General features: G+C 69.5%; 55 protein-coding genes and 4 pseudogenes (2 of these 59 only partly in view). 18 read left to right on the forward strand and 41 right to left on the reverse strand.

The window, feature by feature from the left end; all coding sequences use genetic code 11:
• The 9 genes from KVT44_RS20090 to KVT44_RS20130 all read right to left on the reverse strand — a co-directional run.
• Positions 1-1,079, reverse strand: partial view of an NCS1 family nucleobase:cation symporter-1 gene (locus KVT44_RS20090; protein ID WP_190168007.1) — the 5' portion only. 448 nt of this gene lie to the left of the window's left edge; 1,079 of the gene's 1,527 nt are visible here — the first part of the coding sequence; it begins with the start codon at positions 1,077-1,079; its stop codon lies beyond the left edge, outside the window.
• A 196-nt stretch (positions 1,080-1,275) separates the two neighbouring features.
• On the reverse strand, positions 1,276-2,295 hold the full coding sequence (locus KVT44_RS20095) for a TIGR03842 family LLM class F420-dependent oxidoreductase (protein ID WP_054230369.1): 1,020 nt from the start codon (positions 2,293-2,295) through the stop codon (positions 1,276-1,278).
• Between the two features lie 18 nt (positions 2,296-2,313).
• On the reverse strand, positions 2,314-3,717 hold the full coding sequence (gene hydA / locus KVT44_RS20100) for a dihydropyrimidinase (RefSeq protein ID WP_099919865.1): 1,404 nt from the start codon (positions 3,715-3,717) through the stop codon (positions 2,314-2,316).
• A 154-nt stretch (positions 3,718-3,871) separates the two neighbouring features.
• A complete protein-coding gene (locus KVT44_RS20105) occupies positions 3,872-4,714 on the reverse strand; it encodes a nitrilase-related carbon-nitrogen hydrolase (RefSeq protein WP_054230371.1) in 843 nt (280 codons plus the stop codon).
• A gap of 175 nt (positions 4,715-4,889) precedes the next feature.
• Entirely contained in the window at positions 4,890-6,452 is a 1,563-nt protein-coding gene (locus KVT44_RS20110; protein WP_190168006.1) for a PucR family transcriptional regulator, read from the reverse strand.
• Positions 6,453-6,477: 25 nt separating this feature from the next.
• On the reverse strand, positions 6,478-7,761 hold the full coding sequence (locus tag KVT44_RS20115; protein WP_217567996.1) for an aspartate aminotransferase family protein: 1,284 nt from the start codon (positions 7,759-7,761) through the stop codon (positions 6,478-6,480).
• Entirely contained in the window at positions 7,758-8,600 is an 843-nt protein-coding gene (locus KVT44_RS20120; protein ID WP_217567997.1) for a nitrilase-related carbon-nitrogen hydrolase, read from the reverse strand. Before KVT44_RS20120 ends, KVT44_RS20115 begins: the two co-directional genes overlap by 4 nt.
• A 214-nt stretch (positions 8,601-8,814) precedes the next feature.
• On the reverse strand, positions 8,815-10,494 hold the full coding sequence (locus KVT44_RS20125; RefSeq protein WP_217567998.1) for a hypothetical protein: 1,680 nt from the start codon (positions 10,492-10,494) through the stop codon (positions 8,815-8,817).
• Between the two features lie 56 nt (positions 10,495-10,550).
• Positions 10,551-10,823: a helix-turn-helix domain-containing protein gene (locus KVT44_RS20130; RefSeq protein ID WP_067362435.1), complete on the reverse strand. Its 273-nt coding sequence runs from the start codon at positions 10,821-10,823 to the stop codon at positions 10,551-10,553.
• A gap of 32 nt (positions 10,824-10,855) precedes the next feature.
• On the opposite strand from KVT44_RS20130, the gene map reads away from it, so the two are divergent.
• Entirely contained in the window at positions 10,856-11,623 is a 768-nt protein-coding gene (gene map, locus KVT44_RS20135) for a type I methionyl aminopeptidase (protein ID WP_099919871.1), read from the forward strand.
• Positions 11,624-11,668: 45 nt separating this feature from the next.
• Here map and ggt read toward each other — a convergent pair whose 3' ends face one another.
• Positions 11,669-13,480, reverse strand: a complete 1,812-nt coding sequence (gene ggt, locus KVT44_RS20140; RefSeq protein ID WP_217567999.1) for a gamma-glutamyltransferase — start codon at positions 13,478-13,480, stop codon at positions 11,669-11,671.
• A gap of 104 nt (positions 13,481-13,584) precedes the next feature.
• Here ggt and KVT44_RS20145 point away from each other — a divergent pair, with 104 nt between their 5' ends.
• Both KVT44_RS20145 and KVT44_RS20150 read left to right on the forward strand, forming a co-directional pair.
• Positions 13,585-14,343 (forward strand): hypothetical protein, encoded by a 759-nt coding sequence (locus KVT44_RS20145; RefSeq protein ID WP_217568000.1) that lies wholly within the window; start codon positions 13,585-13,587, stop codon positions 14,341-14,343.
• 135 nt (positions 14,344-14,478) lie between these two features.
• On the forward strand, positions 14,479-16,047 hold the full coding sequence (locus tag KVT44_RS20150; protein WP_217568001.1) for a CocE/NonD family hydrolase: 1,569 nt from the start codon (positions 14,479-14,481) through the stop codon (positions 16,045-16,047).
• Between the two features lie 51 nt (positions 16,048-16,098).
• On the opposite strand, the gene KVT44_RS20155 is transcribed toward KVT44_RS20150, so the two are convergent.
• The 10 genes from KVT44_RS20155 to KVT44_RS20200 all read right to left on the reverse strand — a co-directional run bounded on the left by KVT44_RS20155 (position 16,099) and on the right by KVT44_RS20200 (position 25,241).
• Positions 16,099-16,989 (reverse strand): amino acid ABC transporter permease, encoded by an 891-nt coding sequence (locus KVT44_RS20155; protein WP_099919874.1) that lies wholly within the window; start codon positions 16,987-16,989, stop codon positions 16,099-16,101.
• Positions 16,986-17,630 carry an amino acid ABC transporter permease gene (locus KVT44_RS20160; RefSeq protein WP_099919875.1) on the reverse strand — a complete coding sequence of 215 codons (645 nt, stop codon included), beginning with the start codon at positions 17,628-17,630 and terminating at the stop codon, positions 16,986-16,988. Before KVT44_RS20160 ends, KVT44_RS20155 begins: the two co-directional genes overlap by 4 nt.
• Positions 17,631-17,641: 11 nt before the next feature.
• Positions 17,642-18,559, reverse strand: coding sequence for a glutamate ABC transporter substrate-binding protein (locus KVT44_RS20165; protein ID WP_217568002.1), 918 nt, complete (start codon positions 18,557-18,559; stop codon positions 17,642-17,644).
• Between the two features lie 16 nt (positions 18,560-18,575).
• Positions 18,576-19,319: an amino acid ABC transporter ATP-binding protein gene (locus tag KVT44_RS20170; protein ID WP_054230383.1), complete on the reverse strand. Its 744-nt coding sequence runs from the start codon at positions 19,317-19,319 to the stop codon at positions 18,576-18,578.
• A 140-nt stretch (positions 19,320-19,459) separates the two neighbouring features.
• Positions 19,460-19,900 (reverse strand): DUF6278 family protein, encoded by a 441-nt coding sequence (locus tag KVT44_RS20175; protein ID WP_054230384.1) that lies wholly within the window; start codon positions 19,898-19,900, stop codon positions 19,460-19,462.
• 57 nt (positions 19,901-19,957) lie between these two features.
• The gene (locus tag KVT44_RS20180) at positions 19,958-20,737 is read right to left on the reverse strand and encodes an exodeoxyribonuclease III (RefSeq protein ID WP_217568003.1); all 780 of its coding nucleotides are present in this window, start codon (positions 20,735-20,737) and stop codon (positions 19,958-19,960) included.
• A gap of 324 nt (positions 20,738-21,061) precedes the next feature.
• Positions 21,062-21,697, reverse strand: coding sequence for an MBL fold metallo-hydrolase (locus tag KVT44_RS20185; protein WP_075029634.1), 636 nt, complete (start codon positions 21,695-21,697; stop codon positions 21,062-21,064).
• 70 nt (positions 21,698-21,767) lie between these two features.
• Entirely contained in the window at positions 21,768-23,048 is a 1,281-nt protein-coding gene (gene pcaC / locus KVT44_RS20190) for a 4-carboxymuconolactone decarboxylase (protein WP_254649605.1), read from the reverse strand.
• A 47-nt stretch (positions 23,049-23,095) separates the two neighbouring features.
• Positions 23,096-24,205, reverse strand: coding sequence for an IS110 family transposase (locus KVT44_RS20195; protein WP_254649606.1), 1,110 nt, complete (start codon positions 24,203-24,205; stop codon positions 23,096-23,098).
• Positions 24,206-24,761: 556 nt separating this feature from the next.
• Positions 24,762-25,241, reverse strand: a complete 480-nt coding sequence (locus tag KVT44_RS20200) for a hypothetical protein (protein ID WP_217568005.1) — start codon at positions 25,239-25,241, stop codon at positions 24,762-24,764.
• Between the two features lie 84 nt (positions 25,242-25,325).
• On the opposite strand from KVT44_RS20200, the gene KVT44_RS20205 reads away from it, so the two are divergent.
• Genes KVT44_RS20205 through KVT44_RS20215 form a run of 3 tightly spaced genes read left to right on the forward strand, consistent with a single transcriptional unit; the run spans position 25,326 to position 27,958 of the window.
• Positions 25,326-25,730 (forward strand): heavy metal-responsive transcriptional regulator, encoded by a 405-nt coding sequence (locus KVT44_RS20205; protein WP_217568006.1) that lies wholly within the window; start codon positions 25,326-25,328, stop codon positions 25,728-25,730.
• A 49-nt stretch (positions 25,731-25,779) separates the two neighbouring features.
• On the forward strand, positions 25,780-26,391 hold the full coding sequence (locus tag KVT44_RS20210; RefSeq protein WP_217568007.1) for a ClpX C4-type zinc finger protein: 612 nt from the start codon (positions 25,780-25,782) through the stop codon (positions 26,389-26,391).
• 37 nt (positions 26,392-26,428) lie between these two features.
• The gene (locus KVT44_RS20215) at positions 26,429-27,958 is read left to right on the forward strand and encodes an FAD-dependent monooxygenase (protein WP_217568008.1); all 1,530 of its coding nucleotides are present in this window, start codon (positions 26,429-26,431) and stop codon (positions 27,956-27,958) included.
• Between the two features lie 53 nt (positions 27,959-28,011).
• Here KVT44_RS20215 and KVT44_RS58135 read toward each other — a convergent pair whose 3' ends face one another.
• Positions 28,012-28,674: an arsenate reductase ArsC gene (locus tag KVT44_RS58135; protein ID WP_217568009.1), complete on the reverse strand. Its 663-nt coding sequence runs from the start codon at positions 28,672-28,674 to the stop codon at positions 28,012-28,014.
• Positions 28,667-29,362, reverse strand: coding sequence for a helix-turn-helix domain-containing protein (locus tag KVT44_RS20225; protein WP_217568010.1), 696 nt, complete (start codon positions 29,360-29,362; stop codon positions 28,667-28,669). Before KVT44_RS20225 ends, KVT44_RS58135 begins: the two co-directional genes overlap by 8 nt.
• A gap of 149 nt (positions 29,363-29,511) precedes the next feature.
• Between KVT44_RS20225 and KVT44_RS20230 the strand changes: the two genes are divergently transcribed.
• Positions 29,512-29,907 (forward strand): metalloregulator ArsR/SmtB family transcription factor, encoded by a 396-nt coding sequence (locus KVT44_RS20230; RefSeq protein WP_308314051.1) that lies wholly within the window; start codon positions 29,512-29,514, stop codon positions 29,905-29,907.
• 6 nt (positions 29,908-29,913) lie between these two features.
• Here KVT44_RS20230 and KVT44_RS60575 read toward each other — a convergent pair whose 3' ends face one another.
• The 4 genes from KVT44_RS60575 to KVT44_RS20250 all read right to left on the reverse strand — a co-directional run bounded on the left by KVT44_RS60575 (position 29,914) and on the right by KVT44_RS20250 (position 33,162).
• The gene (locus tag KVT44_RS60575; RefSeq protein ID WP_217568011.1) at positions 29,914-31,356 is read right to left on the reverse strand and encodes an FAD-dependent oxidoreductase; all 1,443 of its coding nucleotides are present in this window, start codon (positions 31,354-31,356) and stop codon (positions 29,914-29,916) included.
• A gap of 72 nt (positions 31,357-31,428) precedes the next feature.
• A complete protein-coding gene (gene trxA, locus KVT44_RS20240; RefSeq protein ID WP_217568012.1) occupies positions 31,429-31,752 on the reverse strand; it encodes a thioredoxin in 324 nt (107 codons plus the stop codon).
• Positions 31,753-31,768: 16 nt separating this feature from the next.
• Positions 31,769-32,752, reverse strand: a complete 984-nt coding sequence (gene trxB / locus KVT44_RS20245) for a thioredoxin-disulfide reductase (RefSeq protein ID WP_217568013.1) — start codon at positions 32,750-32,752, stop codon at positions 31,769-31,771.
• A complete protein-coding gene (locus KVT44_RS20250) occupies positions 32,749-33,162 on the reverse strand; it encodes an arsenate reductase ArsC (protein ID WP_217568014.1) in 414 nt (137 codons plus the stop codon). Before KVT44_RS20250 ends, trxB begins: the two co-directional genes overlap by 4 nt.
• 91 nt (positions 33,163-33,253) lie before the next feature.
• Between KVT44_RS20250 and KVT44_RS20255 the strand changes: the two genes are divergently transcribed.
• From KVT44_RS20255 to KVT44_RS20270, 4 genes are all read left to right on the forward strand, one after another.
• Entirely contained in the window at positions 33,254-33,562 is a 309-nt protein-coding gene (locus KVT44_RS20255; RefSeq protein WP_217568015.1) for a helix-turn-helix transcriptional regulator, read from the forward strand.
• Positions 33,559-34,335, forward strand: coding sequence for an aquaporin (locus KVT44_RS20260; RefSeq protein ID WP_217568016.1), 777 nt, complete (start codon positions 33,559-33,561; stop codon positions 34,333-34,335). Before KVT44_RS20255 ends, KVT44_RS20260 begins: the two co-directional genes overlap by 4 nt.
• Entirely contained in the window at positions 34,332-35,399 is a 1,068-nt protein-coding gene (locus KVT44_RS20265; protein WP_217568017.1) for an ArsO family NAD(P)H-dependent flavin-containing monooxygenase, read from the forward strand. The genes KVT44_RS20260 and KVT44_RS20265 overlap by 4 nt, the downstream gene beginning before the upstream one ends.
• 165 nt (positions 35,400-35,564) lie before the next feature.
• The gene (locus KVT44_RS20270; protein ID WP_217568018.1) at positions 35,565-35,966 is read left to right on the forward strand and encodes a PPOX class F420-dependent oxidoreductase; all 402 of its coding nucleotides are present in this window, start codon (positions 35,565-35,567) and stop codon (positions 35,964-35,966) included.
• 62 nt (positions 35,967-36,028) lie between these two features.
• On the opposite strand, the gene KVT44_RS20275 is transcribed toward KVT44_RS20270, so the two are convergent.
• From KVT44_RS20275 to KVT44_RS20285, 3 genes are read right to left on the reverse strand one after another with little or no spacing between them, the layout of a single operon-like run.
• Entirely contained in the window at positions 36,029-36,388 is a 360-nt protein-coding gene (locus tag KVT44_RS20275) for a DinB family protein (RefSeq protein WP_217568019.1), read from the reverse strand.
• Positions 36,389-36,424: 36 nt separating this feature from the next.
• Entirely contained in the window at positions 36,425-36,796 is a 372-nt protein-coding gene (locus KVT44_RS20280; RefSeq protein ID WP_217568020.1) for a helix-turn-helix transcriptional regulator, read from the reverse strand.
• Positions 36,797-36,837: 41 nt separating this feature from the next.
• Positions 36,838-37,896: an NAD(P)/FAD-dependent oxidoreductase gene (locus KVT44_RS20285; protein WP_217568021.1), complete on the reverse strand. Its 1,059-nt coding sequence runs from the start codon at positions 37,894-37,896 to the stop codon at positions 36,838-36,840.
• 105 nt (positions 37,897-38,001) lie between these two features.
• On the opposite strand from KVT44_RS20285, the gene KVT44_RS20290 reads away from it, so the two are divergent.
• From KVT44_RS20290 to KVT44_RS20300, 3 genes are read left to right on the forward strand one after another with little or no spacing between them, the layout of a single operon-like run.
• Positions 38,002-39,363 (forward strand): NAD(P)-binding domain-containing protein, encoded by a 1,362-nt coding sequence (locus tag KVT44_RS20290; RefSeq protein WP_217568022.1) that lies wholly within the window; start codon positions 38,002-38,004, stop codon positions 39,361-39,363.
• Positions 39,364-39,391: 28 nt separating this feature from the next.
• Positions 39,392-39,859 carry an ArsI/CadI family heavy metal resistance metalloenzyme gene (locus KVT44_RS20295; protein WP_217568023.1) on the forward strand — a complete coding sequence of 156 codons (468 nt, stop codon included), beginning with the start codon at positions 39,392-39,394 and terminating at the stop codon, positions 39,857-39,859.
• 7 nt (positions 39,860-39,866) lie between these two features.
• Positions 39,867-41,114 (forward strand): MFS transporter, encoded by a 1,248-nt coding sequence (locus KVT44_RS20300; RefSeq protein ID WP_217568024.1) that lies wholly within the window; start codon positions 39,867-39,869, stop codon positions 41,112-41,114.
• Between the two features lie 455 nt (positions 41,115-41,569).
• On the opposite strand, the pseudogene KVT44_RS58140 reads toward KVT44_RS20300, so the two are convergent.
• Positions 41,570-41,695 (reverse strand): annotated as a pseudogene (locus tag KVT44_RS58140) (TIGR02234 family membrane protein); the annotation flags it as partial.
• A 211-nt stretch (positions 41,696-41,906) separates the two neighbouring features.
• Between KVT44_RS58140 and KVT44_RS20305 the strand changes: the two are divergent.
• A complete protein-coding gene (locus tag KVT44_RS20305; RefSeq protein ID WP_217568025.1) occupies positions 41,907-43,166 on the forward strand; it encodes a peptidase S8 in 1,260 nt (419 codons plus the stop codon).
• A 57-nt stretch (positions 43,167-43,223) separates the two neighbouring features.
• Here KVT44_RS20305 and KVT44_RS20310 read toward each other — a convergent pair.
• Positions 43,224-43,571: pseudogene (locus KVT44_RS20310) on the reverse strand (chorismate-binding protein); the annotation flags it as partial.
• A 13-nt stretch (positions 43,572-43,584) separates the two neighbouring features.
• On the reverse strand, positions 43,585-45,345 hold the full coding sequence (locus tag KVT44_RS20315) for a SpoIIE family protein phosphatase (RefSeq protein WP_217568026.1): 1,761 nt from the start codon (positions 45,343-45,345) through the stop codon (positions 43,585-43,587).
• A 405-nt stretch (positions 45,346-45,750) separates the two neighbouring features.
• Here KVT44_RS20315 and KVT44_RS20320 point away from each other — a divergent pair, with 405 nt between their 5' ends.
• The gene (locus tag KVT44_RS20320) at positions 45,751-46,779 is read left to right on the forward strand and encodes a hypothetical protein (RefSeq protein ID WP_217568027.1); all 1,029 of its coding nucleotides are present in this window, start codon (positions 45,751-45,753) and stop codon (positions 46,777-46,779) included.
• Positions 46,780-47,221: 442 nt separating this feature from the next.
• On the opposite strand, the gene KVT44_RS20325 is transcribed toward KVT44_RS20320, so the two are convergent.
• From KVT44_RS20325 to KVT44_RS20335, 3 genes are read right to left on the reverse strand one after another with little or no spacing between them, the layout of a single operon-like run.
• A complete protein-coding gene (locus KVT44_RS20325) occupies positions 47,222-47,407 on the reverse strand; it encodes a hypothetical protein (protein ID WP_217568028.1) in 186 nt (61 codons plus the stop codon).
• A gap of 22 nt (positions 47,408-47,429) precedes the next feature.
• Positions 47,430-48,434, reverse strand: coding sequence for an NADP-dependent oxidoreductase (locus KVT44_RS20330; RefSeq protein ID WP_168504875.1), 1,005 nt, complete (start codon positions 48,432-48,434; stop codon positions 47,430-47,432).
• Between the two features lies 1 nt (position 48,435).
• Entirely contained in the window at positions 48,436-49,254 is an 819-nt protein-coding gene (locus KVT44_RS20335) for an oxidoreductase (RefSeq protein WP_217568029.1), read from the reverse strand.
• 136 nt (positions 49,255-49,390) lie between these two features.
• Here KVT44_RS20335 and KVT44_RS20340 point away from each other — a divergent pair, with 136 nt between their 5' ends.
• Positions 49,391-49,978: a TetR/AcrR family transcriptional regulator gene (locus tag KVT44_RS20340; protein WP_217568030.1), complete on the forward strand. Its 588-nt coding sequence runs from the start codon at positions 49,391-49,393 to the stop codon at positions 49,976-49,978.
• A 307-nt stretch (positions 49,979-50,285) separates the two neighbouring features.
• Here the strand turns inward: KVT44_RS20340 and KVT44_RS20345 are convergent.
• Positions 50,286-50,458: pseudogene (locus KVT44_RS20345) on the reverse strand (ATP-binding protein); the annotation flags it as partial.
• A gap of 145 nt (positions 50,459-50,603) precedes the next feature.
• On the opposite strand from KVT44_RS20345, the gene KVT44_RS20350 reads away from it, so the two are divergent.
• Positions 50,604-51,053, forward strand: a complete 450-nt coding sequence (locus tag KVT44_RS20350; protein ID WP_217568058.1) for a hypothetical protein — start codon at positions 50,604-50,606, stop codon at positions 51,051-51,053.
• Positions 51,054-51,169: 116 nt separating this feature from the next.
• Here KVT44_RS20350 and KVT44_RS20355 read toward each other — a convergent pair whose 3' ends face one another.
• The 5 genes and pseudogenes from KVT44_RS20355 to KVT44_RS20375 form a co-directional block, all read right to left on the reverse strand.
• Positions 51,170-51,436 (reverse strand): hypothetical protein, encoded by a 267-nt coding sequence (locus tag KVT44_RS20355; RefSeq protein ID WP_217568031.1) that lies wholly within the window; start codon positions 51,434-51,436, stop codon positions 51,170-51,172.
• A 178-nt stretch (positions 51,437-51,614) separates the two neighbouring features.
• A complete protein-coding gene (locus tag KVT44_RS20360; protein WP_254649608.1) occupies positions 51,615-52,709 on the reverse strand; it encodes an IS110 family transposase in 1,095 nt (364 codons plus the stop codon).
• Positions 52,710-53,447: 738 nt separating this feature from the next.
• A complete protein-coding gene (locus KVT44_RS20365; RefSeq protein WP_217568032.1) occupies positions 53,448-54,425 on the reverse strand; it encodes a hypothetical protein in 978 nt (325 codons plus the stop codon).
• Positions 54,426-54,592: 167 nt separating this feature from the next.
• On the reverse strand, positions 54,593-54,847 hold the full coding sequence (locus KVT44_RS20370; RefSeq protein WP_217568033.1) for a Smr/MutS family protein: 255 nt from the start codon (positions 54,845-54,847) through the stop codon (positions 54,593-54,595).
• Between the two features lie 452 nt (positions 54,848-55,299).
• Positions 55,300-55,338 (reverse strand): annotated as a pseudogene (locus KVT44_RS20375) (transposase); its annotated part runs 147 nt beyond the window's last position; the annotation flags it as partial.

The raw sequence follows: 55,338 nt of genomic DNA on the forward strand, positions 1-55,338 counted from the left end.
AGGTTGGAGAAGTCGAAGGCCGGCGAGACCAGGTTGGCCGCGATGTTCACGGACAGGGTCGCGACCAGCACGGTGACCAGCGCGTAGAGGAGGCCGAAGACGTTGTCCGTCTTGGCGGCCAGCTGGACCGGGTCCCAGATGGCCTCGCCGTACACGGCCTGCGAGCCCGAGGTGACCATGACGGACAGGAAGGCGAAGAGCGTCATCGTGGTCGGCAGACCGAGCGCCTGGCCCCAGGTCTGCGCCTTCTGGCTCTTGCCGTACCGGGTGAAGTCGGGGATGTTCAGCGACAGCGTGGACCAGAAGCCGATCATGCCCATGAGCGAGGGCCAGAAGAGCTTCCAGAAGTCGCCGCCCCAGCCTAGCTTGGAGGGCTGGTCGAGCAGCGGGCCGAAGCCGCCCGCCTTGCTGCTCATCCACCACAGCATCACGCCGGCGCCCAGGAGCACGAAAGGCGCCGCCCAGTTCTCGAAGCGGCGGATCGTCTCCATGCCCCGGTAGATGATGGCGACCTGGAGCACCCAGAAGATCGCGAACGACAGCCACATGGTCCACGCGTAGCCGCCGACGTGCGAGGCGTTCTTCCAGCCGTCGCCGAAGAGCTTCCCGGCGAGGAAGTAGATCGCCTCGCCGCCGATCCAGGTCTGGATGCCGAACCAGCCGCAGGCCACCAACGCCCGTACGACGGCCGGCAGGTTGGCGCCGCGGACACCGAAGGAGGCGCGGGCGAAGACGGGGAAGGGTATGCCGTACTTGGGTCCTGCGTGCCCGGTGAGCAGCATCGGGACCAGCACGATCAGGTTGGCCAGCGCGATGGTGAACACGGCCTGCTTCCAGTCCATGCCGACGGCTATCAGGCCGGAAGCAAGGGTCCAGGAAGCGGTGTTGTGGGCCATGCCGACCCAGAGCGCCGAGAAGTTGTACGTGGTCCACGTGCGCTTCTCGACCGGGACCGGCAGCAGGTCCTCGTTGGCGTAGGGGCCGCTGGGTGCGGGCGCGCCGGGCGCGATCTCCACCCGGCCGTCGGTGAGCGTGACTTGAGCGACGGGCGGGCCCTCGCTGGGGACGGTCTCGGTCATGGGCAGGCCAATCAAGTGAGGAGTGACGGGAGAGGCCGTGCGGGTGACGCCGTGGGGGGTTGTGCGGGTGCGGTGGTGCGGTGATCCCCTTCCCCGGACGGGGGGGGAAGGGGACGTATGGGGAGGGGGAGCGGCGGCCGGAGTGCGGCCGGTGGTGCGGTGGGCGGCCGGAGGCCGGCCGCCCGGAGCGGAGTTGTCAGCCGTTGACGGCCGGGATGACCTTCGACCCGTACGCGTCGATCACGGCCTCCTGCGCGTCGTGCATGTCGTACACCGCGAACTGGTCCACGCCCAGCGCGCGCAGCGCCTTCAGCTTCTCGATGTGCTGCTCGGCCGTGCCGATCAGACAGAACCGGTCGACGATCTCGTCCGGCACGAACTTGGTGTCGGGGTTGTCGCTGCGCCCGTGGTGGGAGTAGTCGTAGCCCTCGCGGGCCTTGATGTAGTCGGTGAGTTCCTCGGGTACGGCGGCGGAGTGCTCGCCGTACTTGGAGACCAGGTCGGCCACGTGGTTGCCGACCATGCCGCCGAACCAGCGGCACTGCTCACGCGCGTGGGCGAGGGCCTCCGGCGAGTCGTCCTCGGTGATGTACGCGGGCGCGGCCACGCAGATCTTGACCTCGGAGGGGTCACGCCCCGCCTCGACGGCCGCGTCCTTCACGGCCTTGACCATGTACTCGGTGAGATAGAGGTCGGCGAGCTGGAGGATGAACCCGTCGGCCTCCTCGCCGGTCATCTTCAGGGCCTTGGGACCGTACGCGGCCATCCAGACCGGGAGTTCGGCGCCCGGCTTGACCCAGGGGAACTTGACGACGGTGCCGCCGAGGTCGGCCTCCTCGCCGCGGCCGAGGGCGCGGATGACCTTCATCGCGCCGCTGATGCGGGCGAGTGTGTTGGGCTTGCGTCCGGCGACGCGCATCGCCGAGTCGCCGCGTCCGATGCCGCACACCGTGCGGTTGCCGTACATGTCGTTGAGCGTCGCGAAGGTGGAGGCGGTGACCTCCCAGGTGCGGGTGCCCGGGTTGGTGACCATCGGGCCGACCGTCAACTTCTCGGTGTTCGCGAGGATCTGACTGTAGATCACAAAGGGTTCCTGCCACAGCACGGCCGAGTCGAAGGTCCAGCCGTACGTGAAGCCGTTGCCCTCGGCGCGCTTCATCAGGTCGATGACGCGGGAGGCCGGGGGGTCGGTCTGCAGGACGAGTCCGAAGTCCATGGCGCCACTCCTAGTCGCTCAGAGAAGGTACTGACAGGTGGAGCGGGGGGTGTAGACGCCGTGACCCGCGCGTCCGGTGAACTCCCGCTCGGTGATGACCGGTTCGCCGCGCGAGAGCACGGTCTCGACCTGCCCGGTGACGCGCTTGCCCTCGTACGCCGAGTAGTCGACGTTCATGTGGTGGGTCTCGACCGACATGACCTGCTCGGCGCGCGGGTCGTAGATGACGATGTCGGCGTCGGCGCCCGGCGCGATGGTGCCCTTCTTCGGGTACAGGCCGAACATCCGGGCCGGGGTGGCGCAGGCGATCTCGATCCAGCGGCGGCGCGAGATGTGCCCGTCGACGACGGCCTGGTGGAGCAGGTCCATGCGGTTCTCGACGCCCGGGAGGCCGTTGGGGATCTTCGAGAAGTCGCCCCGGCCGAGCTCCTTCTGGCCCACGAAGCAGAAGGGGCAGTGGTCCGTCGACACGACCTGGAGGTCGTTGGTACGCAGGCCCCGCCACAGGGCGGCCTGGTGCTCCTTGGGCCGAAGGGGCGTGCTGCACACGTACTTCGAGCCCTCGAAGTCCGGTTCCGCGAGGTTGTCGGTCGACAGGAACAGGTACTGCGGGCAGGTCTCGCCGAAGACGTTCAGGCCCTCGTCGCGCGCCCGCGCCAGCTCGGCGACCGCCTCCTGCGCCGAGACGTGCACGACGTACAGCGGAGCGCCCGCGACCTGGGCGAGCTTGATGGCGCGGTGGGTGGCCTCGGCCTCCAGGAGCGCCTTGCGGACCTCGCCGTGGAAGCGCGGGTCGGTCTCGCCGCGCGCCAGCGCCTGTTCCACGAGGACGTCGATCGCGATGCCGTTCTCCGCGTGCATCATGATCAGGCCGCCGTTCTCGGCGGAGCGCTGCATGGCGCGCAGGATCTGGCCGTCGTCGCTGTAGAAGACGCCGGGGTAGGCCATGAACTGCTTGAAGGAGGTGACGCCCTCCTGAACCAGCAGGTCCATCTCCTTGAGCGTCTCCTGGTTGACGTCGGAGACGATCATGTGGAAGGCGTAGTCGATGGCGCAGTTGCCGTCGGCCTTGGCGTTCCAGGCGTCGAGGCCCTCGCGCAGTGAGCGGCCTACGCTCTGCACCGCGAAGTCGACGATGGTGGTGGTGCCGCCCCAGGCCGCGGCCCGGGTGCCCGTCTCGAAGGTGTCCGAGGCGAAGGTGCCGCCGAAGGGCAGCTCCATGTGGGTGTGGGCGTCGACGCCGCCCGGGATGACGTACTTGCCGGTGGCGTCGATGGTCTTCTCGGCCGTCCACGACTCGGCCGCCGGGGTGCCGGTCGTGGCGAGGGCGACGACCCGGCCGTCCTCGATCAGGACGTCGGCGTGGATCTCGTCGGACGCGGTGATGACGAGGCCATTACGGATGACGGTACGGCTGCTCATGCTCCCTCTCTCCTGCCGTGCGCTGAATGCGGTGCGCTGAAAACTGCGGGTCACTCGTGGCTGGTCGCGCCCACGCGGCGAAGCCGCGCAATGCCACAGCCCCGCGCCCCGTCGGGGGCGCGGGAAGCCCGGCGGACTCCAGAGCCCCGCCGGGCTACGGCGCGGTCAGCGGCTCGTACGCGTCGGGGCGGCGGTCCCGGTAGAACTGCCAGCGGTCGCGCACCTCGCGCAGCTTGGCCATGTCGAGGTCGCGGACGACGAGTTCGGTCTCCTTGTCGCTGGCCACCTCCCCGACGAACTGGGCCTCCGGGTCGACGAAGTACGACGTTCCGTAGAAGTCGTTGTCGCCCAGTTCCTCCACGCCCACGCGGTTGATGGCGCCCACGAAGTACTCGTTGGCGACGGCCGCCGCCGGCTGCTCCAGCTGCCAGATGTAGGAGGACAGTCCGCGCGAGGTGGCCGACGGGTTGAACACGATCTCGGCGCCCGCGAGGCCCAGCGCACGCCAGCCCTCCGGGAAGTGCCGGTCGTAGCAGATGTAGACGCCGATCCTGCCGACGGCGGTGTCGAAGACCGGCCAGCCGGCGTTGCCGGGACGGAAGTAGAACTTCTCCCAGAAGCCCTCGACCTGCGGGATGTGGTGCTTGCGGTACTTGCCGAGGTACGAGCCGTCCGCGTCGATCACGGCGGCCGTGTTGTACAGGACGCCGGGCTGCTCCTCCTCGTACATCGGCAGTACGAGCACGATGCCCAGTTCCTTGGCCAGCGCCTGGAAGCGCCGGACGATCGGGCCTTCGGGGATCTGCTCGGCGTACTCGTAGAACGCCTTGTCCTGGACCTGGCAGAAGTAGGGCCCGTAGAAGAGCTCCTGGAAGCACAGCACCTGTGCGCCCTGTGCGGCGGCGTCGCGGGCCGCCTGCTCGTGGACCTGGATCATCGACTCCTTGTCGCCGGTCCAGGCAGTCTGGAAGACGGCGGCGCGGATCACTCTGCTCATCGGGACCTCCGGTCGCTCGGTGTGCTGGGGCAGACGGCACTTCTGGCGCCCGCCCCAGGAGCCTAGGAAGCCCTGAGGGATGGTTTGAGTTGCACCGTGTCACGTCTGAGGCGCTGTGCCGTTCCACGGTGTCACCCCCGCGTTGTCCCATGTTTCACCTGAGCCGTCCGGTGTTTCACCGTTGTTGCGCGTCGTGTGCGAGCAGTGCGATGTGTACGGAGGCGGCCTGCTCGAAGTCGTCGAGGTCGACGCCGAGCCGGGCCTCGATGGCCTCCAGCCGGCGGTAGAGCGCGGGCCTGCTGACGTGGTGGAGCTGCGCGGTGCGGGACTTGTTGCGGCCGGTCGCGAGGTAGGTCCGCAGCACGGGCAGCAGCTCCGACTCGGCATCGGCTCCGCACAGCAGCCCGTCCAACTCCCGTTCGGCGAAGGACTGGACGTTCGGGTCGTCGCGCAACAGCCGTATCAGGCCCCGCAGATGGACGTCACGCAGCCGGACGAGCACCGGCTGGTCCTGGTCGGCGGGTGCGTCGGCGGCGGCCTCGGCGACGTGCAGGGCCTCGCGCAGGCCGCCGGGGACGTCGTCCCAGGCGGTACGGGGCGAGGCCGCCGCCACGGTCGTACGGGCGCCGGTCTCATGGCGCAGCCGCAGCGCGAAGTGGGCGGCCAGCGCCTCCGCGTCCTGGTCGCGGGCGAGGCTGAGCAGCACGGCGGTGGCCCCGTCGGCGAGCTCGGCGACCAGTCCGGGGAGCCCCAACAGACGCAGCACTCGATCGAGTTGACCCGGGTCGCCGTCCCGTACCACCAGCGGCACGAAGGCCCGCCGGTTGACGGGCAGCCCGGCCGCCCTGGCCCGCGGGAGCAGCTGCCGCGCCGGTACGACCCCGCTCACCAGGTCGGTCAGCAGGCTCTGCGCGGACTCCTCCTCCCAGGTGTGCACGGAGCCACCCAGCATCCGGTGCAGGACCAGGGCCTCGGCGGCACGGTCCGCGAGCAGCCGCCCGGTGGCGGCGTCGCCCCGGTAGCCGCACAGCACGATGCGCCCCCATCTCTCGCCGCGCCCGCCCAGCTCGGCGCGGATCCAGCCGTCGCCCTCCCTGCCGCCCGCCTGCCGGGCGATGCGCTCCCAGTCGCGCAGCACGTCGTCCACCGCGGACCGCTCCCCCGCCGTGGCGAGGACGCGGTGGGCGAGGTTGGTGACGACGACCGGGCACGCGGCGTGCACGGCGATCTCGTCGAGCATCCGTTGCAGGGGCGCGCCCGTGGTGATGAGCCCGGTGAGCGCGGTCCGTACGGCCTCCGAGAGGCTCACCGCGGCGAACTTGCTGCGCACGAGCCGGGACTGGACCTCCTCCGTCAGTTCGGCGAACGGGAAGGGCCGGTGGAGGACCACCATGGGCAGCCCGCAGCGCTCGGCGGCCCGGCGCATCACGTCCGGCGGGGTCGGGAAGGCCCGGCCGAGCCCGAGGACGACGGCCGCGGCCTCCGCGCGGTGCAGCGAACGGATGTACTCGGCCTGCGCGTCCGGGTCGCCGGCGAGCAGGACCCCGGTGGTGAGCACCATTTCCCCGCCACTGAGCATCACGCCCACGTCGGCGGCCTCGGCGACGTGCACCCAGCGCACGGACCGGTCGAGGTGGCCCGCGCCGGCCACCACCTCGGGCTCTCCGGCGAGCACCCGGTCCAGGGCGAGGACCTGGCGTACCGAAAGGGCGGGTTCCAAGGCGGTGGCGGTGGTCATGGCACGTTCCCTTGCTCAGAACTTCTTACTGGATACACCTCAGCGCGTGCTCGAGAATCGCCGCGCCCTCCTCCGCCTCCGCGACGGTGAGGGAGAGCGGCGGTGCGATGCGCAGCACGCTGGTGTTGTGACCGCCGCCCTTGCCGATCAACAGGCCGTCCTGGCGGGCCGCTTCGAGCACGGCCGCGGCACCTTCGGGGTACGCCTCGTCGGTGCCGGGCCTGACCAGCTCGACTCCGATCATCAACCCGCGCCCGCGCACCTCCCGTACGTAGTCGAGCGGCACGGAGATCGCCCGCAGCCGCTCGCCGAGCAGACCGCCGACGCGCCGGGCGTTGCCCTGGAGGTCGTGTTCGAGGAGGTACGTGAGGTTCGCCAGGCCCGCGGCCATCGTGATCGGCGAGCCGCCGAAGGTCGAGATGGAGTTGGAGTCGAGGCAGTTCATGATCTCGGCGCGCGCGACGACGCCGCCGATGGACATGCCGTTGCCGATGCCCTTGGCGAAGGTGAGCATGTCCGGCGGGCCCGCGTCGGCGTGCGCCTGCCAGCCCCAGAAGTGCTCGCCGGTGCGGCCCCAGCCGGTCTGCACCTCGTCGGCGATCCAGAGGATGCCGTGCTGGTCCAGGACCTCGCGGAAGGCCGCGTACAGGCCGTCGGGCGGCGCGGTGAAGCCGCCGACGCCCTGGATGGGTTCGGCGATGAGGGCGGCGGGTGGGCGGACGTGACCGAGCAGGTCCTTCAGGTCGTCGACGCAGGCCGCGATGAACTCGGCGTCGCGGAGATCGGCGTACGGGCCGCGGGTGCGGACGCCGCCGTGGACGTACAGCGTCTGGAGGGGCGAGAGGGAGGTCGGTGACCAGCCCTTGTTGCCGGTGATGCCGACCGCGCTGAAGGAGCGGCCGTGGTAGCTGTTGCGCATCGCCAGGATCTGGTTGCTCTGCCGGTAGGCGGTGGCGAGCAGCAGCGCGGTGTCGTTGGCCTCGGTGCCGGAGGTGGTGAAGAAGACGCGGGCGTCGGGGATGCCGGACAGCTGGGCGATCCGCTCGGCGAGGTCGACCATCGGCCGGTTGAGGTAGAGCGTGGAGGTGTGGATGATCCGTCCGGCCTGCTCGCTGACGGCCTTCGTCACCTCAGGCAGGGCGTGCGCGGTCATCGTCGTCAGGATGCCGCCGAAGAAGTCGAGGTACTTGTTGCCCTGGGCGTCCCAGACGTGGCGGCCCTCGCCGTGGGTGATCTCGATCGGGTCCTCGTAGTAGAGGGCCAGCCAGTCGGGCAGGACGGCCTTGTGGCGCGCGTACAGGTCGCTCACGGCTGCACCAGCCCCTCGTAGGCGTCGGGCCGCCGGTCGCGGTAGAACGCCCACTGCTGCCGGACCTCCTCGATCAGGTCGAAGTCGAGGTCGCGGACGACCAGCTCCTCGGCCTTGTCACTGGCCGTCTCCCCCACGAACTGTCCGCGCGGGTCGACGAAGTACGAGGTCCCGTAGAAGTCGTTGTCGCCGTACTCCTCCTGCCCGACCCGGTTGATCGCGGCGATGAAGTACTCGTTGGCGACCGCTGCGGCGGGCTGCTCCAGCTGCCAGAGGTAGGCGGAGAGGCCGCGGGAGGTGGCGGAGGGGTTGTAGACGAGCTGGGCGCCGTTCAGGCCGAGCTGCCGCCAGCCCTCGGGGAAGTGCCGGTCGTAGCAGATGTACACGCCGATCCTGCCCACCGCGGTGTCGAAGACCGGCCAGCCCAGGTTGCCCGGTTTGAAGTAGTACTTCTCCCAGAAGCCCTTCACCTGCGGGATGTGGTGCTTGCGGTACTTGCCGAGGTAGGTGCCGTCGGCGTCGATCACGGCCGCGGTGTTGAAGTAGAAACCGGACTGCTCGACCTCGAACACGGGCACGACGATGACCATGCCGGTCTCGCGCGCGAGCTCCCGCATACGAGTGACGGTGGGCCCGTCGGGCACCGGCTCCGCCCAGCCGTAGTGCTCGGGCTCCTGGACCTGGCAGAAGTAGGGGGCGTTGAAGACTTCCTGGAATCCGATCACCTTCGCGCCCTGCCGGGCCGCCTCGCGGGCGTGCTCCTCGTGCTTGGCGACCATGGATGCGGTGTCGCCGGTCCAGGTGGCCTGGACCAGAGCGGCGCGTACGACGTTGGCCATGAGCTGCTCCTTCGACGAGACGTCAGAGAGCCTCTACGCCCGTAGACAAAGGCGGTGGGGGCTCGAAAGTAAGCCCAGCGGACAGCCTTGCCAAGACCATCGCCGTTAACCCGCTGAGTCGATCACGTTTCGCACCCCTGTGGGTGAGCGGTCGATCCGGTGGGCGACGGCCCGACGGACCCTCGGCGGGCTCAGGAATGCCTTCCCTGATGGCTCAGGCGGCGAAACCGGCCACCCTCAGCGCGTGCACCAGGTCCCAGTGGCGCTCCTCCGAGACACCCTTGGCGGCCGCCAGCAGCAGTGGCACGAGGCGTCCCGGGTCCGCCTCCGCGCTGCGGGCCGCCTCCTCCGGCGTGCGGACGCGGACATACGCGTCGAGCAGCGCCCGGATCTCACGCTGCCGCCCCTCGTCGGCCAGGCTCAGCACGGCGGTCCCGATCTCGGGAGCGGGGCGGGCGACGCCCTGGCGCAGCATCTGCCGGCCGTCGGCGCTGCGGCCCGCCGCGACGAGCGCGTCCGCGGCGCCGACCAGCCGGTCCGCGGGGAGCGAGGCGGCCTCCCACAGCAGGGTGGCCCAGTCCGCGTCGAGGCCCGCCCGGTGCAGTTCGGCGGCGAGCAGCGGGAAGCGGGCGGCGGGCCAGTGGGCGGCCTCCACGAGCACGGCGTGCGCCTCGCCGCTGCGGCCCTCGCGGCGTAGCCGGGTCAGGGTCTGGACGGTCTCGGCGGTGGCCCGCCGCGCGTCCTCGTCCAACGCCTCGGTGCGCGGCTGCGCGGGCGCCTCGGCGGCACCCGCGAAACGGGCTCCACGGGGGCTACGGCCGCTCGGCGCGGCCGGAGCGGACACGGGCGGCGCCGCCGTCTCCGGGACGCTCACGGGGGCCGCCTCGGCCTCCATCATCCCGGCGAAGCGGGCACTGCCGCGGGGGCGCCGCTTGGAGCGCTGCTTGGGGACGGGGGCGGCGCTCGGAGCGGGGGCGGCGCCCAGGCTGGGGGTGATGCCGGCACTGGTACTGGGAGTAGTACCGGTACCGGCGCTGGTACCGGCCTGGTCGTACGGGCCGATACGGGCGGCCGCCGAATCGCTTCGGGCGGAACGGGCGGCCGCCGGGTCGTACGGCCCGGAACCGGGGTTCGCCGGGTCGCTCGGCACCATGGGAGCGGGGGCGGGGAGGGGGCCGGGCCCGGAGTGGTCGGTCACCGCCGGGTCCGCGAAGCGCGGGCGCGGGCCGGACCGCTCCGGGGTCGTCGGGTGGTGCGGGGCCGCCGTCCCCGGCGCGCCGGGCCGGGTCTCGAGCGCGCGCTGGTCGGCCGGCTCCGCGACCCGGACGACGCCCCCGCCCGCGCCCCCCGAAAAGTCGAACGCGCCCGATACGTGGGTACGCAGGGCGCGGCGGTCCAGGTTCTCCATCCGGTGGCGGAGTTCGACGCATCGGGCGGCGGCCCGTTCGTGGTCGTCGTGGGCCCAGGCGAGGTCGAGCCGGACGGTGTCGGCCTCCTCCTGGGTGGTGGCCGCGTGCAGCTGTCGGCCCAGTTCGGCCTGACGTTCCGCGGCGTAGCGCTGTTCGCGGAGCATGACGTCGAGACGATCGCCGAGGGCGTCCCGGCCGCCGGGCCGGCCGTCGTAGGCGGTGAGCGAGGCGCTGTGCAGGGATCGGGCGCGTTGGGCCTCCTGGGCCGCGACCTGGGGGCCCTGCTCCGCGGCGAGGTCTTGGAGGAGCGCCTCCACGACGTCCCACGGGGGCACTTCCCAGCCGTCCAGGCAGGCCCGCATGCCGTCGGGGTCGCGCTGCCAGAACACCGCGCACCAGCCGCCGTCCTGATCGAGCCGTTTCATCAGCCCGCTCAGGTAACTCGCGAACTCCCGTACTTGATCTGGGAGTTGTTCTACAGCCATCACACAACTCCCCGCCCGACTGGAGTACTCCGGTCCGGTAGAAAACACCCTTCGTGTTACGGAACGGCTACAGGGAGTTTTCGGACTGGACGCAGAGTCCTGTGATCGATGTCATCCATGGACAGCCCGAGCGCCCGCGCCAGCGCCGCCACGGTGAAGAAGGCGGGGGTGGGGGCCCGTCCGGTCTCGATCTTGCGCAGGGTCTCGGCCGAGATCCCGGCGGTCGCCGCGACCTCCACCATGCTGCGGCCACCGCGGGCCTCGCGCAGCAACTGCCCGAGACGCTCGCCGCGTTCGCGCTCTTCGGGGGTCAGGGGGTTACGCACCATGCACCCATTCTAATACCGGTATAGTAATTGGCATGGTGGAACTCAAGACGGACACGTCGATCGACGAGATGTACGAAGCGGGGCAGGTCGTGGGCCGGGCGCTCACGGCGGTGCGCAAGGTGGCGGACGTGGGCGTCTCGTTGCTGGAGCTGGACGAGGTCGCCCACCAGGTGCTGCGCGACGCGGGCGCAGGCTCCCCCTTCCTCGGCTACCGGCCCTCGTTCGCGCCCACCCCCTTCCCCGCGGTCATCTGCGCCTCGGTGAACGACGCGATCGTGCACGGCATCCCGACCGGTTACCGGTTGCGGGACGGCGATCTGGTCTCCATCGACTTCGGGGCCGAACTGGGCGGCTGGGTCGGCGACTCGGCGATCAGCTTCATCGTGGGCGAGCCGCGCGTGGCCGACGTGCGGCTCGTGGAGACCGCCGAGCGGGCCCTCGCGGCGGGCATCGAGGCGGCGGTCGTCGGCAACCGGATCGGGGACATCGCGCACGCCGTCGGCACGGTGTGCCGCGCGGCGGGATACGGCATCCCGGACGGCTTCGGAGGCCACGGCGTGGGCCGCCGCATGCACGAGGACCCGTCCGTCCCGAACGAGGGCCGCCCGGGCCGCGGCCTCCCCCTCCGCCACGGCATGGTGCTCGCGATCGAGCCCATGCTCCTCGGCGGCGGCACCGACGGCTTCCACGCGGCCCCCGACGGCTGGACGCTGCGTACCGACGACGGCTCCCGCGCGGCCCACACGGAACACACGGTGGCCATCACCCGGACGGGCCCACGCATCCTCACGGCACGCTGATCCCCACGGGCGCACCGACGTCGCCGAGCGCGAGGGCGCCGCTCGCTATGACGCCGGTCGCACCACCATCGCTGAGCCGCCACCGCGCCGTACCTTCTCGGCGGCCGCCAGCCACCGCCCGTCGGGGAGGCGTTGGACGCCCGTCGCGGCGCCGATCTCGGGGTTCAGCTTGAAGGAGTGGCCGAGGGCTTCGAGCTGGGTCCGCAGGGCGCTGTCGTACAGGCCGGGTTCGAGTTCGGTCTGGGCCGCGTTGCGCTGGCTGGCGCGCGGGGCGGCGATGGCGTCCACCAGCGGCAGCCCCCGGTCCAGGAACTCCGTCAGGGTCTGCAGGACGGTGGTGATGATGGTCGCGCCGCCGGGCGAACCGAGCGCCACCACGGGCTGGTTGTGCCGGTCCAGGACGATCGTCGGGGAGATCGACGAGCGCGGGCGCTTACCGGGGCCGGGCAGGTTCGGGTCGTGGACGGCCGGGTTGGCCGGGGTGAAGGAGAAGTCCGTCAGCTCGTTGTTGAGGAGGAATCCGCGCCCCGGGACGGTGATCCCGCTGCCGCCGGTCTGCTCGATGGTGAGGGTGTAGGAGACGACGTTGCCCCACTTGTCGGCCACCGTGAGATGGGTGGTGTTCTCGCCCTCGTACGTCGTCGGGGCGGCCGTGCCGCCGGTGGAGCAGGCCGCCGGACGGCGCGGGTCGCCCGGTGCGAGCGGGCTCGTCAGGACCGCGTCGTCCTTGATCAGGCAGGCACGCGAATCGGCGTACTTCTGCGAGAGGAGTTCCTTCGTGGGGACGTCCTCGAAGGCGGGGTCGCCCACCCAGCGCCCCCGGTCCGCGAACGCGATCCGGCTGGCCTCGATGTAGTGGTGCAGGTACTGGACCTCGCTCGCCTTCGAAAGGTCCGTCTTCTCCAGGATGTTGAGGGCCTCGCCGACCGTGGTGCCGCCGGAGGAGGACGGGGCGATCGAGTAGACCTTCCGGCCGCGGTACGACGTCTCCGTCGGCGCCTGTCGCTTCGCCCGGTAGGCCGCCAGGTCCTTCGACGACAGCTTGCCCGGGCGGGCGTTGTAGCCCGAAGCCGGGTCCACCGGGGGCTTGTTCACGGTGGCGACGATGTCCTCGCCGAGGTCGCCGTGGTAGATCGCGCCGACGCCCTTCTTGCCCAACTCCTCATAGGTCTTGGCGAGATCGGGGTTGGTGAAGGTCGATCCGACCACGGGGAGCGAGCCGCCGGGCAGGAAGAGCTTCGCGGTGTCGGGGAAGTTCTTGAAGCGCGCCTGGTTGGACTCGGTCTGCGAGCGGAAGGTCGCGTCGACCGTGAACCCGTCGCGCGCGATCCGCTCCGCGGGCTTCAGCACGCTCCCGAGCCGCTGGCTGCCCCAGCTGTCCAACGCCGTCTGCCAGGTCGCCGGCGTGCCCGGCGTGCCCACGCTCAGCCCGCTGGTGACGGCGTCCGCGAAGGCGAGCGGCCGGCCGTTCTCCAGGAAGAGCCCCGAGTCGGCGGTCAGCGGCGCGGTCTCACGGCCGTCGATCGTATGCACCGTACGGGACTTGGCGTCGTAGTAGACGAAGTAGCCGCCCCCGCCGACGCCGGAGGAGTACGGCTCGGTGACGCCGAGGGCCGCCGCGGTGGCGACCGCCGCGTCCACCGCGTTGCCGCCCTTCTTCAGGACCTCGATCCCGGCGGCGGAGGCGTCGGCGTCGACGCTGGCCACGGCACCGCCGTAGCCGACGGCGACCGGCACCTTCGCCGGGGTGGCACGGGAGGAAGCCGTCCCGGCGCTGGGTGGCGCCGCCGCGCCGACCGACACCACCGCGGCCGAAACCGCCAAGACCGCCAGATTCCGCGCAACAGGGCGACGCATCCGTACCTCCAGTCAACAGCCGTCCGCGCAGCGTAACTTCAGCGCACCCCTCCCGTCAGGACCCCCTCGAACACCGGTCCGCACTCCCGATACCATGCGCGCCCATGAATGACGACGTGCGCAACATCGTTCTCGGCGTGGTCGCCGCCGCCATCAGCGCCGCGCTGGGCTGGCTCGCCCGCACCTACCTCTGGAAGCGCCGCCTCCGGCGCAAGCAGGCGTTCTTCGGGCTGCCCGACAACTCCGAGTCGCTCCTGGTGGTGAACCGCGAGGCGGGCGGCCCGGAGCTCACGGTGATGCGCTTCGACGTGTTCGCGCTGCTCGAACTCGCCGCGCTGATCAAGGACTGCGGCGCGCACGCCCAGGTCGTCGCGCACGACGCCGCGCAGCAGGGGTTCGGTGAGCGGACCGAGTTCTGCGTGGGCGGGCCGTCGTCGAATCGCCGCATGGCCGCGCATCTTCACAGCCTGCTCCCGGGCATCGAGGTGAACACCGACGCCGAACCGGGCCCCGACCGCGGCGCCTTCCAGATCGGCAGCGAGCGCTACCTCCTGGAGCCGGGGAAGGGCGAGTACGTGATCCTCGCCCGGCTGATCGCGGGGCAGGAGCGCGGGACGCGGCCCGTCTTCCTCTTCTGCGGGCAGCGCGCGATCACCAACCAGGCGGCGACGCGCTATCTCGCCCGCAATCACGAACGGCTGGCACGCAAGCACGGCGGCAACTCCTTCGTACTGCTGCTGAAGGTGGTGAACTCGCACGCGTACGGGCCCGATGTCGTCGAGCTCGTCGCGGATGTGACCCGGGCCGCCCAGACCCCGCTGCCCACACCGGCGCCGGCTCGCAACTCCCACCGCGCCTCGTAGATTTCACCTCGGCTCGTAGATTTCACGGCCCTCGAACAATCTTTACCCGTGCGTAACTTACCGACGGGTTACTTCCGGTAAGGCAGCGAGGTTACCGTCGGGTCACATTCTACTGACACGAGTGAGGAGTGGCCCGTGGGACACCATCGTCATGCCCTGCGCACGTCCGCCGTCGGTGCCGTATCCGCAGCCCTGATCGCCGGTACCGCCCTCGGGCTCGCCCCCACCGCCCAGGCGGCCGCAGCCGCCGTCCGCTTCGTCGACATCGCCGGAGACGGCGGCACGGTCCTCAAGGCCAATGTCGTCACCCCCGCGGGCGCCGACGGCAGCCGCAGGTACCCGCTCCTCGTCATGCCGACGAGCTGGGGCCTGCCCCAGGTCGAGTACCTCGCGCAGGCCCAGAGGCTCGCCGACTCCGGCTATGTGGTGCTCACGTACAACGTGCGCGGCTTCTGGCAGTCCGGCGGCGAGATAGAAGTGGCGGGACCGCCCGACGTGGCCGACGCCTCCAAGGTGATCGACTGGGCGCTGGCGAACACCCCGGCCGACGCCCAGAAGGTCGGCATGGCGGGCGTCTCCTACGGCGCCGGGATCAGTCTGCTCGCCGCCGCGCACGACAAGAGGATCAAGGCGGTCTCCGCCATGAGCGGCTGGGCCGACCTCATCGACTCGATCTACTCGGGCCGCACCCAGCACTCCCAGGCCACCGCCCTGCTCGGCGTCGCGGGGACCATCACCGGGCGCCCGAGCGCCGAACTCCAGCAGACCCTCAAGGACTTCTTCGCCTCGAACCTGTCGAAGGAGCAGGAGATGATCGCCTGGGGGAAGAAACGTTCCCCCGAGACCTATGTCGACCAGCTCAACAAGAACGGCGCGGCCGTCTTCATGGCCAACGGCTGGGGCGACACGATCTTCGCACCCAACCAGTACGCGAGGTTCTACGAGGAGTTGACCGGCCCCAAGCGCCTGGAGTTCCGCCCCGGCGACCACGCCACCGCCGAGGTGACCGGCCTGTTCGGGCTCCCCAACGACGTGTGGACGGACACCGGCCGCTGGTTCGACCACTACCTCAGGGGCGTCGACAACGGCATCGACCGTGAGCAGCCCGTCCAGCTCAAGCCCCGCACCACCGGCGCCTACGAGGGCTACCCCGACTGGAAGTCGGTCGGCGCGACCAGGAAGAAGATCGCCCTCGCGGGCACCACCACGATCCACACCAACGTCGACTCGGGCGCGGACGGCGGGATCATCTTCCTCTCCAGCATCCTCGACCAGATCGCCCAGGTGCCCCCGATGGCGTCGATCCCGCTGCTGCCGCGCCGCTGGGCGGCCGTCTGGCAGTCGGAGAGGTACGCGAGCGTCCAGCGAGTGCGCGGAACCACCACACTGCACACCACGCTCACTCCGACCGACGAGAGCGGCACCCTCGTCGCCTACCTCTACGACGTGGGCCCGCTCGGCCTCGGCAAGCTGGTCAGCAACGCGCCGTACACCTTCCACGGGCAGACTCCCGGAAAGCCATTCGGCGTCGACCTGGAGCTGTACTCCACGGCCTACGACGTCCCGGCAGGGCATCGGCTCGCCCTGGTCGTCGACACGGTCGACCCGCTCTACATCGAGCACAACCCGTCCGGCGCGCAGCTGACCTTCTCCTCACCGGCGAACGACCCGTCCTACGTGTCCGTTCCCCTGCGCGAGCAGTGATCTCCGGCTGCTGACGCCGGCCGGGTCTGGCCCTGTGAGCTGCTGCTCCCCCTACAGTCGCGGGGCTGTGGGGGGACCCCCACCCGGCAGCAGCGTCCCTGGTTCGGCCGGTGCCACGTGCACGGCCTCGGTCTTGGGACTGCGCTGCTCCCGCCGGGACACCCACTGGGCGAACCAGGAGAGCAGCATGCACATCCCGATGTAGATCGGCGAGATCACCATCACCACGGGGATGAACGGCAAATCGTAGTCGAGGTTCGAGGCGATCAGTTTCCCGGCGTGGAGAAACTCCTCGTAGGTGATGAGATAGCCGAGCGAGGTGTCCTTCAGGGCCACCACGAGTTGGCTGATGATGGCGGGCAGCATGGCCCGCACGGCCTGCGGGACGAGGACGTACGTCATGACCTGGGTCTTGCGCATGCCGAGCGCGAACGCGGCCTCCCGCTGGCCGCGTTCGACCGAGTTGACGCCGGAGCGGAAGACCTCGGCGAGCACCGAGCCGTTGTAGAGGGTCAGCCCCGCGACCAGCGCGGGCAGCGGCTGCACCTTCAGCGCCACGAAGATGAAGAAGATCATCACCAGTACGGGCATGGCGCGGAAGAACTCGACGACCAGCGCGGAGACCCAGCGCACCGGACGGTGGTCGGACAGGCGTCCCGTCGCGAGCACGGTGCCCAGCGCCAGCGAGAGCACCGCGGCCATCGCGAAGGCCTTCAGCGTGTTGCCCAGTCCCCGCAGCAGCAGTTCCTGGATGCCCTTGTACTCGAACGGCATCCACTTCGTGTAGGTGAACTGGTCGGTGTCGAAGAGGAGATAGAGGATCCAGCCGACCAGGGCGAGGATCAGGGCGGTGGACACGGCCGCGTAGAGCCGGTGCCGTTGACGGGTCCTGGGTCCGGGAACGTCGTACAGGGCGGTGGATTCGGGGGCGGTGGCGGTCATCGGGCGACTCCCCAGCGCTGTTCGAGGTAGTTGAAGATCGCGCTGATGGTGAGGGTGATGATCAGATAGCCGACGGCGATCCAGACGAAGGTCCAGATGATGTTGTAGCCGAGCTCGCTCAGCGTCTTGTAGGTCCCGAGCAGTTCGTTGACGCTGAACGCCCCGGCGATCGCCGAGTTCTTGGCGAGGGCGATGAGCGTGGAGCCGATGGGCGGGATCACGGACCGGAACGCCTGCGGCAGGACGACCACGGACAGCGTCTGGCTGAAGGTCATGCCGAGGCTGCGGGCCGCCTCGCCCTGTCCTTTGGGCACGGTGTTGATGCCCGAGCGCAGCGCCTCGCAGATGAACGCGGAGGTGTAGCAGCCGAGCGCCAGGATCGCGAACACCTTGAAGGGCAGTACAAGTCCGAACCGGGGCAGCCCGAGCAGCACGGCGAAGAACAGCAGGGTGAGCGGGGTGTTGCGCAGCACGGTCACCCACACCGTGCCGAAGGCCCGCAGGGAGCCGACCGGCGCGACCCGGAACGACGCCATCAGGAAGCCGAGCACGAGGGCCAGCACGCTCGCGTAGACGGTGAGTTCGACCGTGCCGAGGAATCCCTGGGCGAAGGTGTGGAAGTTGTCGATCAGTACGTTCACATCGGCCTCGCTCAGCTCGCCGGGTAGCGGTCGATGGCGGGCGGGGTGGGCGCCGGCACTCCGGAGAGCCCGAGCGTCGCCTCGTACGCCCTCTTCCAGTCGCCGTTCTTCTCACGGGCCTCCAAAGCGTCGTCGAGCGCGAACCGCAGCGCGTTGTCGTCGCGCGGCACGCCGATGCCGTACGGCTCCTTCGAGAACGGCTTGCCGACGACCTTGAGTTCGTCGGGCACCTTCGCCGCGTAGCCGATCAGGATCGCGTCGTCGGTGGTGACGGCGTCGACCTGGTAGGTGAGCAGGTTGTCGACGCAGACCGAGTAGGTGTCGTAGGCGACGAGCGTCGCCCTCGGGTAGTCGGTCCGGATGCGCTGGTACGGCGTCGAACCGGCCGCCGAGCAGACGCGTTTGCCGGCGAGATCCTGGGGGCCGTGGATGTCCTTCTCGTTCTTGCGTACGAGCAGCGACTGACCGGCCATGTAGTAGGGGCCCGCGAAGCCGACGAGTTTCTTGCGGTTGTCGTTGATGGTGTAGGTGCCGACGTAGAAGTCGATCTGACCGTTCTGCAGGGCGGTTTCGCGGTTGGCCGAGGCGATCGTCTTGAAACGGATGGTGCTCGGGTCGAAGCCGAGCGAGGCCGACATCATCCTGGCGATCTCGATGTCGAAGCCGGAGTAGGTGCCGCTCGCCGGGTCCTTCTCGCCCAGGTACGGCTGGTCCTCCTTGACGCCGATGCTGAGGTAGCCGCGTTTTCTGGCCCTCTCCCAGGTGGGCGAGGAGGGGAGCTCGAAGCCCTCCGCCACCTGATAGTGGGGCAGTTTGCCGGCGGCCGGTCCCTTGGTGGGCGGACTGCCCTCCTTGCCGCAGGCGGCCGTCAGCAGCGCGACGCACAGGAGGGCGGCGACGGCGAGGCGCGTACGTGTCGTACGGATCATGGTCGTACTCCCCCGCCTAGTGCTTGAGGATCTTGGAGAGGAAGTCCTTGGCGCGGTCGCTGCGCGGGTTGGTGAAGAACTCCTCGGGGGTGCGGTCCTCGACGACGCGGCCGTCGGCCATGAACACGACGCGGTTGGCGGCGGAGCGCGCGAAGCCCATCTCGTGGGTGACGACGACCATGGTCATGCCGTCGCGCGCGAGCTGCCGCATGACTTCGAGGACCTCGTTGATCATCTCGGGATCGAGTGCCGAGGTCGGCTCGTCGAACAGCAGGGCCTTGGGGTCCATGGCGAGGGCGCGGGCGATGGCCACGCGCTGCTGCTGGCCGCCGGAGAGCTGCGCCGGGTACTTCGGGGCCTGGGAGGCGAGGCCCACGCGGTCCAGGAGCTCGAGGGAGCGCCGGTCGGCCTCCTCCTTCTTGCGGCCACGGACCTTGATCTGGGCCAGTGAGACGTTCTGCAGGATCGTCTTGTGGGCGAAGAGGTTGAAGGACTGGAAGACCATCCCGACCTCGGCGCGGAGCCTGGCGAGCGCCTTGCCCTCGTCCGGCAGCGGCCGGCCTTCGAGCCTGATGGCGCCGGACTCGATGGTCTCCAGCCGGTTGATCGCCCTGCACAGGGTTGACTTGCCCGACCCCGAGGGGCCGATGACCACGACCACCTCCCCCTTGCCGACGGTGAGGTTGATGTCCTGGAGGACATGCAACTCGCCGAAGTGCTTGTTCACGCCCTGCAGTTCGATCAGAGGATCGACAGCCATGCCCGGCCCTACCCACTCTCAGCTGTGTCGCAGAAGCCGCAAACTATCCGGGCAGGGGGACCCCCCATACGCGACACGCACTTTTCGGGCATTAGCCGTATTTATGAAATTTCTGGTTTACGCCGTCACGGTGTGACGGGCTACCCCTCCGCCACCTCGGCGTACAGCTGTGAGAGTTCGGGGGCGCCGCTGGACGCCCAGGTGTGGCCGGAGGCGACGACATCGATCTCCCGGCCGGAGGCCAGCCGCACCGCCGGGTGGCCGTTGGGCCAGACCTCCCAGCGGGCGCCGGGCACCGTGCGCACGATGACCGAGCCGAGATAGAGCCCCGCGTCGTTGCCGAGCCATGGCAGGCTCTCCTCGTCGTCGCGCCAGCGCGGCAGCAGCTGGTCCAGCGCTTCCAACGAGGCGACGGAGTCGTCGAGTTCGACGCCCGCCTGATGGGCCTGCGAGCGCAGCAGCTCGCACTCGGAGAGGAGTTCGGCGACGCCCTCGGAGTCGTGATCACCGTCGGAGAACACCGCGACGCCGAAGGCGGGACCGTGCTTCTTGCGCCAGGTGCCCAGGAAAGGGATGTTCATACGCCCAGCGTGACATTCACACTCCGGGTCGCACCACAGGCGCGCCCCGGGGGGGACTCACACGTCGAGGTCCACCACGACCGGCGCGTGGTCCGACGCGCCCTTGCCCTTGCGCTCCTCGCGGTCCACATAGGAGTCGGTGACCGCCTTGGCGAACGGCTCGTTGCCGTAGACCAGGTCGATGCGCATGCCGCGGTTCTTGGGGAAACCGAGCTGACGGTAGTCCCAGTAGGTGAACGGGTGGTCGTACTTCAGGGGCCGCGGGACCACGTCCGACAGGCCCGACTCGCGCAGCGCGGCGAGGGCGGCCCGCTCGGCCGGGGTGACGTGGGTGGCCCCCTCGAAGAGGGAGATGTCCCAGACGTCGTCGTCCGTCGGCGCCACGTTGTAGTCGCCCAGCACGGCGAAGGGACGGCTGCCCGCCGCGTCGCCCGCGACCGCGGCCTTGAGGGCCTCGAACCACTGGATCTTGTAGGCGTAGTGGGGGTGGTCCACCTCGCGTCCGTTCGGCACGTACACCGACCAGACGCGGACCGGGCCGCAGGTCGCGGAGACGGCCCGGGGCTCCTCCACGCCCTCGTAGCCGGGGTCGCCGGGCAGCCCCTTGACCACGTCCTCCAGGCCGACACGGGAAAGCACCGCCACGCCGTTCCACCGCCCGGTCGCGTGGACCGCCGCCTCGTAGCCCAGCTCGCGCAGCTCGCCGACGGGGAACTGCTCGGCGGCGACCTTGGCCTCCTGGAGGCACAGCACGTCCGTGCCGCTGCTCTCCAGCCAGGCCAGCAGCCTCGGGAGGCGAGCGGTGATCGAGTTCACGTTCCAGGTCGCGATGCGCATGCCTCACAACCTACCGGGCGGGTACGACAACGGGTCGCCGTGCCCGCCCGGCGCCCCGCCCTCGGGTGCTGGGGCCTGTCCGGCGGATCAGGTCGGAGGGAAGTGACGGTGCCTTGTAAGCACGAGTGAGCGGGGCTCGGTGCGTGCAGTTGCAAGGCGGAGGAGGGAGTCGACGCGGAGCGATGGGGGCTCCTCCCTGCTCGAGCGAAGTCGAGAGCTCGAGGGAGAGTGACGACAACGCCGCTGGGGGCACCCCCTGCTCGAAGAGCTTGGGGGGAGAGCGTGCCAAGCCCCGAGCCTCCGGCATGATCCGCCGGACAGGCCCTAGACCTCCGCCGACGCCCCCGGCGCGAGCCGCAGGTGCTCGGAGCCGCCCAGGGAGCCGATCTGGTGGTCGTAGATCGGGCGCGCGAGGTCCGTCAGGAGCGCGTCGTGGATGTCGTACGCGCGCTGCGGCTTCACCTCTCGGACGTAGTCGATGACCTCGGCGATCTTGTTCCAGGGGGCCATGACCGGGAGCATCAGCGTCTCGACCGGCTGCTCGGGCACGGTGAGGGCGTCGCCCGGGTGGAAGACACGGCCACCGTCGATGAGATAGCCGACGTTCGTGATGCGCGGGATGTCCGGGTGGATCACGGCGTGCAGTTCACCGTGCACCTGGACGTCGAAGCCCGCGGCGGTGAACGTGTCGCCGTGACCGACGGTGTGCACACGGCCCGGGAAGGCCGCGGAGATCTTCTCCGCGACCGACTTCAGGGTCCAGATCTCGGCCGCCGGGTTGGACTCCAGACCGGCCCGCAGCCGGTCCTCGTTGAAGTGGTCGAGGTGCTCGTGCGTGACCAGGATCGCTTCCGCGCCGACGGCCGCGTCCTCCTCGGTGAAGGTCCCCGGGTCGATGACGAGCACACGCCCGTCCTTCTCGAGACGGATGCAGGCATGCGACTTCTTCGTGAGCTTCATGGGTCCATCCTCCCCCTCCCGGTGCCACGGAGGGCTGCCGAGACAGGTGCTCCCACTACCAGGCTCAAGATCACTCCTGGGGGGTGGTCTCCTCCCGGATGACCTGCTGCGCCACCTTGAAGGCGCTGTTGGCGGCCGGGACACCGCAGTAGACGGCCGCCTGGAGCAGCACCTCCTTGATCTCGTCCGGGGTGAGGCCGTTGCGGAGGGCGGCGCGGGTGTGGAAGGCCAGCTCGTCGAGGTGACCACCCGCGACCAGCGCGGTGAGCGTGACACAACTGCGCGAACGCCGGTCGAGGCCCGGCCGGTCCCAGATCTCGCCCCACGCGTAGCGCGTGATGAACTCCTGGAAGTCCCCGGAGAACTCGTCCGCCGAGGCCAGCGCCCGGTCCACATGCGCGTCGCCCAGCACCTCGCGGCGCACCTTGATCCCGGCGTCGTAGGGGTCCGGCCTGCCCAGGACCGCGGGCTGGACGACGGGTGGGGCGATCTCGGCGACGGGGCCGACCGGCGGGGGTGCCGCGAGCACCGGCTTGACCGGGGCCGCCGGGATGGCCATCTGGCCTGTGGTCGAGTCGTAGGCGGGCTGCCAGGCGGTGGAGAAGTGCCGTACCAGCAGGTCGGTGACCGCTGCTGGCTGCTCCACGGGGACCAGGTGCGAGGCGCCGGGTACGACGGCGAGGCGGGCGTCCGGTATCCCGGCGACCAGTGTGCGGGCCTCGGCGGGTCCGGTGACCTGGTCGTCGGAGCCGACGAGGACGAGGGTGGGGACGCTGATGCGGCCCAGTTCGCCGCGTACGTCGAACGCGGCGAGCGCCTCGCAGGCGGCGATGTAGCAGCCGGGGTCGGTGGTGCGCACCATCTGCACGGCCCACTCGGTGATCGCGGGCTGCGCGGCGGCGAAGCCGCTCGTGAACCAGCGCTCGGGCGAGGATCGCGCGATCGGGTCAAGACCGTTGCTGCGGACGATCACCCCGCGCTGCCGGAACTCGTCGGCCGATCCGAAGCGGGGCGAGGCGGCGATCACGGCGAGCGAGGCGATCCGCTCCGGATGACGCAGGGCCAGCTCGATACCGATGGCCCCGCTGAACGCGCAGCCCGCGTAACCGAAGCGCTGCACGCCGAGCCCGTCGAGGGTGGCGAGCAGCCGCCCCGCGAGTTCGGTGACGGAACCCGCCGGGTAGGCGGGGGCGCCGCCGTGGCCCGGCAGGTCGAACCGGAAGATCCGCCAGTTCTTGGACAGCTCCGGTATCTGCCGGTCCCACATGTGCCATGTGGTACCCAGTGAGGGACCGAGGATCAGGACAGGGGCGTCTTCTGGCCCGTCAAAGCGGTATTGCAGGGTGTTCATCGGTGTCTCACTCACCCGCCTGACCCTTTCATCTGTCACGGACGCCCCTATAACGGGGGGTCGGTAGAGACCGTCCTGACCAGGTTGAAGACCTCGCGGGCGGCATATCGCTTGAGGCATCGGATGATCTCACGACGGGTTTTGCCCTCCTGGGTGCGGCGTTCGTAGTACGCCCGGGTGCGCGGGTCGTGGCGCAGCCGGGTGAACACGATGCGGTGCAGAGCGGCATTCGCCTGCCGGTCGCCGCCGTGGTTGAGCCGCCGTGAGCTCCGGCCGCCCGAGGAGTACTCGATGGGGCTGACTCCGCACAGCGCGGCGAAAGACGCCTCGGTGCTCAGCCGCTCGGGATTGTCGCCCATGGTGATCAGGAGCGTGACAGCGGAGTCCGGGCCGATACCAACCGGCGCGAGCAGCTGCGGGGCATGTCGTTCAACGAGCCCGGTCAGTCGCTGATTCAGCTCATCGATCTGCCCGGTCAGCTGCTCGATACGCTGAGCCAGCATGCTCAGCGTCATGAGAGTGGCCTCGGCTACAGGGTCTTCATCGCTCCCGCCGGCCTCGCCCTCGCGCGGACTGAGGCGTGCGCAGGTGCGGAACAGTTCGCGGTTGCCCAGGCCAGACAGCCGTTCCCGCAGGACCGGGTCGGCTACGACCAGGACGGCCTTGAGCTGGTTGATCGCCTGGGTGCGGGCCTTGACCGCGGAATCCTTGGCGAGCTTGAACATCCGAGCACTCTGCACCGGACCGTCGCCAGTCTTCGCCCGCGCCTGGGCGCGACCGCTGAGCACGGCCCGCGCGGCGGCCTGTGCGTCGAGCGGGTCTGACTTCCCGAGGAGACGGCGGGCCGAGCGGTCGGGTCGGTTCACCTCGAAGACCGCGACATGCTGCGCCAGCAGGTAGCGCGACAGACCTGCGCCGAAGGTACCGGTGCCCTCCACCCCGGCCCGCCGCACCGTCCCCAACTTGCGTGCCCAGGCGAGCAGCCGACGGTAGCCGACCGCCGTGGCCGGAAAGGACTTGGTGCCCAGGATCTGGCCCAGCGGGCAGACCACTGCTGCGACATGAACCTCGCCGTGCGTGTCCACGCCCAAGACGACCTCGCCCCAAGCGGGCGGGCCTGTGCTGGTGGAAGAGGTGCTGCGCTGTCTGGTCGTCATGGTGGTCTGCCTCCCGCGTGGTGATGTGCTGGGTGGCTGGCATCTGCCGGTCGGGCGGTCTGAACCGTGATGGCGCCTGAAAGACGGCAAGGCCCCTATTGGGACACGCCCTGTGGCTCGGTGACAGCAGGCACCATCCCGCAACGGCAGTCGACAAGCCCGTGACAAGACACTTCGGTCAAAGATGTCATGAGTCAGACCCCCGTCCGGAACGGTGTTCCGCAACCGTCTCACTGCCCCCGGCGCAACCGCATGACCCGACCGCTCCCGGGAGACTTCGTCCGAACCGGTACTGAACCTGCGCTGGACGGGATAACGATGAGTTGACTCCTCGTCCACCCGTGACCGGCATTGACGGACTGCCCAGTGGCTCGCCCTACCAGCTGCCCCTCGCCGGCCATCGCACGGGCGGCCTCGAACCCTCATCTTGGTAGACGGCCAGCCGCAAGTCCTGTAACTGCTGCGCGAGTTCCTCGCCGGCTTCCTCCAGCTCCTCCACGAGGCGGGTGCTCTACGCGGTCCTGGCCGCTGGCGTGTGAGCACCGGCGGCTCGCCCCTACTCGATGTGCGGCGGGATCGCACCAAGGGGGCCTGCCCCCCAGCGGCACATTCTCCCGACAGGCGACCGCAGGATGGCCTGTTGCACGGCGCGCAGCCCTCTAGTGACGGGCGCGAGGCGGCCACGTCCACCGCGGCCTGCCGCGTCCATGGGCAGGCAGTCACAGTCTTCGCCGACCTCGGCGACGTGCAGGGCACGTTGCAGGTCGGCCACGCTCGGTGCTCCCTCGGTCCGCCCGTCCGGGCCTCGATACAGGCGGCAGGAGACAGACGCGGCAGCCCCCGGTACGGCGAACGGGTCGGCGCCGTCTACGAGGACGGTCGGGGAGCCGGTCATCCCGAGCCGCGCAGCCTGCGCTTCGTCGGCGACCTCGACCAGCTCCACCTCTGCGGCCCGTCCGTCGAGCGCCTGGCCGATCCGCTCCCGCGCAAGACGCGCGTTGGGGCAGTCGGGCACCGTCAGAAGCGTGATACGCATGGCCGCGTCCTCCCACGTCACCTTGGATGCGACCGACGTTAGACCTTCCAGCGCACTGGAAGGTCAAGGCGTAACCTCGCTGGTATGCGCATCGGAGAACTGGCCTCCGCAAACGGGCTGACGCCCAAGACGATCCGCTTCTACGAACAGGCCGGACTGTTGCCCGCCCCGCCCCGCACGCCGGGTGGCTACCGGGACTATCCGCCGCAGACCGGCACCCGGCTGGCCTTCGTCCGCGACGCCCAGTCGGCCGGGCTGACGCTCTCCGAGATCCGCTCGATCCTCGCCCTGCGCGACTCGGGCGAAGCGCCCTGCGCCCACGTCACGGACCTGATCCAGCAGCACCTCACGGACATCGAGCGGCGCATGACCGAGCTGCGCAAGACCCGCACCGCCCTGCGCGGCCTGGCCGAACGCGCCGCCACCACCGACCCGAGCACGTGTACGGACGCGGACATCTGCAGCATCATCGGCGGCCCGGCATCGTAGTGACAACAAGGGATTGTCAGTCAGTGAGTGACAATCTACGGTTGTCAGCATGAGCGAAGAACCCACCGTGGAGCAGCTCATCGCAGCGGCCCACGCCCGCGCTGGAAACGAAGACGAACTCGCCCTGCTCGACGCCGTCATCGCCGTCACCCAGGACCTGACCGGCCACGCGGACGAGGCCGTTGACCAGGTTGTACGCCAGGTGCGCGCCGCCGGGCACTCCTGGACGGTGATCGGTGAACGCCTCGGCGTCTCCCGCCAGGCCGCACGCCAGCGCTATGTCGACCGCGTCGACCGCATCCAGGAGGCGCCCACGGCTGGCGGCCTTATCCGTGGCCGTGACCTGAGGAGCGGCCTGTCCGCCGCGCTGACCGCGGCCGAGGCGGACGGGCTGGCCGAGGCCGGCACCGAACACCTTCTGCTCGGCCTGCTCACCGACGGCGTGGCCGCCGCCACCCTCGAACACCTCGGCATCACCCGCGACAAGATCCGCGAAGCCAGCCGCCGCCCCGACGACGCCTCCTCCCGCTGCTCCTTCTGCGGTCACGCGGGGAGCGACGAGCGCCGCCTGGTCTCTGGCCCCGACGTGTGGATCTGCGCCGACTGCGTCGTGCTGTGCGGCGAGATCCTCGCCCAGCCCGCGGGCGCCGGATCCAAGTAGTGGGCTGGTCGAGACGCTCGAGCACTACCGTGGATCCATGACGGCGCCATTGGACGTGCTCGTGGTCGGTGCGGGGCCCACCGGGCTCGCGCTCGCCGCACAACTGCGCAGCTACCGCACCACTTTCCGCATTGTCGATCGCTCGCTCGACCGGGCGCATGAGTCGCGTGCGTTGGCCATTCAGCCGCGCACGCTGGAGGCGCTGGCCGGGTTCGGGGTGACCGGGGAGCTGGTCGCCCGCGGCAACCCCGCGATGCAGCTTAGGCTGCATCTCCCCCAGCGGGTGGTGCAGATGCCGCTGTTCGACATCGGGCTGACCGACACCGCGTATCCCTTCCTACTGTTCCTCTCGCAGGCGGAGACCGAGAGCATCCTTGCCGAACATCTGGCGGCGCAGGACGTGGTCGTGGAGCGGGGCACGGAGCTGGTCCGTCTGGAGCGAGAGGGCTCATCCGTCACCTGCTGGCTCCGGCGTGACGATGGCGCTGAGGAGACCGTGAACGCGCGGTACATCGTGGGGTGCGACGGCGCGCACAGCACCGTCCGCGCCCAGGCGGGCATCGGCTTCGAGGGGTACGCCTATCCGCAGACCTTCCTGCTCGCCGATCTGGAGGTCGACGGCCTGGAGCCGGGTGCCGTGCACGCGTACATGACCGGGTCCGGGATGCTGTTCTTCTTCCCGCTCGGCTCGCCGGCGACCTGGCGGATGCTCGCGATGCGTCCGCCGCGTGCCCCGGATACCGAGGTGAAGCTCGGGCTTCTGCAGAGGATCACCGACGAGTACACCCCCGACCGGTTGGTCCTGCGGGACCCGCTCTGGATGACCGACTTCCGGCTCCACAACCGCGGCGCCGCCCACTACCGCTCGGGCCCCTGCTTCCTTGCCGGCGACGCGGCCCACATCCACAGCCCGGCCGGCGCCCAGGGCATGAACACCGGCATCCAGGACGCCCTCAACCTGGGCTGGAAGCTCGCCCTCGTATGCCGGGGCAGGGCACCGGCGGAGCTGCTGGAGACGTACGAGATCGAGCGCGCCCCGGTCGGCCGCAGCGTGCTGCGCTTCACCGACCGCGCCTTCACGATCGGCACCAGCCGCAACCCGCTCATCCGCCTCGCCCGCACCCGACTCGCTCCACGCCTGGCCCCGTTGGCGCTACGCGCGACGGGACCTCGCGGGCGTGTGTTCCGTACGGTCTCTGAGCTGGGCATCCACTACCGACGAAGCCCCGCCTCCACCGCGGGCTCGCGGCCACCGAGGAAGGGGCCGCGAGCGGGCGACCGGCTGCCCGACCTGCCGCGCGGGCTCCAGGCGCGGAGTTCGGGCCCGGGCTGGCACCTACTTCTGTCCGGACCGCCCGCGCTCTGGCCCGACGAACGCTTCGCCTCAGTCCTGCGCGGACGGGACGACCTGATCAGCGTGCACCGGCTTTGCGGGGAGAGCCCGTGGCCGGACGTGGCCCAAGGGCTCGTACGCCCTGACGGCTATCTCGGCTACGTCGCTCGCGGTGCGCACCTCGAAGGGCTGCACGCATACCTAGAGAGTTGGCTGCCCGTACAGCAAGGTTGATTCGTACGGGCGCGGAGCTGTGTGGGGCCCGCCTTCGTACACCCTGTGTGCGGTCAGTGCTGTGCCGGGACGCCGAGGTCGTCGAGGAGGCCGCGGACGCGGCGTTCGATGTCGTCGCAGATGGGGCGGACGTTGTCGACGGTCTGGCCTGCGGGGTCGTCCAGGGTCCAGTCGAGGTAGCGCTTGCCGGGGAAGACAGGGCAGGCGTCGCCGCAGCCCATGCTGACGACGACGTCGGCAGCGCGGACGATCTCGTCGGTCCAGGGTTTGGCGAACTCGCGGGAGATGTCGATGCCGCGCTCACCCATCGCGGCGATGGCCGACGGGTTGACCTCGATTCCGGGTTCGGATCCGCCGGACCAGGCGACGGCGCTGTCGCCGGCCAGGTGCTGGAAGAAGCCCATGGCCATCTGGCTGCGTCCGGCGTTGTGGACGCAGAGGAAGAGCACGATGGGCTTGCCGTCGGTGTGGTGGCCTTCGACCTTGGCGAGGGCGTGCAGGCGCTGGCGGGCGAAGCGTTTGGCGAGGAGCGGGAGGAAGTTGGGGATGGTGCTGCGGCCGGCGAACTGGTCGTAGCTGGTGTGCAGGAACCGCTCGATGGTCTCCTGGCCGAAGACGCCGTCGAACTCCCGGGTCAGGTGGGTGGCTGCGGTGCGCAGGGCGAGTTGCTGGTCGATGCTCAGGTTGCGGTGCGGGGTGGACGCGGTCTCAGTCATCGCTGCCTCCAGGAGGGCGGACGGCGGGAGCCAGCCGGTTGACCCGGTCGGCGAGATCACTCAGGGCGTCGGCGAAGGCGTCGTCGGTGCCGGTGCGGGTGGGGTCGGGTACCGACCAGTGCAGGCGGTCGGGGACCCGGGGGCCGAGCTGTTCGTGGGCGTTGTCGCAGACGGCGACCACGAGGTCGTCCGGGCGCAGCGTCTCGTCGATGTGGGCGGTGCGGGCGGGGGCCAGGGAGAGGCCGTGTTTGCGTGCGGTCGCGACGGCGCGGGGGTGGACGCGCTGTGCGGGCTCGGTTCCTGCCGAGGCTGTCGGCACGGTGCTGTGGCGCTTCCAGAGGGCGGCGGCGAGGTGTGAGCGGGCGGAGTTGTGGGTGCAGACGAACACCACGCGGGGCGCGGTCCGCAGGGGTGTCGGCATGGTGTCGGCCAGGGTTTCCACGCGCAGGCGCAGGTAGGTGCGCCGTCGGTCTCCTTCGGAGCGGGATCGCTCGATCAGGCCGACCTGTTCGAGCAGCTTGAGGTGGTGGGCCAGGAGATTGCTGGGCAGGTCCAGCTCCTGGCCGAGTTCGCTGGGCGAGGCGTCGCCCAGCAGCAGCCGGTCGATGATCGCCAGGCGCGCGGGTTCCCCCAGTGCCGCGTGCCGTTGTGCTCGCGCCACCACCGTTGCAGACCACTCAGCGTCCATTGACTCAATTTTCATTGAGCTAATCTCCTGTCAATGCCTGTGAAGGCCGGGGCGCCGCTCTGTCGGTCAAAGCGAACCCGCGGTGAACAACTCCCTGTGTGGATCTGAGGGCAGCCGGGGACCGCGCGGCAGCCGCCTATGGTGAACGGGTGGCTATCTCTACGTATGGCGAGGCGACGGAGGCGGTGGCGGACCAGCCGGGGACGTGCACCGCGTCCCTGTCCTGCCTGCTGATCGACCGCGACGAAGCCGAGCGGCTGGCCGCCGTCCTGAAGGCCATCGCGGACCCGACCCGGCTGCAGCTGTTGCGTCTCATCGAACGCGCCCTCAAGGGCGAGGCGTGCGTGTGCGACCTGACCGAATGCCTCGGCCTGCGTCAGCCGACCATCAGCCATCACCTGAAGGTGATGACGGACGCCGGGCTGCTCACACGCGACCGGCGCGGCACCTGGGCCTGGTACTCCGTCAACCACGCTGGGCTGCGCCGCGTGCGGGAGATCCTGGAGCCCGTGGGCGAGCCGGAGGCCGAGGCTACGGCCGCCTGAGCGCCGTCACTGCCCTGAGGGCGTCCGCAGCATGCGGCGCTGCACGTCGAGGTGGTGCTCGTTCATCATCCATGCCTGCGCCGCGACCTGGACCGCGTCCCACGGGGAGCCCAGGGGCGGGGTGTAGGAGAGATCGAGTTCGCTGATGCCGTCGACCGGCATGCCGTGGAAGAGGGCGGTGGCGTACGTGTCCACGCGCTTAGAGATCTCCGCACCGCGCCGTCCGACGAGCTGGGCGCCCAGCAGGAGGCCGCTTGAGGTGTCGCCGGTGACGCGGATCGAGACCGGCGTGGCGCCGGGGTAGTACGCCTTGTGGTCATCGGGACTGCTGGCGGTGGTCGCGGGTGTCCAGCCCCGTCCGGCGTCCGCGGCTTCGTGGTCGCGCAGGCCGGTGCGGGCGGCGACCAGGTCGAAGACCTTGACCACCTGGGTGCCCAGGCTGCCCGCGAACCAGCGGCTGCCGCCGAGCGCGTTCTCCCCCACGATCCGACCCTGCTTGTGGGCGGTCGTCCCCAGCGGCAGCCAGGTCCTGCCGAGCAGGCGGTGGTGCGTGACCACGCAGTCTCCGGCCGCGTACACGTCGGGCAGCGAGGTGCGCATGTACTCGTCGACCTCGATCGCACCCTTCACACCGAGCTTGGCTCCGGCGGCGTCGGCGAGTGCGGTGTCCGGGCGGACGCCGACGACGACCAGGACGAGGTCGGTGACCTGGGTGAAGGTCGTGCCGTCGGGGCCGGTGGCCTGGACGTTGAGTACGTTGCCGGAGGCGGCACGGGCGATCGCTGAGACCGTTGTGCTGGTGAGCACCTCGACACCGTGGGTCGTGAGTTCGGCGTGGACAAGGGCGCCGAGTTCCGGGTCGACGGTGGGCAGGACCTCGGGCAGGGCCTCGATCTGGGTGACCTGGATGCCGCGCATGGTGAGGGCCTCGGCCATCTCCAGGCCGATGTAGCCGGCGCCGATGACCACGGCCGTCTTCGGACGGCGGGCGGCGAGGCTCTGCATCACGGCAAAGGTGTCGCCCATGCTGTGCAGCAGGTGGACGCCGTCCTGCGGGCCGAGCGCGTCCGGTCCGCTCAACCCCTTGATGGGCGGGCGGACGCTGACCGCGCCAGTGCCCACGATCAGCGCGTCGTACGGCAGCTCCTCGATCCACCCGCCCACGTCGCGCACCATCAGCCGCTTGCCGGCCACGATGCCGGTGGCGAGCGTGTTGGTTCGGACCTGCATGCCGGTGGCCTTGAGGTCGGCGAGTGTGCGGTGTGCGAGGTTGCTCCAGTGCTCGACCTCGCCGGAGACGTAGTACGGGATGCCGCAGATGGAGAAGTTCGGGTAGGCGTCGGCCACCACCACGGTGACTTCGCTGTCGGGATCCAGCTCGCGGGCGCGCAGGGCCGCACTGATGCCGGCGTCGCTGCCGCCGATGGCGACGATGCGCTTGCTGGCCACCGGGATACCTCCGTCGGAGATCGGAGAAATGGAGGTGGTGGGGGCGTTGAGGACACCCCCACCGGTGTCGCGTCAGGCGAGGTGGTCGGCGAGTTCGCGTTCGAGGGCGGCCTTGGGCTTGGCGCCCACGACGGTCTGCACGACCTCGCCGCCCTTGTAGAGGTGCAGCGTCGGGATGGACATCACGCCGTACCGGGCGGCGATGGCCGGGTTCTCGTCGATGTTCAGCTTGACGATCTCGATCTTGTCGCCGTGCTCTGCGGCGATCGCCTCCAGCGAGGGGGCGAGCTGGCGGCACGGGCCGCACCAGGCGGCCCAGAAGTCCACCAGGACCGGCTTGTCGCTGGAGAGGACGTCCTGCTCGAAGGAGTCGTCGGTGACGTTCTTGAGAGTCATGATGTTTCTCCGGGCGTCAGACGGCAGCCGGGACGGGCTCGCCTGCGGTGTCGGCGTGGCTCAGGGCGGCGAGGTACCGCTCGGCGTCGAGGGCGGCCGCGCAGCCGGAGCCGGCCGCGGTGATGGCCTGCCGGTAGCTGTGGTCGACGACGTCGCCCGCGCCGAAGACGCCCGCGATGTTGGTGCGCGTGGAGGGGGAGGCGACCTTGAGGTAGCCCTCGCCGTCCAGGTCGAGCTGGCCGGTGACCAGGTCGGTGCGCGGGTCGTGGCCGATGGCGACGAAGAGCCCGGTGGCCGAGAGGCGGGAGGTCTCGCCGGTGACGGTGTCGCGCAGGGTGAGCCCGGCGAGTTTGCCGCCGGCCTCGTGGATCTCGGCGACCTCGCTGTTCCAGGCGAAGGAAATCTTCGGGTCGGCGAAGGCTCGGTCCTGCATGGTCTTGGAGGCCCGCAGGGTGTCGCGGCGGTGGACGACCGTCACGGACTTGGCGAAGCGGGAGAGGAAGGTAGCTTCCTCCATCGCCGTGTCGCCGCCGCCGACCACCACGATGTCGTGCTCGCGGAAAAAGAAGCCGTCGCAGGTCGCGCAGTACGACACGCCCCGGCCGGACAGCGCGTCCTCGCCGGGCAGGCCAAGCTTGCGGTGCTGCGAGCCGGTCGCCACGATGACGGCCTTCGCCCGGTGGACCGCGCCCGCGCTGTCGGTGACGGTCGTGACCGTGCCGGTGAGGTCGACCTCGACGATGTCGTCGGGGACGATCTCGGCGCCGAAACGCTCGGCCTGGGCCCGCATGTTGTCCATCAACTCCGGGCCCATGATGCCGTCGCGGAAGCCGGGGAAGTTCTCCACCTCGGTCGTCTGCACCAGCGCGCCGCCGGCCGTGACCGCGCCCTCGAAGACCAGCGGCTTCAGCGAGGCGCGGGCGGTGTAGAGAGCGGCGGTGTATCCGGCGGGGCCGGAGCCGATGACGATGACGTTGCGTATGTCCGTCGCTGTGCTCATGCCTGGGGCTCCTGCGCGATCTCCTTGATCAGGCCCTCGATCAGTACCTTGATCTCGTCCCGGATCGGACGCACGGCCTCGACGCCCTGGCCCGCCGGGTCCTCCAGCTCCCAGTCCAGGTACCGCTTGCCCGGGAAGACGGGGCAGGTGTCGCCACAGCCCATGGTGATGCAGACGTCCGACTCCTTCACCGCGTCCACGGTGAGCATCTTCGGGACCTCGGCGGAGATGTCGATGCCGACCTCGGCCATGGCCTCGACGGCAGCCGGGTTGACGCCTGCGCCCGGGTTGGAGCCGGCGGAGCGCACCTCGACACGGTCCCCGGCCAGGTGGGTCAGCCACGCGGCAGCCATCTGGGAACGGCCGGCGTTGTGGACACAGACGAACAGCACAGAGGGCTTGTCGGACATCAGAAGTCTCTCTTGTCTCACGACGACATCAGGCACGAATGACATCAGCACCCGGTGGTGTCAGCCACCACTGATATGAAAGTATCAGTCCATGCTGACGTCAGTCGACACTGATCTGATCCGGGTTCTGGCCGACCCGCTCAGGCTCCAGATCGTGACCTTGCTCGCCAAAGAGACGCTCTGCACCACCCACCTGGTGGAGGAGACCGGTGCCCGGCAGACCAACCTCTCCAACCATCTGAAGGTGCTGCGCGAGGCCGGGTTCGTCGAGACGGAGCCGTGCGGCCGGTACATCTACTACCGGCTCAAGCCCGACGTCCTCGCCTCACTCGCCGGCCAGTTCGCCGACCTCGCCGAATCCGCTCGCACCGCCGCCGAGAACAAGAGGGCCTGCCCATGACCGCCGCCGAAGCCGCCCCGACCGCGGAGTCCGCGACACCGGCTGAACCCTCCTCCGTCGCGCCCGCGCCGGGTGCCACACCGCCGCGCACCCCCCTGGTCGCCCGGGCCGCCGCCGAACTCATAGGCACCGCGGCGCTGGTGGCGGTCGTGGTCGGCTCCGGCATCCAGGCCACCGAACTGACCAAGGACGTCGGCCTGCAACTGCTGGCCAACTCCACGGCCACCGTCTTCGGCCTCGGCATCCTCATCCTCCTGCTCGGCCCGGTCTCCGGCGCCCACTTCAACCCCGTCGTCACGCTGGCCGAGTGGTGGACCGCCCGCCGCGGCGGCGCCGGGGTCACCCTGCGCGAGGCAGCTGTCTATCTGCCCGCCCAGATCGTGGGCGCGATCGCCGGTGCGATCCTCGCGGACGCGATGTTCGGCGAACCCCTCGTGAAGTGGTCCACACACGACCGCTCGGCCGGGCACCTGCTCCTCGGTGAGATCGTCGCGACTGCGGGCCTGATCCTGCTGATCTTCGGCCTGGCCCGCGCCAACCGCCTGCAGTTCGCCCCCGTGGCCGTCGCCTCCTACATCGGCGCCGCCTACTGGTTCACCTCGTCGACGTCCTTCGCCAACCCGGCGGTGACCATCGGGCGTACCTTCACCGACACCTTTGCGGGCATCGCGCCGGGCTCGCTTCTGGGCTTCATCGGCATGCAACTCGTAGGCGCCGTGGTCGGACTGGCACTGGTGGCCCTCATCTTCATGCCCGGACGATCGGCCGAATGAGCCACCAGACGCAGGTGGTGGTGATCGGCGGCGGCCAGGCCGGGCTCGCCGCCGGCTACCACCTGCGACGTCTGGGCCTCGACTTCGTCATCCTCGACGCCCAGACCACACCGGGCGGCGCCTGGCAGCACGCCTGGGACTCGCTGCGCCTGTTCTCCCCGGCCGCGTACTCCTCGCTGCCCGGCCGCCTCATGCCGGCGCAGAGCGGCGAGACCTACCCCGACGCGCAGCACGTGGTGGAGTACCTGGTCGACTACGAGAAGCGCTACGACCTGCCCGTCGAACGGCCCGTGCGCGTCCTCGGCGTCCACCGCGACGGCCAACTCCTGCGCGTGGAAACCGACTCCGGTACCTGGCACGCCCGCGCCGCAATCAGCGCGACCGGCACCTGGTGGCGGCCCTTCCTCCCAGCCATCCCCGGCCAAGCGGCCTTCGGGGGCCGCCAGTTGCACACGGTGGAGTACCGCAGCCCCGCCGACTTCGCAGGCCAACGCGTGATCGTGGCGGGCGGGGGCAACTCCGGCGCCCAGATCGCCGCCGACCTCGCCGACGACACCCGGCTGACCTGGGTCACCCAGCGCCCGCCACGCTTCCTGGCCGACGATATCGACGGCCGCGCCCTGTTCAATGCGGCCACCGCCCGACGCCGCGCCCTGGACGAGGACCGCACGGACACGGGCGGCGTCGCCTCGCTCGGGGACATCGTCGCCGTCCCGCCCGTACGCGAAGCCCGAGACCGCGGCCTACTGAAGGCGAGCCCAATGTTCTCGCGTCTCGTCCCCGGCTGCGTCGAATGGGCCGACGGCACGCGCGCCGAGGCCGACACAATCATCTGGTGCACAGGCTTCCGGCCCATCCTGTCTCATCTCGCTCCGCTCCAGCTCCGAGGCCCACGCGGCCACATCGCCACTGACGGCACCCGGGCAGTGGACGAGCCGCGTCTGCACCTGCTCGGCTACGGCGACTGGACCGGCCCCGCCTCCGCCACCCTCATCGGCGCCGGGCGCCCCGCTCGCGAGGCAGCCCGCGAGATCAGCGCGCTTGTTTCAAACGGAGTGTGGTAACTGCGACTTGGAGCCTTCCCTCGGCATAAGAAGCTGCCGCCCCCGGCGACCGCTCTGGATCCGTACAAGCCGGTGATCGACGGTTTCAGGGGGCGGGGAGGGCCGGGTTCCCTGCCGTGGCTACCGTTGCCGCAGCACCCCGCTGAACCGACCCCGGAGAACCCCGTGCCCGTACCCCTCGGCGAGGACGTGGTGGCGCTGCTGCGCCGCCCCAGTACCTGCTATATCGCTACAACGATGCCCGACGGCTCACCCCAGCTCACTCAGACATGGGTCGACACCGACGGCGAGCACGTCCTGATCAACAGCGTTGAGTCGCATCAAAAGACCCGAAACATCGCGCGCGACCCGCGGGTAGCCATCGCCGTCGCCGACCCCTCGGAACCTGCCTCCTACGTCCAGATCCGCGGCCGTGTGGTGCATATGACCACCGAGGGAGCGGTCGACCACATCGAGGCGCTCGCGCAGAAGTATCTCGGCGGGCCCTACCCATGGTTCGGCGGCCGCGACCAAGTCCGGGTGATCTATGTGATCCAACCCGAACGGATCAGCAGCCCCCGCGGCTAATCATCGTGATGATCCTGATGTCTAGGTCTTCCATCCCGGCCCCACCCCGTCGAACAGGCAACTCAATGTTCGACGGGACAACCTACCGATATGCGGCGGCGCCGGAAAACCTTCGCCCCGCCCAGCGGACCCAGGTAGTTGACGACGTCGAAGGGCCTGGTCCCAGCGTTGAGAAGTCGGGCGAAGGCCCGGCTGACGCCACGCGGCAGCCGCCCGAAGATCCGCAGCAAGAGCAGCAGCGGCCGGATCAAGATGTAGCCGAAGAGCATGTGGAACAGCAGCTGTTCGTTGGTCCACCGGGTGCCGTCGGTTGGCCGGCGCAGGTCGTCCTCAGTGGCGTTGTCGAGGAGCCGGTGGAACGTCGTCCGGGCCCGCTCCAGCTCCTTGTGGATCGCCTGACGATCCACCGACGCGTTGCTCATCGGACTCACCTGCTCCCTGCGGCCCGTCCAGTCGGCTCAGCCCAGGCTGCCGAGCATCTGCCCCATCGCAGCGACCACCGACGGCTCCACCCGGTAGTACACCCACGTGCCGCGCCGCTCGGAGGTGAGTAGCCCGGCCTCCTTGAGCTTCTTCAGGTGGTGGGAGACGGTCGGCTGGGACACCCCGACGTCGGAGATGTCGCACACGCACGCCTCGCCGCCCTCGTGCGAGGCGACCAGCGAGAACAGGCGCAGGCGGACCGGGTCGCCGAGCGCCTTGAACATCGCGGCGGTCCGCTCCGCCTCCTCGGCCGTCAGCGGCCGCTCGGTGAGCGGCGGGCAGCACGGCACCACGACACCCTCGGCGACCTCGGGGTCCAGCAGCGGCAGCACCTTGATGTTCGACATACGTCTATGTTGACATACGTCGAACTAGCGCCGCCAGGGCCTCAGCCTCGGTGCACATACGCCGCCAGGCGCCGGGCAATCCGGTTCGCGTCCCTGCCGACCCCGCGGAGGGAGTTCGAGGACAAGCTCCGCTGCCACTCCAGCCCCACATAGGCGAGGCCAGGATGAGTGAGCGAGACGCCCTCCTGGTGGATCGGCTGGCCATGTTCGTCGAGCGCGCCGAGCGGGGCCAGGTAGCCGAGGTCGGGGCGGTAGCCGGTGGCCAGCAGGATCGTGTCGACCTCCTCACTGCTGCCGTCGGCCCAGGTGACCTTGGCGCCGTCGATTTCCGTGAACACCGGACGCCGGTCCGGAGCGCCGGAGGCGACGGCGGTCCGGTAGCGGCCGTCGTCGATGACCAGCTGAGTCGGCGGTGTGCGCAGGAACCGGCCCAGGGGCAGAGTGTCGACCCCGGTCCGCTTCAGCCACCAGTGCAGATCCCGGCCCAGCGTGCGCTGCCGGGCGAAGCGGACCGGATGCCGCATGCCGAGGGTGACCCGGGCGTGCGCGGCCAGCTCGGCGGCGATCTGCACGGCGGAGTTCCCGGCCCCGACGACCGCCACGCGCTGTCCCGCAAACGGCTCCGGCGCGCGATACCCGGCCGCGTGTAGCACTGTGCCGGCGAAGTCGTCCAGCCCTGGCAGCGCCGGTCGCCAAGGGCGACCGAACGTACCCGAGGTCGCGACCACGCCGCGCGCGGACAGTTCCCCACTGCCCTCCAGTACGAGGGTGAAGGCGCCGTCGTCGCCGGCCCGGACTTCCCGGACCCGCATCCCGGTACGGATGTCGGCACCCAGGCGGTCGGCGTACCGCAGTAGGTAGGCGACGACCTCGTCCCGGTGTGGGTAGCGGTCCGAGTCCCCGTCGAACGGCATCCCGGGCAGCGAGCTGTATCCGGCGGGAGAGAAGAGCGTGAGGCTGTCGTAGTAGTGCCGCCAGGATCCGGCGGCCTCATCGGCCGCCTCCAGGACCACCGGCTCCAGCCCCTGCCGACGCAGGGAGTGCACTGTGGCCAATCCCGACTGACCGCCCCCGATCACCGCTACGTCCACCCGTTCCATATCTCGACCCCCAGATTCGATGAGTGTCTATGTTGACGCTTATCGAAGCAGCTGTAATGCTGGGGACGCAAGAGATCGACGGATGTCGAAACAAAGGGGATTTTCGTGAACGCGCTCACCACCGACCAGCTGCCCGTCGTGGTCATCGGCGCCGGCCCCATCGGCCTGGCCGCCGCAGCCCACCTCGTCGAGCGCGGCATCGAACCCCTCGTCCTTGAAGCTGGCCCGGCTGCGGGCAGCGCCGTACGAGAGTGGTCGCACGTGAGGCTGTTCTCCACCTGGGGGGAGGTCGTCGACCCGGCGGCCGAGAAGCTTCTCGCACCGACCGGCTGGGTCCGCCCCGACACCTCGACCTACCCGACCGGCGGCGACTGGGCCGGGCGTTATCTCCAGCCACTCGCCGAGATCCTGGGCGACAGGGTCCGCTACGGCGCCACGGTGACCGGCGTCGCCCGAGCCGGCCGTGACCGGATCGTCGACGCCGGCCGCGACGAGCAGCCCTTCACGGTGCACATCCAGTCCGCCGATGGCGCCGAGGAGCGGATCACCACCCGCGCCGTCATCGACGCCTCCGGCACCTGGTCCACTCCGAGCCCTCTCGGCGCGGACGGCTTGCCCGCCCTCGGCGAGAAGTCGGCCGTCGGCCGCATCTCCTACCGCGTCCCGGACCTGAAGGACCCGGCTGTACGTGCCCGTTACGCGAGTAAGCGCACCGCCGTCGTCGGCTCCGGCGCCTCCGCCTTCACCGCCCTCGCCCTCCTCGCCGACCTGGCCGAGGAGGAGGACGGGACACACGCGGTGTGGATCCTGCGCCGCGGCATCGGCGCGAACACGTACGGCGGCGGCGAGGCCGACCAACTCCCCGCTCGCGGCGCCCTGGGCCTGCGTGCCAAGGCCGCAGTCGAGGCCGGATATGCGAGCGCGGTCACGGGATTCCGTACACAGGCTGTGGAGCGGGACGGCGACCAGCTCGTCCCCGTCGGGGAAGACGGCCGCCGCCTCGACCCGGTTGACCAGGTCATCGTCCTGACCGGCTTCCGCCCCGACCTGTCCTTCCTCTCCGAGCTCCGCCTCGGCCTCGACGAGCGCCTCCAGGCGCCGACCGCGCTCGCCCCGCTGATCGACCCGAACGTCCACTCCTGCGGCACGGTCTACCCGCACGGCGTCAACGAGCTTTCCCACCCCGAACAGGGCGTCTACCTGGTCGGCATGAAGTCCTACGGCCGCGCCCCGACCTTCCTCGCGATGACCGGCTACGAGCAGGTCCGCTCCATCACCGCCGCCCTCGCCGGAGACCAGGAGGCCGCCGAGCGCGTCGAACTCACCCTCCCGGAGACGGGGGTCTGCGGCGGCGCCGGCCTCTTCGACGAGCCGGAGAACGCCGAGCAGTCCGGAGGCTGCTGCGCCGCCCCCGCCACCCTCCAGATCGGCATCGGCGCCCCGGCCACCGCCTCCGGCGGCTGCTGAACTCCCCACCCACCCCAGGAGGTTCGCCATGACGTCCCGCGTACAGCTCGCCCTCCGCGTCCCCGACCTCGCCGCATCCGTGGCCTTCTACACGAAGCTCTTCGGCACCGAGCCCGCCAAACTCCGCGACGGCTACGCCAACTTCGCCATCGCCGAGCCCCCGCTCAAGCTCGTCCTCATCGAAGGCACCGCGGCTGAGGCGACCCGCATGGACCACCTCGGCGTCGAGGTCGAGACGACCGAGGCGGTCCACGCCGCCACCGCCCGCCTGGGCGAGGCCGGCCTGGCCACCGACGTGGAGAACGACACCACCTGTTGCCACGCCCTCCAGGACAAGGTCTGGGTCCACGGCCCCGGCCAAGAACCCTGGGAGGTGTACGTCGTCAAGGCCGACGCCGACACCCTGGCCAAGCAGCAGGGCAGCACCTGCTGCACGGGCCCGGCCGACGCCGCCGTCGACGCGAAGGAACTGTCCATCGCGGGCGGCTGCTGCTGATCCACCGATGGCCGACCCCCACACCAGCGAGGCCGTGACCGGGACGGGAGACCGGTCACGGCCTCCCGCCGCCTTGCCCGCCCTGTGCGCCACCCAGATCACCAGCTGGGGAATCGTCTACTACGCCTTCCCCGTCCTCAATCCACAGATCACGGCCGCCACCGGCTGGTCGACGACCGCCACCACCGCCGCCTTCTCAGGCGCGCTCCTGGTCTCCGCCTTCACCGGCATACCCGTCGGCCGCATCCTCGACCGCCGAGGCCCTCGCGCAGTGATGACCACCGGCTCCGTCCTGGGCGTCGTCGCCGTGCTGGCCATCGCCTACGCGCCCAACCTCGCGACCTTCATCGCCGCCTGGCTGCTGGCCGGCGTGGCCATGGCCGCCACCTTCTACCAGCCCGCCTTCGCCGCCCTCACCCGCTGGTGGGGAAGTGATCGCGTCCGCGCCCTCACCATCGTCACGCTCGCCGGCGGCCTGGCCTCCACCGTCTTCGCCCCGCTGACCGCCACACTCGCCGAGCACCTGAGCTGGCGCAGCACCTACGCCGTACTCGCACTGCTCCTGGCCCTCGTGACCATCCCCGCCCACGCCTTCGCGCTCCGGGCACCCTGGCCGCCCGCACCGGCGCCACCCTCCCAACAGGACACCTCCAGCAGGTCGGTGACCCGCAGCCGCCCGTTCCTGATGCTCGCCACCGCCCTCACGCTGAACAGCTTCGCCATGTACGCGGTCGTCATCGCCCTCGTGCCCCTGCTGATCACACGCGGCGCCAGCCCCACCGCCGCCGCCTGGGCCCTCGGCCTCGGCGGCGCAGGACAAACCCTCGGCCGCACCCTGTACGCGACCCTCGCCAGCCGCACCGGCGTCACCACCCGCACCGTCGCCCTGATCACGCTCGGCGGGACCACAACCGCCGCGTTCGCGATGGTCTCCGGCCCCTTCCCCCTGCTCGTGGGGATCGCGGTCGCAGCCGGCATGGTGCGCGGCAACCTCACCCTGCTCCAGGCCACCGCCGTCACCGACCGATGGGCAACCACCCACTACGGGCGCCTCTCCGGGCTGCTGGCCGCGCCTGCAACCATCGCGTCTGCCCTGGCGCCGTTCGCGGGAGCCGCGCTGGTAGGGCCGCTCGGCGGCTATCCCGGTCTGTTCATCGCGCTTGCGCTGGCCTCCGCCGCAGCAGCCCTCTTCGCAGCTGGAGGGACCGCGAGCCGTCCACAGCACCACACCGACAAGACGTCTACGAGTCCGTAACGGGCGGTGGGCTGCACCGTTCTCCTGAGCGTCAGCAGCAGGCACAGCCTGCCTGGCAGCCGCACGCGTCCACGGTTCCCGGGCGATCCGCAAGAACCGGGGCACCGTCGCCCTGATCGACATCCTCAAGGAAGCGGCCCCACGCACCGGGATGCTCAAGGCCCTCGCCCCGGTCGGTACCCGGGGGGCGATCGACGAGCCACGCGCACCCGGACCACTGGCCGGTCAGCTGCTGCCTTCGGGGTCGAGGCGGCGGTAGCGGCGCCCGGATGGCCATAGCGGGTCCCAGTACTGGGCCGGTTGTCGATCGTCACGGGGCGCGGGCTCCTCGGTACCGGTCAGGGACATGGAGGCGGCGGTGTCTAGGCTCCGGAAGGGTTAGTTCCGCAGCACGAGGAACGGGATGTCCAGGGCCGCGGAGATGAGCGTGAGGGTGGGGCGCGAGCAGCCCGCGGGAGAACGAGCGCGCCGCCCGCCGCGGCGGCGTAGGGCTGGGCGGTGTGGCTGAGAGCGCTCGCAATGGCGGCGGTGTCGCCGGGGACGGCCGCGGCCATCTCGTCGAGGGCGGAGCTGTCGCTCGAGCGCCACGAAATCCGCTTCACCCGGGGCGTGTCAACCCATGATCGCGCCACCGTTCCGTCATGGACATCTCAGGAACAACACATGAGTTGACCAGGAACAGCAAAGGACAGTCACAGTTTCAACGATCTTCTTGTTGGCATGTTCCAGCCACTCATAGGTTCTGCGCCGTAGTGACGCGCATCACGCGTCTCGGCCGTCCAGCGCACCCGCATGTCTCCCCCGGTTCACCCACCTCTCGGAGGAAGTACGTTGCGCAGAACCGTTTCTCTCACCGCCGTGGCCTCCTTGGCCACGGCTGCTCTGGCCCTGGCAGCCCCGGCCGGCCAGGCGGCGCCCTCGGCCTCACCGTCGTCGAACGGCGTCACCGTCGCCCACTCCTGTGCGACCCCGACGCAGAAGAACGTGATGGCGTGCAAGGCGCTGCACGTCACCGCGGGCACCCCCAAGTCCGCGCACGCCGAGAGCGACCTGACGGCAGCCGCCGCCCCATCGGGCTACGGCCCCGCCTCGCTGCAGGCCGCGTACAACCTGCCTTCCTCCAGCGGCGGTTCGGGCCAGACCGTGGCCATCGTCGACGCGTACGACGACCCGAACGCCGAGGCCGACCTGGCCGTCTACCGCTCACAGTACGGCCTGTCCGCCTGCACCACCGCCAACGGCTGCTTCAAGAAGGTCAACCAGACCGGCGGCACCAGCTATCCGCGCGGTGACTCCGGCTGGGCCGAGGAGATATCCCTCGACCTCGACATGGTCAGCGCGGCCTGCCCGAACTGCAAGATCCTTCTGGTGGAGGCCAGTTCGGCGACCATGACGAACCTCGGCACGGCCGTGAACACCGCTGTCGGCCTGGGCGCCAAGTACGTCTCCAACAGCTACGGCGGCAGCGAGTCCTCCAGCGACTCCACCTACGACTCGTCGTACTTCAATCACCCCGGCGTCGCCATCACCGTCAGCTCCGGCGACAACGGCTACGGCGCCGAGTACCCGGCCGCGTCCAAGTACGTGACGGCCGTGGGCGGTACGTCCCTGAAGACCTCGTCCACCACACGCGGCTGGACCGACACGGTGTGGAGCGGGGCGGGCTCCGGCTGCTCCTCGTACGACGCCAAGCCCACCTGGCAGACCGACAGCGGCTGCGCCAAGCGGACCGTCGCGGACGTCTCCGCGGTCGCCGACCCGAACACCGGCGTCGCGGTCTACGACAGCTACCGGCAGGCCACCGGCTGGATGGTCTTCGGCGGCACCAGCGCCTCCTCCCCGCTGATCGCGGCGACCTACGCGCTGGCGGGCGCCCCGTCCTCCGGCTCGTACCCGGCGTCGTTCCCCTACGCCCACACCTCGGCACTGTACGACGTGACCAGCGGCTCGAACGGCAGCTGCTCCGGCTCGTACCTGTGCACCGGCACCACCGGGTACGACGGCCCGACCGGCCTCGGCGTCCCGAACGGCACGACGGCCTTCACGGGCTGAACGGCGCTATGAGGTAAGCCTGTTGCATGTAAGCACCGCGCGGAGGACGGCGGCCGCCTAGTTGCGGCACTCGTTGTCCTCCGCGACCGGGTCGGAGTCGGCGACAATGCCGGCTCCGGCCTGGACGTACACCGTGTCACCCCGCAACAGCGCCGTACGGATGGCGATGGCGGTGTCGAAGTCGCCGGCGAAGTCGAGACAGCTGGCGCAGCCGCTGTACAACCTCCGCCTGGACGGCTCGAGTTCGTCGACGATCTGCATCGCACGCGGCTTGGGCGCGCCGGAGAGCGTGCCGGCCGGGAAGCAGGCCGTGAGCACGTCGAAGGCGGTACGACCCGCCGCGACCCGGCCGGTCACGGTGGACACAATGTGCATCACGTGCGAGTAGCGCTCGATGGACATGAAGTGCAGGTGGTCCTCAGTGCGCTGCGGGAGCGTTGAGGCGGGCCAGCAGGAGGGCGATGTCGTCGCTGTGGCGCGGTGTCCGCCTTACCCCGGCGAGGAGTTCGTCTGCCAGGACCTCGAGGTCGGCCGTCGTGGCTCTTTCCAGCCCCGCCAGGAATGCTTCGATGCCCGCGTCGATGTCTCCCTCTGCCGCTTCCAGAAGACCGTCGGTCGTGACCGCCAGCACGCTGCCAGGGCGGATGTGTGTCAACTTGGTCGCGTACCGGGCCTGCGGGTCGACACCCAGCGGAAGGCCGCTGGTGATGTCGAGGAGGCGCGGTGGCTCACCTGGAGCGACCAGGGCAGGTGCCGGATGGCCCGCTGTGCAGGCTTCGACCGTCCCCTCGGCGGGGTCGATCACCAGATAGCAGCAGGTGGCGAACATGGCCCGGTCCGGATCGGTGTCGAATTCGACGAGCAGCCGGTTGGTCCGTGTCAGCACGGCAGCCGGACCATGCCCCTCGCATGCATAGGCGCGCACAGCCGTGCGCAACTTGCCCATCAGGGAGGCGGCCGACACGCTGTGGCCCTGGACATCTCCGATCACCAGTGCAACCGCGCCGCCGGGAAGGCAGATGGCGTCGTACCAGTCGCCGCCGATCCACATGCCCGAGGTGGCCGCCTGGTAGCGTGCGGCAATCGTCAAACCGGGCGCCGACAGCGGGCCGGGAGGCAGCATTCCACGCTGCAGTTCCGTGGCCAGAGCTTGCTGTGCCTCGTACATCCTCGCCCGCTCCAGGGACTGGGCGAGCAGTCCGGCGACGGCAACCAGCAAGGCCCGCTCCTCGGGACCGAACTCCTGGAGCGAGGCGAACCCCATCAGGCAGACCCCGGTCGGCCCTCGAGAATCCGCCATGGGAATCGCCGCCCACGCGCGGCGGCGAGAACTTTCGGCCGCCTGTGCCAGCTGCGGGTAGGCGGCGGCCAGTTCGGCGACGGAAGCGACGAACACCGGAGCCTGACGTGCCAGGGCATCCTGCAGCAGGGAGCGCACGCCGGGACGCAGATCGCAGACGGCGGCCAGCTCCTCGTCGTGATCGCCGTAGGAGGCCACGGCGGACAGCCCACCGGGCACCGACGCCACCACGGCAAACCCATCCGCGCCGAATTCCTGCAGTCCTGCCTGCGTGGCGGCCACGATGTCCTTGACCGTCACGGCCGCCGCCAGCGCGGCGGTGAGCTGTTGCATCCGGCGATTGCGGGTCGCCCCTTCGTAGAAGCCTCGCCTCTCGGCTTCCTGACGCTCATGCGCGGCCGTGGTGTCCATCACCACCCCGACCATTGTCGTCGGCACTCCGGCCGAGTCGGCCAGCACCCGCCCGCGAGCCTCCAGCGAACGCCAGACGCCTTCACCCGCCGCGACCCGGTAGGCGATCTGGTAGTCGCCACCGGACTCCAGCATCGACTGCAGCGCGACGACGAACTCGGGCAGGTCGGACTCCGGGATCCTCGACAGGAAGCTGTCGAGATGAGGCGGGCCGTCCTCGGGCAGGCCGTGGAGGGAGAAGGTGAGAGGATCACAGTTGATCTCTCCCGTGGCGACGTCCCAGCAGAAGAACCCCGCCTGCACGGGGCCGGCGCTCGGCTGGAACGGAGAGTTGGACGACTCCTCCGTGCCCGGATCCTTGGCGCCCGGCTCGCCCGTCCGCCGGGCGTGGGAGGGCAGCGCGGGAGTGGCGCTCCCTGCGATGCTCTCGCCGCCGTTCGGCCAGGACAGGGATCGGACATGTGTCACTGGTCACTCCCTGCTGTGCGCAAGGACGCCTCCTGGAGAGTGATTTGACGAGGCGTTCAGCGTAGAACCCCGGCAGGCCGTCTCGCGGAGGAGCGATCACTGGGACACCTGAAGGAGTGAGCGGGTCGCAGAAATTGACCCTCTCGCCAGGCACGTTCCGCGCACGCGGCGTTCGACTGCGGCAGGAAGCCTCGTCCTTGGTCTTTTCTGAGCGCCGAGGTGCCGGACTCCGGTCGATTGCACAGAGGTTGCGCTCCCGCTCTGCTCGCTCTGGGGTTGTGCTCCCGCTCTGGACCGACCGCCATCTCGCGCTCTGATAATCGTATCGGACACCCGCTAGCCTGATGCCGGGCTTGAGGTTCGCCGAGGTCATCCGCGTAAGGTCACCCGGACGAGGAGAGCGTCATGCAGGAATACTCGTTCGAACTCCCCTTCCCTTCTCGAGTCAGTCAGGCCATGGAATCGGCAGCGCTTCACCACTTCCGCTGGGTCCAGGAGCATGGACTGCTGAGCCAGGAGTCCCTCCCCGAGTACCGCCGATGGAACGTGCCGGAGGTAGCCGCCCGCTTCTGGCCACATGCGGGCGGAGTGGACCTGGAGTTGGGGATCGATATAGCGGGCTGGTTCATCCTGTTCGACGACCAGTTCGATGGGCCGCTCGGAGTGGAGCCGCACAGAGTCACACGGATCGTCCAAGAACTCATCGATGTCGTGTACGCGCGCCCCGGCGCGGTACCCGCGGTTCCGAAGAAGAGCCTCACCCCCGCGGCAAGCGGGCTCATCTCACTCTGGTCGCGTCAGGTCCGGGGAATGTCCGCCGCGTGGCAGCAGCGGTCGACCCGCAACTGGGAAGACTTTCTCAACGCCTACACCAGCGAGAGCATCAACCGTCGAAGCGGTATCATTCCCGACGTCAGCACATATCTCAGTCTGCGCCACAAGGCAGGACTGGAGAATGTGCTGATCGACTACGCCGAACGCATCGGCCATTACGAAGTGCCTGATGCCCTGTTTGCCCTGCCGGAGATCCAGGAAATGCACAATGCGACGGTCCAGGTCGTCAACATTGTTCAGGACGTGTTCTCGGTTGCCAAGGAGGAAGCCAGAGGAGACTGTCACAACCTGGTTCTCGTACTCCAGCACCACCGGAACTATTCACGTGGGGAGGCCCTCGCGGAGGCCCGGTCGATAGTCCGCGGCCACACCGATGAATTCCTTCGCCTGAAGGCACGGCTCCCGGCACTTTTCGATGCCGCGGCCCTTCCCCCGCACGACCGGGGCATCGCCTATGTCTTCGTCGATGACCTCCAGGCCCAGATGAAGGGCTGTCACGACTGGTGCCGCAGCTCCAGCCGCTACTCCCGGGTGATCCGCGCTCGACCCGACGAGCCCACCTACCTCGAGGAAATGCGCCTGGAAGGACTCGGCCGCTGAGCACGGCAGCGGTGAGGTGCGGTGCGGTGCGACGCGGATCTCGAGGCGCTGTTTGGCGAGCGGGACGGGCGGCAGATCCTCGATGCGGTGCACACAGTAGGCGGCAGTGCAAACGGTAGACGATGGTGTTGTGGTGCACGTGCCGCTCCTCGACAGCGCGTTCCGCGATGTTGCATACGGGCTAGGTCAGTTCGAAGGCCCGACGGGGCTTCGTCGTCTCACACAGCCCCTATGAGCGGGGGCGTGACGATCTATGACGGGGGCTGTGAGGATGTGGGCCGGATCAGGTGAAAGACCTCTCGGGCGACATAGCGACGGCGGTGAGCCGTCGCACATGCGACCCGCGATCGGCGGATGAAGGCGATGGCGTCGCGCGCCATCGCGGTCACCGAGCCCGGTGTCTTGCCTTGTGAGACGCCGACTCCCCGATTGTCGAAGGTGATCACGTGGTGTCGTGCGGCGATGCCGTCGACGACCCGGGGTCCCAGTTGTCCAGGACCGCGGCCAGGTGGTTGAGGAAGATCACCGGGGTGCCGGTGTCCGGCCCCAGTTCCCGGTAGGCGAACTTCGCCCCGCCGATGTCGACGGTCTTGGTCGGCGCGTCCTGGTAAGTGGTGAGCACAGTCATGGTTCATCTCCTGCCTGATGGTCTATTTCACCTTGATGACGACTTTGCCTTTGGTGCGTCCCTTTTCGACGTACGCCATGGCCTCGTTGGTCGATTCGAACGGGAAGACGCGGTCCATGACCGGTCGGATGATCCCGGAGTCGATAAGCGAAGTGATCTCGCGGAGCTGGTCTCCGCTTGCCCGCATGAAGAGGAACGAATAGCTGATTCCGCGCCGCTTGGCGGCTTTCCTGATCCGATGGCTCAGGACACGCATCACCGGCCGCAGGATCCATGGCTTCCCGATCTCCCGGGCGAAGCTGGGATCCGGTGGGCCGGAGATCGAGATGAGCTTTCCGCCCGGTTTCAGCACTCGCAGGGATTTCATCAGCGTCGCGTCATCGAGGCTGTTCACCACCACGTCGTAGTCGTGGAGGACCGTTTCGAAGTCGTCCTGCCGGTAGTCGATCACGACATCCGCGCCGAGGCTGGTGACCAGGTCGATGTTGCCCGCGCTGGTCGTCGTGGCCACGGTCGCGCCGAGATGCTTCGCCAGTTGGATCGCGAATGTTCCGACGCCGCCGGAGCCGGCGTGGATGAAGACCTTCTGCCCCTTCTTCAGGCCGGCGATTTCGATCAACGCCTGCCAGGCGGTCAAGCCGACCAGCGGGACGGAGGCCGCTTCCGTCATTGTGAGGTGCTTCGGCTTCGCGGCCAGGTCGTGTTCGTGGATGGCGATGAATTCCGCGAATGTGCCGATGCGGCCCTTGTCCGGTCGCGCGTAGACCTCGTCGCCGGGCTTGAACTTCCGTACCCGGGCGCCGACCCGGACCACGACACCGGCCACGTCGTTGCCCAAGATCAACGGCAGGCGATAGGGCAAAATCAGCTTGAACTCTCCATCCCGGATCTTGGCATCCAGCACGTTGACGCCTGCGGCGTGAACCTCGACCAGCACGTCGTGCTCGCCCATCGCAGGCCGCGGCACGTCTGCGGCCTGCAGCTCGTTGCCGGTTTTTCCGTAGCGATTGACGGTGAACGCCCGCATGTCAGCCCACCATCCGGTTGAGTTTGCGAACGCTCTTGTCGAAGGCCCGTGCGGGGACGATGCGGCGCAGCACGCTGAGGCGGCCGGCCGTCGAACCCGCGGTGTAGCGCAGTTTCGGTTTCGGGTCGGTGGCTGCCGCGGCGATCACCTTGGCGACGACGGCGGGATCGTCGCCGCCGCGCATTGTCTCCCTCATGACGTCTTCGAAGACGCGCCGTCGGCGCGCGTAGACCGCCAGCGGGGTGTCGGCCTGCACCTGGTTGGCGTCGAACGGGGTGTTGACCGGGCCGGGCTGGACTCGCAGGACCCGCACGCCGTGTTCCCGGACTTCGTGGTCCAGGGACTCGGAATACCCCTCGACCGCGTGCTTGGTCGCCACATAGTTGGCCATGAAGGGGTTGGGCACGAAGCCGGCGACGGACGAGACGTTGATGATGCGCCCGCTGCCGCGGGTGCGCATGTGCGGCAGGACGGCCTTCGTCATGCGGATGAGGCCGAAGACGTTGACGTCGAACAGGCTCTGTGTCTGGGCGACCGAGAACTCCTCGGCGGCACCGTTGGCACCGATCCCGGCGTTGTTGACCAGCACGTCGAGCCGCCCGAAGCGTTTGAGCACCTGCTCGACGACGCTCGCGACCGACTCGTCACTGGTCACGTCGAGGTCAAGGAATGTCACGCCGTTGCCGGGGGCGATGCGCGAGGTGTCGCGGCTCGTTCCGATCACAGTGAAACCGGCGTCCGCGAGGGTGAGCGTGGTGGCCTTACCGATGCCGGATGACGCGCCCGTCACCAGCGCCACCTGCGGAGATGTTGTCTTCATGGCTCTCATCCCTTTAGATTACGATCGTACTACCATAGGCACGGCCAGAGCTTGCGCACAAGCGTTCGGGCAGATTGGAATTACGACCGTACTAACATGAGTGACGGGCTGACGCGGCCCGCGAGCGGAGGAGCACGTGGTGCGGTACGGGAAAGAGCACAAGCTGGCAACGAGGCAACGGATCATCGAGACGGCCGGCCGCCGGTTTAAGCGTGACGGCATCGACGGCTCCGGTGTCGCCACGCTCATGAAGGACGCGGGCCTGACCAACGGCGCCTTCTACGCCCACTTCGAGTCCAAAGAGGACCTGGTCGCCACCGCGGTCTCCGAGCAACTGCGCGGCCAGCGAGAGTGGCTCACCTCTTTTGAATCCGGTCGCGCCGGGATCGAACTAATGGTGCGCACCTACCTCTCGCCCGAACACCGCGACAACCCCGAGGACGGCTGCCCGTCCGCCGCCCTTCTCGACGAGATATGCCGGTGCGCGGATCGGACCAAGCAGGCGTATACCAACAGCGTCCTCGCGATCATCGACGACATCGCCGCCCGCCTGGCACCGCACGATCCGCAGTCGGTACGCGCCAAGGTGCTCAGCGTCTACGCACTGATGATCGGGACGCTGCAACTTTCCCGCAGCCTCGCCGACCGACGGCTCGCGGACGAGGTGCTGGAGCAGGGCATCCGCAACGCCCTGACGGTGCTGGACGCTGCACTGGAGCGCTGAGCCGCCGCGTCACCCAAGGCGTTGCCTTCGTCCCGCCGTGATCCCGCTCGCCGCCGCACCTGGTTCGCCGGCGCGCCTGGTTCGCTGGCGCTCATGACCGCTCCGGACGCGCTGCCCAGATACCAGGCATTCGCGCCGGCGGGGACCACGTTCCGCAACGTGGTGGTGGCCCGGGCGTGCCGCGGGCGCGAACAGCCTCAGCGGCTACAAGCGGCCGACTTCCCTGGTCGTGCTCGACGCCATCCCGAAGAACGTGGTCGGCAAGATTGATCGGCAGGCCAATTGGCTGGAGGGTCAATGGGGCTGGGATCTCCGGGCCGTGCCGACCGATGCGATCGGGATCGGCGGGCGGGCAGCGGGCACGATGGGGTCGCTGCCCTACAAGACGACGTCCACGGCGCAGGCGGTGATGCGCAGTTCCATCAGGACGGGGCCGAGGGCGTATTTGAGGGCGTTGGTGACCAGCTCGCTGACCACCAAGGGACCGGGTCGAGCACGTCCCCACGCAGAAGGAACTCGCGGATGCGCAGAAGCACACCTGGGTCAGGATCCCTCGCCACGACTACTCCCCCGCTGACCGCCTGAGGATCTGTCTGAGTGGCGGGCTGCCGCACCGGTGCGGCGAGTGGGCCGACACGGCCGCACGCCCTTTGCGGACCAGCTCGCCGAGATCGTGCAGGAGGTCGATCTCCGCGGAGAGGCAGCCGAACGCAAGCGTCTGGCTGACCTGGAGGAAGCACAGCGGAAGCGCCTGCGATGGGAAGCCGCGAAGTGTCGGGCTACGACCGAATACGCAGAGGCATACCGCGTGCGCCACCTCGAAGCACAGCACGCGGCATGGCAGCGTGCAGCGGGCCTCGTCGAGTACGTCGGCGCACCCCGACTTCATGCAGAGGGTCTGCCGCCCGGGCCGGCCAGGGAGGAAACCCAGGCATGGATCGCGTGGGCCGAGAGCCACGTGCAACGCCTGAATCCGCTCAACGGTTCACCGTCGCTACCGGAAATCCCCGAGGCTCGCACCGAGGACCTCAAGCCGTTCATGCACGGCTGGAGCCCCTACGGACCCACCTATTGAGCGCCCACTCCGCCGGACTCCCGGTGCAGGCAACGGGTGATTCACCCGCCGCCGAGACTAGATACAGAAGCCGCGAGAGACGGCCCCGTGGACCGTGTGTCTCTTGCCTTCGCGTCTCACGCAGCGGTGTCGCAGAAGGGGAACTCATCGTCCGCGTCCGTGGATCTCACCGGCTTCCTGAGCCAGTGTCCCGCCAGCAACCTGACGACAGCGTCAGCCTGCTGAGAGGACAGACCCTTTTTGCCGACGGACTCCTGCCAGAACTTCCTGTCGCCGTTCATATAGGTGTAGCCGCCATACCAGCGGACTTGGCCGGTCCCACCCCCGATACCGAAGATACCCAGGCAGTTCCCCTTCCCGGCTACCGCTACATCAACGGTCATCTCCTTGCCCTCGGCGGTCGCGGTGCCTTTGACCCCTGAAGGACGTCAGCTTCGCCATCGCCAGCCGGGACTTTTCGGCGATCTCTGCCGGACCCAAGCCCTCAAACGGCGTCGTGGGCGAAGCCGATGCTGAGGCGGAGGCACACGCCATTCCCGGCACGCTGCGAGACGGACGCCCCTATAACGGGGGGTCGGTAGACGCCGTCCTGACCAGGTTGAAGACCTCGCGGGCGGCATATCGCTTGAGGCATCGGATGACCTCACGCCGAGTCTTGCCCTCCTGGGTGCGGCGTTCGTAGTACGCCTGGGTGCGCGGGTCGTGGCGCAGCCGGGTGAACACGATCCGGTGCAGGGCGGCGTTGGCCTGGCGGTCGCCGCCACGGTTGAGCCGGCGCGAGGTCCGACGGCCCGAGGAGTACTCGATGGGACTGACTCCGCACAAAGCGGCGAAGGACGCCTCGGTGTTCAGCCACTCGGGGTTGTCTCCCATGGTGATCAGGAGCGTGACGGCACTGTCCGGTCCGATGCCCACCGGGACGAGCAACTGCGGGGCGTGGCGTTCAACGAGCCGGGTCAGGCGCCGGTTCAGCTCGTCGATCTGTCCGGTGAGCTGCTCGATGCGCTGGGCCAGCAGGCTCAGGGTGATGTGAGTTGCCTCGGCCACGGCGTCCTCGTCGTCCCCGTCGGGCAGGCTGAAGCGCGCGCACGTGCGGAACAGTTCGCGGTTGCCCAGGGCGGACAACCGCTCCCGCAGGGCCGGGTCGGCTATGACCAGGACAGCTTTGAGCTGGTTGATCGCCTGGGTGCGAGCCTTGACCGCGGAGTCCTTGGCAAGTTTGAACATCCGGGCACTGTGCACCGGACCGTCGCCGGATTTTGCCTGGGCCCGGGCGCGGCCACTGAGCACGGCCCGCGCAGCAGCCTGCGCATCGAGCGGGTCCGACTTCCCCAGCAGACGGCGAGCTGTGCGGTCGGGCCGGTTCACTTCGTACACCTGGACGTGCTGAGCCAGCAGGTAGCGGGACAGGCCCGCTCCGAAGGTGCCGGTGCCCTCCACACCGGCCCGGCGCACCGTTCCCAGCTTGCGGGCCCAGACGAGCAGCCGACGGTAGCCGGCAGCCGTGGCCGGAAAGGACTCGGTGCCCAGGACCTTCCCCAGCGGGCAGACCACGGCGGCGGCATGAGTCTCTCCGTGCGTGTCCACGCCCAGGACGACCTCGCCCGGAATGGGAGGATCCGTGCTGGAGGAGGTGCTGCGTTGTCTGGTCGTCATGGTGGTTCGCCTCCCGCGTGGTGACGTGCTGGGTGGATGGCACCGGCCTGCTCGGGCGGTCTGAACCGTGATGGCGCCTGATCGTCGGCAAGGCCCCTATTGGGACACGCCCTGTGGCTCAGTGACAGCAGGCACCATCCCGCAACGACAGTCGACACGCCTGTGACTGGACACTTCAGTCATAGATGTCATGAGTCAGACCGTCGTCCGGGACGGCACTGCGCAACCGTCCCATTGGCCCCGGCACACCGGCACGAACCGATCACAGCCGCATGGCTTCGAACGAACCGGCGCTCAACCTGGCTTTGACGGGCTGACACTGTGTTGACTACTCGCCCATTCGTGACCGGCATTGACGAACGGCCTGTGGCCCTGCCCGGGAGAGGGCAAGGAGCTATCGGCTCCGTCGGTTTCATCGGTGGCGGGCGCTTCGGACATGCGCGGCGTGGTGTTCCCCGAGCCGGGCCAGTCGGCCTTAGATCATTCACGAAACTGCGTTAGAGCTAACGAGGCGGACAGTCTTCCGCCGGCACCGCGGGGCAGGTCGACGACCGTCGTCTCCGGCAAGGTCCTGATCACGGCTCGCAGCCTCGCGCCGGCGGTCGCGGCGTGAGTACCCTCGCGGCCCAGGCCATCAGCACCACGCGACTGAGCCTGCTTCCGCTGCACGTCGCGCATGCCGAGAAGATCACCGCGGCGTTGTCCGGTCCAGCCCACGGGGAGCCCATGAGGTGGTGGTCAGTCAATCTCCGCCCTTGCGACCAGCGCATCGAGCGCCGTACGCAGCGCGGCCAGTTCGTCCGGGGTGGGATCGGCCGGTTCGTGCGCCACCAGCGCAGCGGGGTTCACCACGGGGGTGGTGCCCTCAGGACCGGGTGCAGCCGTGGCGCGGGCAAGGGACGCACTCATTTCGGGCGGCGGGGTGCCGAGGCCGTCGCCGAGCCGCCGCAGCGCGGCCGCGAGCAGGGGCTGGGGGAAGGGGAAGTCCGCGGGAAGCAGCCCGGCCTGCCGGGTGTGGTCGTCGCCGCGGAAGTCTAGGACCCAGTTCTCCCAGCCCGGCAACGGCCAGTTGTGAATGCCGGCCACGGTCTGCACTGCCCACAGCGAGACGGTGCGGGCCTGCGGGTCGAAATGGACGCCGCCGTGCGGCATGTCAGTGAGCGCAGGAGTGGCCGGCGACGCGACGATCAGGTCGATCAGGCCGGGGCCGGCGGCGAGGTGCTCGATGGGCTCCCAGTCGCTGCCCCACGCGCGAACGCTTCCGTCGGGCAGGCGCAGGGAGGCGACGGAGCAGGGCTCGGTGTACTCAGTGTCCGCGAACCCGGAAGGCTCGAAGGTCTCGAACCAGCCCGGCGCACGGGTCAGGTCCCTGCCGAGGCCCAGGTGGTGAGTCAGATCGCCGATGCCGTCGTGCGCGAAGCGGACGTCCCAGCCGGGCCAGGTCCGGGCCAGTACGGCGCGGGCGGCGATGTGGTCGTCCCAGCCGTCCGTGACGGCGAACCAGAGCAGAATCCGGCGGTCGTGGTCGACGAGTGCGGCGCCCTCGCACCACACGTCGTCGAGCCATTCGTCGATCTCCCGGTTGGCGCGGAAGCAGCGTGTCGCCGCGGCCGGACCGGGCAGCAGATCGTCGACCACCCGGTTGGCTGCCCAGTGCGAGTAGTACCGCTGCCAGGCGCCGTTCCCGACCACCACGTACTGCGCTCGCGCTCCCATGATCAGCGAGGCTAGCGCCGCTGGGCTACGGGCGACGAACGCTTTTCTGGCGAACGCCACTCTGCTGCGGCGGTTGCCCGGCCTGCGGCTGGCCGTCCGGACCGGGGCGCCGGATGGACGGCCCCCGAACGGGCGGCTCGGCGCCCCGAGTCGAGGTGGGAGAGGACTCAGTGGCGTGGCGCGAAGTGGACCAGGATCCGGCCCGTGTTCGCCGTGTCGATCTCCACGCGGTCGTACAGCTTCCTGATGTGCTTCTGGCCGAGGAACGCGAGGACGCGCCCCTTGAGCTGTCCAGTGCCCTTTCCGTGAATGATCTGCACTACGGGCTCCCCCGTGCGTTTCGCCTGGAAGACGATCTGCCGCAGCGAGAGTTCGATGTCACGGTTGTTCCGGAAGATCGGGTGCAAATCCAATGTCAGCAAGGTGCTACCTCCCGCTGCCGCCACCTGTGACGACCCGGTCCGAGTGTGTCATGCGACACCCTGCCAGGACCCCGACCTGGACAGGTCCGAACGGACCGCACTGAGTTCGGACCAGTCAACTCCACCAGGCGGCCCATCCAGTTCTGTCCATGACTGCCGGGCCAACCACAGACACCCCGGCAACGTGGCCACGCGGGACGCCACCACCAGAAGATCCTCCTCGCCAGCTCCAGGGGCGAAGGAGACGTAGACGCCCCCCCCGTCCTCCTCTCCGACATCGAGGACTTCTCCGTCGCCTTGGCCTTTCGCCATCGGACAGGAAGTCCTCGACGTCTTCGCCCCAGGGAAAACGGGGATACCGTCCGGCAGGTTGGGCATCGCCACCAACAACACGGACAGGTCCTATGACGGGGCTGTGAGGATCTGGGCCGCAGCATCGATACTTCCCCAATGAGGCATCGGACGATCTCGCGCCGGGTCTTACCCTCCTT

This window comes from Streptomyces sp. GbtcB7 (assembly GCF_019091445.1).
Taxonomy (GTDB): domain Bacteria; phylum Actinomycetota; class Actinomycetes; order Streptomycetales; family Streptomycetaceae; genus Streptomyces; species Streptomyces mirabilis.

Excerpts from the sequence above, each read along its gene's own strand:
- KVT44_RS20095 (WP_054230369.1), bottom strand. The coding sequence starts at position 2,295 with ATGGACTTCGGACTCGTCCTGCAGACCGACCCCCCGGCCTCCCGCGTC.
- hydA (WP_099919865.1), bottom strand. The coding sequence starts at position 3,717 with ATGAGCAGCCGTACCGTCATCCGTAATGGCCTCGTCATCACCGCGTCC.
- KVT44_RS20105 (WP_054230371.1), bottom strand. The coding sequence starts at position 4,714 with ATGAGCAGAGTGATCCGCGCCGCCGTCTTCCAGACTGCCTGGACCGGC.
- KVT44_RS20110 (WP_190168006.1), bottom strand. The coding sequence starts at position 6,452 with ATGACCACCGCCACCGCCTTGGAACCCGCCCTTTCGGTACGCCAGGTC.
- KVT44_RS20120 (WP_217567997.1), bottom strand. The coding sequence starts at position 8,600 with ATGGCCAACGTCGTACGCGCCGCTCTGGTCCAGGCCACCTGGACCGGC.
- KVT44_RS20125 (WP_217567998.1), bottom strand. The coding sequence starts at position 10,494 with ATGGCTGTAGAACAACTCCCAGATCAAGTACGGGAGTTCGCGAGTTAC.
- KVT44_RS20130 (WP_067362435.1), bottom strand. The coding sequence starts at position 10,823 with ATGGTGCGTAACCCCCTGACCCCCGAAGAGCGCGAACGCGGCGAGCGT.
- map (WP_099919871.1), top strand. The coding sequence starts at position 10,856 with ATGGTGGAACTCAAGACGGACACGTCGATCGACGAGATGTACGAAGCG.
- ggt (WP_217567999.1), bottom strand. The coding sequence starts at position 13,480 with ATGCGTCGCCCTGTTGCGCGGAATCTGGCGGTCTTGGCGGTTTCGGCC.
- KVT44_RS20145 (WP_217568000.1), top strand. The coding sequence starts at position 13,585 with ATGAATGACGACGTGCGCAACATCGTTCTCGGCGTGGTCGCCGCCGCC.
- KVT44_RS20155 (WP_099919874.1), bottom strand. The coding sequence starts at position 16,989 with ATGACCGCCACCGCCCCCGAATCCACCGCCCTGTACGACGTTCCCGGA.
- KVT44_RS20165 (WP_217568002.1), bottom strand. The coding sequence starts at position 18,559 with ATGATCCGTACGACACGTACGCGCCTCGCCGTCGCCGCCCTCCTGTGC.
- KVT44_RS20170 (WP_054230383.1), bottom strand. The coding sequence starts at position 19,319 with ATGGCTGTCGATCCTCTGATCGAACTGCAGGGCGTGAACAAGCACTTC.
- KVT44_RS20175 (WP_054230384.1), bottom strand. The coding sequence starts at position 19,900 with ATGAACATCCCTTTCCTGGGCACCTGGCGCAAGAAGCACGGTCCCGCC.
- KVT44_RS20180 (WP_217568003.1), bottom strand. The coding sequence starts at position 20,737 with ATGCGCATCGCGACCTGGAACGTGAACTCGATCACCGCTCGCCTCCCG.
- KVT44_RS20185 (WP_075029634.1), bottom strand. The coding sequence starts at position 21,697 with ATGAAGCTCACGAAGAAGTCGCATGCCTGCATCCGTCTCGAGAAGGAC.
- pcaC (WP_254649605.1), bottom strand. The coding sequence starts at position 23,048 with ATGAACACCCTGCAATACCGCTTTGACGGGCCAGAAGACGCCCCTGTC.
- KVT44_RS20195 (WP_254649606.1), bottom strand. The coding sequence starts at position 24,205 with ATGACGACCAGACAGCGCAGCACCTCTTCCACCAGCACAGGCCCGCCC.
- KVT44_RS20200 (WP_217568005.1), bottom strand. The coding sequence starts at position 25,241 with ATGCGTATCACGCTTCTGACGGTGCCCGACTGCCCCAACGCGCGTCTT.
- KVT44_RS20205 (WP_217568006.1), top strand. The coding sequence starts at position 25,326 with ATGCGCATCGGAGAACTGGCCTCCGCAAACGGGCTGACGCCCAAGACG.
- KVT44_RS20210 (WP_217568007.1), top strand. The coding sequence starts at position 25,780 with ATGAGCGAAGAACCCACCGTGGAGCAGCTCATCGCAGCGGCCCACGCC.
- KVT44_RS20215 (WP_217568008.1), top strand. The coding sequence starts at position 26,429 with ATGACGGCGCCATTGGACGTGCTCGTGGTCGGTGCGGGGCCCACCGGG.
- KVT44_RS58135 (WP_217568009.1), bottom strand. The coding sequence starts at position 28,674 with ATGACTGAGACCGCGTCCACCCCGCACCGCAACCTGAGCATCGACCAG.
- KVT44_RS20225 (WP_217568010.1), bottom strand. The coding sequence starts at position 29,362 with ATGGACGCTGAGTGGTCTGCAACGGTGGTGGCGCGAGCACAACGGCAC.
- trxA (WP_217568012.1), bottom strand. The coding sequence starts at position 31,752 with ATGACTCTCAAGAACGTCACCGACGACTCCTTCGAGCAGGACGTCCTC.
- trxB (WP_217568013.1), bottom strand. The coding sequence starts at position 32,752 with ATGAGCACAGCGACGGACATACGCAACGTCATCGTCATCGGCTCCGGC.
- KVT44_RS20250 (WP_217568014.1), bottom strand. The coding sequence starts at position 33,162 with ATGTCCGACAAGCCCTCTGTGCTGTTCGTCTGTGTCCACAACGCCGGC.
- KVT44_RS20255 (WP_217568015.1), top strand. The coding sequence starts at position 33,254 with ATGCTGACGTCAGTCGACACTGATCTGATCCGGGTTCTGGCCGACCCG.
- KVT44_RS20260 (WP_217568016.1), top strand. The coding sequence starts at position 33,559 with ATGACCGCCGCCGAAGCCGCCCCGACCGCGGAGTCCGCGACACCGGCT.
- KVT44_RS20265 (WP_217568017.1), top strand. The coding sequence starts at position 34,332 with ATGAGCCACCAGACGCAGGTGGTGGTGATCGGCGGCGGCCAGGCCGGG.
- KVT44_RS20275 (WP_217568019.1), bottom strand. The coding sequence starts at position 36,388 with ATGAGCAACGCGTCGGTGGATCGTCAGGCGATCCACAAGGAGCTGGAG.
- KVT44_RS20280 (WP_217568020.1), bottom strand. The coding sequence starts at position 36,796 with ATGTCGAACATCAAGGTGCTGCCGCTGCTGGACCCCGAGGTCGCCGAG.
- KVT44_RS20285 (WP_217568021.1), bottom strand. The coding sequence starts at position 37,896 with ATGGAACGGGTGGACGTAGCGGTGATCGGGGGCGGTCAGTCGGGATTG.
- KVT44_RS20295 (WP_217568023.1), top strand. The coding sequence starts at position 39,392 with ATGACGTCCCGCGTACAGCTCGCCCTCCGCGTCCCCGACCTCGCCGCA.
- KVT44_RS20300 (WP_217568024.1), top strand. The coding sequence starts at position 39,867 with ATGGCCGACCCCCACACCAGCGAGGCCGTGACCGGGACGGGAGACCGG.
- KVT44_RS20305 (WP_217568025.1), top strand. The coding sequence starts at position 41,907 with ATGTCTCCCCCGGTTCACCCACCTCTCGGAGGAAGTACGTTGCGCAGA.
- KVT44_RS20320 (WP_217568027.1), top strand. The coding sequence starts at position 45,751 with ATGCAGGAATACTCGTTCGAACTCCCCTTCCCTTCTCGAGTCAGTCAG.
- KVT44_RS20325 (WP_217568028.1), bottom strand. The coding sequence starts at position 47,407 with ATGACTGTGCTCACCACTTACCAGGACGCGCCGACCAAGACCGTCGAC.
- KVT44_RS20330 (WP_168504875.1), bottom strand. The coding sequence starts at position 48,434 with ATGCGGGCGTTCACCGTCAATCGCTACGGAAAAACCGGCAACGAGCTG.
- KVT44_RS20335 (WP_217568029.1), bottom strand. The coding sequence starts at position 49,254 with ATGAAGACAACATCTCCGCAGGTGGCGCTGGTGACGGGCGCGTCATCC.
- KVT44_RS20355 (WP_217568031.1), bottom strand. The coding sequence starts at position 51,436 with ATGACCGTTGATGTAGCGGTAGCCGGGAAGGGGAACTGCCTGGGTATC.
- KVT44_RS20360 (WP_254649608.1), bottom strand. The coding sequence starts at position 52,709 with ATGACGACCAGACAACGCAGCACCTCCTCCAGCACGGATCCTCCCATT.
- KVT44_RS20365 (WP_217568032.1), bottom strand. The coding sequence starts at position 54,425 with ATGGGAGCGCGAGCGCAGTACGTGGTGGTCGGGAACGGCGCCTGGCAG.